The following is a 57358-nucleotide window of genomic DNA, read 5'->3' on the forward strand; positions in this document are numbered from 1 at the left end:
CCTACAGAATCTTATTTTGGTTATATAAAAAGTTATATCGATGCTATTGGGAGATAAGAGAGGCCATTTAAGGCCTCCAGGCACGCTGCATCCAATGCATTTGGAGAATATTTTCGATGCTGTCCATGCATACGCCGCGCAGAGCCGCGTCCTGGCTGGTTTATTCGAACGGGTTATTAAAATGTGAACTTATAGTATTTAAAGCTTGGACCGCCTTGGGCCTACCTTCTGCTCCTCAATGCCCGTCGTAGCCAGGAGCCACACCTTATGAACCTTCCCTTCAAACGCGTCCTCAGCCTGTTCGCCGCGCCGGCCCTGGCGGGGCTTCTGGGCTGCCTGCCGCTGCTGGCCCAGGCCGATGAACTCAAGCAGATCCGCATCGCCGTGCCGGACCTCAGCGCCGGCACCCAGCACAGCGGCGGCGGGGTGACAGACGTGCTGCGCCAGCAGCAGATCTTCGAAAAGGCCTTCGCCGACCAGGGCATCAGCATCCAGTGGAACTACTTCAAGGGCGCGGGCCCGGTGATCAACGAGGCCTTCGCCAACGGTCAGGTGGACCTGGCTTACCTGGGGGACCTGGCGGCAATCATCGGCAAGTCCAACGGCCTGGACACCCGCCTGCTCAGCGCCACGGCCCGTGGGGTCAAGCAGTACCTGGGAGTGGTGCCGGGATCGGGGATCAAGACCTTGCAGGACCTCAAGGGCAAGCGGGTCGCAGTGTTCCGCGGCACCGCCACGCAGCTGTCGCTGGATGCCGCGCTGGCCAGCCAGGGGCTGAGCGAGAAGGACCTGAAGATCATCAACCTGGATTTCAACGCGGCGGTCGCGGCGCTGGCGGCGAAGCAAATCGATGCTACCTGGGGCGGCTCCAACCTGAATGCCTTGCAGGCCAAGGGCCTGGCCGAGGTGCCGCTGAACACCAAGGACCTGGGCGGCGCGGGTAGCGTGCAGGCGGTGCTGGTGGGCAGCGGCGCGTTCGTCGACGCCCATCCCGAGGTGGTGGAGAAGCTGCTCAAGGCCCAGCAGCAGGCCGTGCAGTGGCTGACCCAGGACAGCAACAAGGACGCCTATATCGAGCTGGTGTCGGGGCTGGCCAGCTACCCGCCGGCGGTGCTGCAGCAGGACCTCAAGGATCAGCGCTTCAGCGAAATCTTCCCCTCGACCCTGGACCCGGTGTTCCTCGGCAAACTGCAGGACGCGGTGGACCTGGCCGCGCAGCAGCGGCTGATCCGCAAGCCGTTCAAGGTCAGCGAATGGGTGCCGCCGCAGTTGGCTGCGGCGGGGCTTTAAGCCTGGGGTGCAGCTGGGATCGTTATCGCGGGCAAGCCTCGCTCCTACAGAAGCTCACGGTCTTCTTCTGTAGGAGCGAGGCTTGCCCGCGATGGCGTCCTAGGACGCAATGCTGACCTGCTGCCGATCCACCGCCACCAGCACTTCGATCATCTTGCGGGCCGCTGGCGACAGGCGGAATCCCGTGCGGCTGACGATGCCGCAGCGGGCGTTCATGCTCTCGATGTTCTGCGGCAGGTTGCGCCAGTGCAGCAGCGCCAGGGAGCCCTGTTCGATGTCCTCGACGAAGGCCTCTTCGGTGCCCACGCCAATCGCGTCGGACTGGCGCACGATCTTCACCAGCGCCGGGAAGTGTTCGGTCTGGATGGTCGGGGAAAAGTCGATGCGCCCGCTGAGATTGGCCAGCAGCTTGCGGATCCCCGGCGGGATCAGGGTGGTGGCCAGCGGGTAGTCGAACATGTCGTTGGTCGACAGGCTTTCCTTGGCCAGCAGCGGGTGCCCCGGGCGGCAGAAAAACACCCCGCGCTTGGGCGTCAGGGGCTGGGTCTGGAAGTTCGGGTCGGCCTCGAAATGTCGGATGTCGGCGATAAAGAATTCGATCTCTTCGCGGCTCAGGCTGCGGCTGAGTTTTTCCCAGTTATCCACCTCCAGGCAGATGCGCACCTTGGGGTGGATGCCAGTGAATTGCGCCACCGCGTCGGGCACCAGTTTCACCGCCGGCGCCGGGCCGCAACCGAAGCGCAGTTCGCCGGCGTCGAGTTTGGTCATCTGCGTCACTTCGCTGCTCAACAAGGCCGCGCCCTGCACCAGGCTCAGGGCGTGCTGCAACACCACCTGGCCTTCCGGCGTGGGGCGCAAATCCTTGTTGCCACGGTCCACCAGCACGCAGCCGAACTCCTGCTCCAGGCCCTGGATGCTGCGGCTGAAGGCCGGCTGGGTGATGCCCATGGCGTCGGCCGCGCGGACAAAACTGCGGTGTTCGTTGAGGGCGATGAAGTAACGCAACTGGCGAAGATCCATATGCTTTCCCGGCATCCGAAAAATAGCCCGAAGGCATTTGCGACGAGTGAGGAATGAGGTTTTAAATGCAAGCTCTTATTCCGTCAACGAAGCATGTGAATATCTATTAGATCTAAAGTGAATATAGATAGAGCGTTGTTTCGCTGCCGCTCAACCGTAAGCAGTCAGACGAGGGTCGACCCGATGAGCAATGCCGCACTAGCCGTTAAACCCGCTGTTCATGCGCTTGAGATCCACCCGGTGGCCGGCCGTATCGGCGCCGAGATCCGTGGCGTGCAACTCTCCGGCGAGCTGGACGCCGCCACGGTCGAGGCCATCCAGCAGGCGCTGGTGGACTACAAGGTGATCTTCTTCCGTGGCCAGACCCACCTCGACGACCAGAGCCAGGAAGCCTTCTCCCACCTGCTCGGCGAGCCGGTGGCGCACCCCACCGTGCCGGTGCGCGACGGCACCCGTTACCTGCTCGAACTGGACGGCGCCGAGGGCCAGCGCGCCAACTCCTGGCACACCGACGTGACGTTCGTCGATGCCTACCCGAAGGCCTCGATCCTGCGTTCGGTGGTGGCGCCGGCCTCCGGGGGCGATACGGTCTGGGCCAACACCGCCACCGCCTACAACGAACTGCCGGCGGAGTTGCGCGAGCTCGCGGACAAGCTCTGGGCAGTGCACAGCAACGAATACGATTACGCCGGGGCCAAGCCGGACGTGTCGGCGGAGAAGCTGGAGCGCTATCGCAAGGTGTTCACCTCCACCGTCTACGAGACCGAGCACCCGCTGGTGCGCGTACACCCGGTGAGCGGCGAGAAGAGCCTGGTGCTCGGGCATTTCGTCAAGCGCATCAAGGGTTATAGCCAGGCCGATTCGGCGCACCTGTTCAACCTGCTGCAAAGCCATGTCACGCGTTTGGAAAACACCGTGCGCTGGCGCTGGACCGCCGGTGACGTGGCGATCTGGGACAACCGTTCGACCCAGCATTACGCGGTCGACGACTACGGCACCCAGGACCGCGTGGTACGCCGCGTGACCCTCAAGGGCGACGTACCGGTGGGTGTGCACGGGCAGCGTAGCCAGACCATCAAGGGGCTGTGACGGAGGTCGTCACGGCTCTGTGTAGCCGCTGCCGCAGGCTGCGATAAGGCCGAAGGCCTTTGGCGATCTTGAGACCGCCGCGCCCCTTCGGGTCGATCGCAGCCTGCGGCAGCGGCTACAGGGTGTGTGGTGAGTTTGAGATTTTTTCGCGAGCAAGCTCGCTCCTACAGGTTGTGTACGGTCCCTGTAGGAGCGAGCTTGCTCGCGATCAGCCGCGCAGCGGCGCTCTCACCACACCCCGATCTGCACCACCTTTTCCGCTTCCGGCTCGCCATACCGAAACCGTTGTCCACGCAGGTCGATTTCTTGGTGGCTGATGGTGGTCCGTCGCTTCAGCCCGCGCAGCCAGTCGAACAGATAGCCCAGATGCTCCTCGCGCACCGCCGCATAGGCCGGGTCGGCGCCGAGATCGTGGAGTTCCTGGGGATCGTTGTACAGGTCGAACAGCTGCGGGCGGAAGCCGTCGTAGGCCAGGTATTTCCAGCGCTCGCTGCGCACCATGGTCATGCGGCAGCGGTCGATGGGCTGGGCCAGGCGCTCGCGGGCCGGGGCCTGGAACGCGTAGTCGTATTCGCTGATGGCGTAGCGGCGCCAGTCGCCCGCCGTACCGTGCAGCAGCGGGATCAGCGAGCGGCCTTCCAGCCGGTGTTCGGCACCGGGCAGCCCCTGGGCGTCGAGGAAGGTCGGCAGGGCGTCGATGGTTTCCACCAGGCGCTCGTCCAGCGTGCCGCGGCTGATATCCGCCGCCGCCCGTGGGTCACGCACGATCAATGGCACACCCACTGCCGGCTCCAACAGGAACTCCTTTTCCCCCAGCCAGTGATCGCCGAGAAAATCGCCGTGGTCGCTGGTGAACACGATCAGGGTGTCGTCCCAGCGCCCGCTGCTTTGCAGGAAATCGAACAGGCGCCCGAGCTGATCGTCCACCTGCTTGATCAGGCCCATGTAGGTCGGCACCACGTTCAGGCGCACCTCATCGCGGGAGAAATTCTGGCTCTCCTGATGCTGGCGAAAGGCGGCGTACACCGGGTGGTCGCTGGCCTTGTCGGCGGCGGCGCGCACCGGGGCGATAACCTGCTCGGCGCTGTACAGCGCGTGGTAGGGCGCCGGCGCGATATAGGGCCAGTGCGGCTTGATATAGGACAGGTGCAGGCACCAGGGCTGCTCGCCCTGCTCCTGGATGAAGTCGAGGGCGCGGTCGGTGGTGTAGACGGTCTCCGAATGCTGCTCGGGGACGCGGGCCGGCAGGTGGGCGTTGCGCATTTTCCAGCCACTGAGGATTTCACCCTGTTCACCTTCGGCGGCGTTGGCCCAGTCGTGCCAGGGATTGCGCCCCTCGTAACCCTGTTCGCGCAGGTAATGGGTGTAGGGCGCCGACTCGCGTTTGTCGTCGAACAGCGGGCTGTCGGGGAAGATCCCGTCGTGGCGCAGGTAGGGTTCGAAACCGACCTCGTTGAGGGCTTCGGCCTGCTGGCTCTCGGGGTCGATCGCCAGGCGCTGCAGGGCATCGAGGTTGGGCGTGGCGTGGGTCTTGCCCACCAGCGCGGTGCGGATGCCGTGGGGGCTCAGGTAGTCGCCGATGGTCAGCTCTTCCAGGGGCAGCGGCACGGCGTTCCACGCCACCTGGTGGCTGCTGACATAACGCCCGGTGTAGGCCGACATCCGCGACGGCCCGCAGATGGTGCCCTGGGTGTAGGCGCGGCTGAAGCGCACGCCGGCGGCGGCCAGGCGGTCGATATTCGGCGTGTGCAGATGGGGGTGGCCGTAGCACGACAGGTAATCGCGACGCAGCTGGTCGCACATGATGTACAGCACGTTGCGCACGGGTTGGACGGGGTTGGACATGGGCTTCACCGATCGAAAGACAGGTGAGGGTTTTCGCTGTCGCGGGGCGTTACGACAAGCGCATTTGGCGCATGGTTTTCATGCACGACCTGCATGGGCGAAGGCGACCCCTGTAGCCGCTGCCGAAGGCTGCGATCGCACCGAAGGGGCGCGGCGATTTCAATATCGCTGAAGGCCTGCGGCCTTATCGCAGCCTGCGGCAGCGGCTACAGGTTTGGTGTTTCAGACTGCGAAGTTTTCCAGGGAACACACATCCTCATCCAGCGCGTCGGTGCGCTTGATCTCCTCGATCATCGCCTCGGCCAGTGGCGACAGCCGGTAGCCGGCGCGGCTGACGATGCCGTAGCGGGTGTACAGCTCCTCCAGGTCGTCGGCCAGGCCTTGGATCTTCAGGCACACCAGCTCGCCCCGGGCGTTGTGCAGGGCATCGCTGTAGGCGCCGATGATGCCGATCGCATCCGAGCGCATCACCACGCCGAGCAGGCTGTAGCTGTTCTCGCATTCCACATTCGGGACGAAATCCGGCCGGCCGCTGAGATCGACCACCACCTTGCGCAGGTTCGGCGGGCGGATGGTCGCGGCCAGCGGGTAACTCATCAGCTCGGCGGCGCTGACGCTTTCCTGCTCGGCCAGCGGGTGCCCGGCGCGGCAGCAGAAATGCCATTTGCGCGGGCGCAGGCGCTGGGTCAGGTAATCCGGGTTGGCTTCGAACTGCCGGGTGTCGGCGACGAAAAATTCGAACTCTTCGCTGAGCAGGCGTTTGCTCAGGGTTTGCCAGTCATCCACCTGGAATTGCACCCGCGCCTTGGGGTAACGCCCGATAAAACTGCCGATGGCCCGCGGAATCAAGCCCGCCGCCGGCGCCGGCCCGCAACCGAAGCGCAGCTCGCCGGCCTCCAGGCCGTTGAACTGGCTGATCTCGTTGGCCAGTTGCTGCGCGCCGCTGACCAGCCGCCGCGCATGTTCGAGCAGCACCAGCCCCTGTTTGGTCGGTGCCAGGTCCTTGCGTCCGCGATCCACCAGCTGGCAGCCGACGCTGTGCTCCAGGGCCTGGATGCTGCGGCTGAAGGCCGATTGCGACAGGTTCACCGCCAAGGCGGCCGCGACAAAGCTGCGCTGTTCGGCGAGGGCGATGAAGTGACGAAGCTGGCGCAGATCGATATGCATTTTTCACATTGAAAATATCGGGGAAATGCATTGGCTATGCATTAGGTCGACTCTTTATAAAGGCAATCTCTTATTCCGTAAATCTTATTAAAAACATAAATAAATAACTTAAAAGAATATACGGATCAGTCTGTTTTTTTGCCCAGGAGCCGCCCATGAGCCCGTTGAACCTTGTCTCCCCCCCTTCGCCCCGACGGCTCAAGCGCCTGCCGCTGGCCCTGCTGCTGGCCGGTAGCGCCGGCTGGTCCCACGGCTATGCCGCCGACGCCGAAACGCCCGCCGAGGCCCCGGCCAAGACCGATGCCGCCCGGCCCGCCGCCAGCGGCCAGCTGGAAACCGTGACCGTGACCGCGCGGCGTCGCGAGGAGAGCGCCCAGGACGTACCGACGCCGATGAGCGTGATCGGTGGCCAGGCCCTGGAGAGCCAGCGGGTCTATCGCATCCAGGATCTGCAGCAGCTGGTGCCGAGCGTCAACGTCGCCTACATGCACGCGCGCCAGTCCAGCGTGTCGATCCGCGGCCTGGGCAACAACCCGGCCAGCGACGGCCTGGAAGGCAGCGTCGGGCTGTATATCGACAACGTCTACCTGGGACGGCCGGGCATGGCGGTGTTCGACCTGATGGACATCGAGCAGCTGGAAGTGCTGCGCGGTCCCCAGGGCACGCTGTTCGGCAAGAACACCACCGCCGGGGTGATCAACATCAGCACCCGCGCACCGAGCTTCACCCCCGAGCGCAGCATCGAGACCTCGGTGGGCGAGGACGGCTACTTCCAGACCAAGGGCACCATTTCCGGGCCGCTGAACGACGAGCTGGCCGGGCGTTTTTCGGCCTATCGCACCCGCAGCGACGGCGATATCAAGAACGAACACGACGGCCATGACCTCAACGGCGGCTCGCGCCAGGGTTTCCGTGGGCAGCTGCTGTTCAAGCCCAACGAGAACTTCAACCTGCGCTGGATCGGCGACTACAACGAAGAAGACTCCAGCGCCGGCACCCGGGTGCTGTACAGCACCGGGCCGACCATCAATGGCGTCAACCAGTACCAGTCGCGGGCCACCGCGGCCGGCGCCACCCTGGTCGACGGCACACACCGCAAGGTCAACCTGGACAACGACCAGCACGTCACGGTGTTCCAGGGCGGCACCTCGCTGGAGGCCAACTGGACCCTGCCCAGCGACTTCACCCTGACCTCGGTCAGCTCCTACCGCTGGTGGGATTTCACCCCGCGCAACGACGACGGCCTCAATGTGCCGGCCAGCTACAACGCCGGGGTCTCGGTGGAAGATAAGCAGTGGTCCCAGGAATTCCGTCTGGCGTCACCGACCGGCGGTTTCTTCGACTATGTGCTCGGTGCCTATTACTTCGGCTCCGACCTGGATAACAAATCCTTCGTCTATTACGGACCCAAGGCTGACATCTGGAACGGCACGCCCACCGGCGCCCTGAACAACGTCACCAGCATCGGCAACGGGCATATCCGCACCGACAGCTTCGCGCTGTTCGCCCAGGGCACCTGGCACCTCACCGAACGCCTGGACCTCACCGCCGGCCTGCGCGGCACCTATGAAGAAAAAAGCGCCTGGGTGACCCGAAACGCGCCAGTGGGTGGCGCCGCGGTGACCGGTGCCGCGGCCACCGCGCGGCGCGGGCGAGCCGGGGCCTACGACTCCGGCGACCTCAACCAGTACAGCACCAGCCCCTCGGGCCTGCTCAACCTCAGCTACCGCTTCACCGACGATTTGCTGGGCTACGCGACCCTGTCCCACGGCGAGAAATCCGGCGGGGTCAACCTCGCGGTTGGCTCGGCGCCCACCGCGGGCGCCGACTCGCTGCTGATCGGCACCGAGCGCGCCAACAACGCCGAGCTGGGCTTCAAGAGCACCCTGTGGGACAAGCGCCTGCAACTCAACGCCAACCTGTTCTGGACCCAGGTCAACGGCTACCAGACCAACGCCTACGACGCCAACAACCGCGTGCAGTACCTGACCAACGCCGGCTCGGTGCGCTCACGGGGCGTGGAATTCGAAAGCACGCTGGTCCCCATCCGTGGCCTGACCCTCAACCTCAACGGCTCCTACAACGACGTGCGTTACCTGTCCTACAAGGACGCGCCATGCCCTCCCGAAGTCAGCCTGCGCCCGGGCGCCCCGGCCTCCTGCGACCTCAGCGGCCACCAGGTGGTCGGCGCCTCGAAATGGATCGGCAACGCCAACGGCGAATACAAATGGAACCTGGACAACGGCCTCGAACCCTACGTCACCGGCAGCTACGCCTTCCGCTCCAAAGCCGTCGGCACCGTCGAGGATTCCGACTACGGCCAGATCCCCAGCTACGCGGTGGTCAACCTCTCCACCGGCCTGCGTGGCAACTATGAACAGGGACAGTGGGACGTGTCGCTGTGGCTGAAAAACGCCTTCGACAAGACCTACTACACCACGCTGTGGTCGGGCGGGAATGGCGGCTATGAAGGTCTGCTCGGCACGCCACGAACCCTTGGCGTGACCGGCCGCTACGACTTCTAACCGGATAACCTGTGCTTCCGTAGGAGCGAGGCTTGCCCGCGATAGCGTCCGCCCTGACCCACCACGGCGTCCGCATCGCGAGCAGACGGCTTATTTGCAGCTGTAACCATCCGGCATGGTCACCGTGTAATTGCGCTGCACACGGTCGCGGAAATCCAGGTTCTGCAAACCCTGTTCAACGACAAAGGCCTCGACCTTGGCGTCCTGGCAATCGTCGTTCTGCGACGACACCCGCAGCAGATAGACCGCACGCCTGCTGGCTTCGTCCCTGGCCGTCACGGTAAAGGTGGTCCGCCTGGCGTAACCGGTCCGCTCCGAAGTGCCCACCGGGCCATAACTGGTGTTGGGCGTACTGGTGCAGACCAGCTTGTCCTTTTTCTTACCATCCTTGCACACCGTGGAGGTGCTGGTCGGGACCTGCCCATACTCAGTGGCGGTATAGCGATAAGTCACCCGCTTGCTCTCGATATCCAGCGTCACCGTCATCTTGATCGGCGCATGCTTCTTCGGCAGCGTCGCCTCGGTGAACACCTCCCGGAACCCTTGGTCCTTCATGGCATTGACCATGTCGCGCAGGTAATACCGGGCATTCAGCGAACTCTCATCATTCCCCGTCGTAACCGTCACCAACACCGGCGCCTGCCGATCAAATGGATAGTCCGGATCCGGCGTGCCATTGAGCGCCACGTCGAGCTTGGTGGCGCAGCCAGTCAACAGAATGGAAAGCAGGAACAGCGGGTAAAGCATGTATCGAGTCATGGGATCTTCGTTGTGCAGCGGTGGATGGGATAGGGATTAGACGGATGAGGGCTGGGATAAACAAATGCGGGGCGGGGAGAGCAGTAGGTTCGACAGTTTTTTCGTAGTGAAAGACGGCTGACTTGTGAGCGGGATTCCCGTCGAGCATGGGCAGCGGGTGAAGCATGAGCAGTGTGCAGAGGCAGCTAGGGTAGTGTTCCCGTCAGTCTCAGCATCCCTGTCATCGCCGCGAGTTTGATGTTGGCTACTGATTAATCTTCCGTTGAAAATTTTGCTTTCAATATTTCGCATTTTAGCAAAATGCTTTCACGGTCTGACATGGCGTTATTGTCGCACCAGTTGCTGATGGCGGAGACTCCGTCAGAAAATGAAAGCACTACATGCTCGCCCATGAACTCGAATGCTATTCCTTCTTTCAGGTATTCGGGGATGTTTTCAAGGTCTTCATCAGCGCTGATAAAGACTCCAGACATTTCTATACCGAAACCTTCTGAGGCTATGAGTTTGTCCAAGGCTATCGGTAGAAAGCTTGAATTGTTCAGGGAGGAAGAGTCTTTAAGGTCGAGCAAACAGTTGTGGATAATGCTTCTTTGACTGAGCGTCAGTGTATTCATTGGCCTGTACTACTGGTTGAGTTTTATATCAGTCGCATTGAGTGATGATGTAGACTCGATCATCAACATCTTCTGTTCTACTTCCAAAGAAATAAATTTCGTTCTGGTTGAATAACGTATAGTTTCTTTTTATTCGGGGCTTGCTTTTGCCAAAGATATCCATCTCTTGCTGTGCAGGGGCGGTGTCAATAATCGGAAATGACTGTTCTCCGTGTACTTGAAATAAAAAGTCCAAGGCCATTCCCTTGTACTGGGCTGGTGTCTCATCACCCATGAGCCACTTGGGCTTATCACCAGCCCAACCGAACACATCACTGCCTTTACTATGGCTAAACGCTAAAGGAGTCATTGCGATCCGTATCGGGTAGTCACTTGCATAGGTCTTTTCTTCATTCCTGAAAAGAAGGGCTGCAAAATATTTTTGGTAGTCCCTTAAGAAGCTGTCAGGAATTGTTGCCCCGAATAGTGGGGGCTTGAGCATTTCAGGAATCGTATGGTCTTCGTTGAAGTCGTCAGTCGCGGCAAAAATACTTAGTGTGTGGCCATGTAGTGAGTGAGCCTCTGGAAATTGCAGAGTGAAGTAAAAGCTCATCAAGCTGCCGTTTGGGCTCTTGGGGATGCTCACTCCGTGGGGAAGGGCTGGTTTTCCTCCGATGTATGAAGCGGATTCGGTTTCGGTAACTTTGTTTAGGTACATGGTTTTTAGTTAAGGTTTGTCTTTGGAAGTGGGTGTTATTGATTTTTAACTGTGTTGATGCTCTTTTTGTATGATTGAGATAAGTGCACGCAGTCGTGGTCGTCTACGTATATTAGGAAATTAAGTGTTGCATCGGTTATCCAAAAAGGGAAGCCGGTGGTCTCGGAAAATAGAGTTTTTAAGTCCTTTGAAGTCTTCAGTTCCCATGCATGAGTTTGGTTGTCACGAACTATTAGTACTGGGGTCTCTAAGTATTTCAGTTGGTCAACTTTTTTCCAGAAGTCAGGGTCGTGCTCTTTTTGAGGGGTTATCATGTTTGCCGGATCAAGCTCTTTTGCTTGAATGAAAAAGGTTGTTTTTATGTCTGAGATTAGTTTTGTTAAGTTTTCTGAGGATAATTTCTCATAGGCGATTTCTTGTTCTTTGAGTACTGCATCGATTTCATTGGCTAAGTAGTTCATTGGGAAGCTCCAATTCTTGCACGTGAGATAGGCTTGGAACATCGGTTCTGTTGAATTCTTCGTCCAACCCTTTATGCATCTGTTGATAGGAGGTCCCCGGAGCATTCCGGGGAGGCTGGCACCAAATAGACTAGCGCGGCGTTAGGCATTAGCGTGGAGGCTACTTATCCATACATATATAAAAGTTCATCGATCAGTTCCAGTTCTTGTTGCGTGAACTGCACGTTATTGAACCGTCGAATGTCTTCCAACACTCCTCTGATGGGTACTTGCCGCGACGGATCCTCAACGATTTCGATCAGACGTTCATAATCGAGGTCTCTTCCCTTGAGGTATTTTTCGCTCAGTTCTTTGAGAGATAAGCGGGCCTGTTGGTCGGTAAGCACTTTTATTTCTCCGGTAAATTAGTGACTTCACCCACTTTAATGACAGTGGGATTACCCGGTTTCAGGATGAGTTGTTGCGAGCCACCCGTTCCGTATTTTGGCAGAAGTCGATGCGTTCTGTAGGAACGTCTATGAAAAATCGCGGCGTTTTATCTGGTATACGCTTGATCTTGATTTTGGATATAAGTTCTTGAAAATGAAAAGATCAAGAAGCACTTCATGTAATGTGCTAACCGGGCAGGTACGTTTGGGGGAGATCGATAACTATAGTCCCAGCTCGCATACATCGTTGTCGAAGGTAAGGTTTTTATGTATAGCGTCAGTTATTGGGATGTGTATAACTTGAACTCTTCAGCCGGTTCTGTTTGATTTTGAGGAATAGCAATTTCAATTGCTGTATTTTGAATGCTAGATTCCTCCGTGAGACGTAGATTATTTGTTTTCTGTATTGTGTTTTTTTAACATTTCCTCAGATCCATCCCAGTTTGGGGGAGTTGCCCAGTTTGTATTTTTCTTTTTGCCTAATATCAGGCCGACTAGCTTTTCTTCATTAGAGAAAATTCTCCCGGCCCAATTATTGCTGTCAATAAATCGCATGGAAATAATTGTGCTAGGCGATATTTTTCTTAATTCGTTTATAAGGTCTTTGACGCCTGGGATTTGCATGTTTGAATTGTTGGCTATATTTTTTTGTATGCATATTTCGTCGCTATAAGCCTTGCTTGTTTTCTTTATTATGTAATCGTTCTTGTAAGAGAAGTCTTCGTTGATCTCGTTGCTGATGCTTTCGGCGGAGCTGTTTAGAGTTTCTGATAAGCTAAAGCTATTTTTTAATAATTCTAGTAGTTTCATGGTTTAAATACCTCAATATCGTTCTGGCGAAGATTTTTCAGAAGAACTTCTTGTTCGCCCCAGCGATCATCAGAGTACTGCCACCCGGCAGGCTGACGCCGATCAGGCGATGTCGGTGACCAGCCTCTGGACCACGCCGCGGTGTTCGCGGCTGAGGTTACCGAAGGCGTCGTAGCGGTATTTGCATTGGTTACCGTTGAAAGATCAGCGCAGTTCGTCTCACGCTGCGCTGACAGGTCATTGCTGGTTTTTAAAGAACGGGTTTAAGCGCTCAGAACCTGATCTTGCAACCTACGGCCGATGACATCCATCAGGTCGCAACCATCGCGGAGTGGGATGACGATCACTCGCGACAAATCTTGTAGCAGTAGCGGGTCGCTGTTGAAGTTTTCAGTTAGAGAGATCGTTTCAAGTAGCTGGGTTACGTATCGGATGCGGTATGCGGCGGTGTCATGCAGCACATCGATGGGGGCTTGCGTGTCTATTAGCAGCGAAGGGAAGTTGTTGTCGATTCCTGTGATGGGCATGTAGCGAGACATAGATGATCTTCTTGGGTCAGTTTCAGAAACTGCCTGCATCACTTCCACATGAGGGTGGCAGTCGTACGCGGGTGTGGAAGACCGAGGATCCAGGAGCCCGGCGCACTCGAAAGTGCCCCGCGTACAACCGCCATAATTTAACAGCATGTAAAACATGCTTAATGGAGGTTCTTTTGCTTGGATCTCAAAGGGCTTCCACACCCTTGTCGCTGATTTTGCAGTGACTTGAAGATCCTATCTATTTAGATTAGGTCTATACAAGCTGGAAAAGTCGATTTTATCTGCAGGAAAAAACCAGTCCGATAACACTATATGGTTCAGGGGAGGACTTGGAGAATTTGTTAATGTAAAAAAGCTGTGGGTTCTTGTGCCTACGTTGTTGCGTAAGTTTGCGAAGCAACGTAGGCACGAGGTCTTTATGCTCTCATTTCTATGTAGTCTTTAAAAAAACTCATAGAAATTTTCAGATAGAACCTTTTCAATTTTTTTGCTGAAAATGTTATAGCTGACAATTTTTCCTTTGCCTTGCAGAGAACAGTCAATTGCCCAGCAAATTTCATCATCTTTTAGGAAGATGACGGCTAGTTCCATAGGTAGGTCATAGTCAGTCCTACAGTAGTTGGTGCTGTAATTGACGGTGCCCCCTCTAGCTAGGGTTGCATCGTTTTTCTCAATTCCACATATTTCTGATTCGACTACGCCACCGCCGCCAAAAACTTCTAGGAATGCAGAAAAATCATCGGGGAAGTTAAGCTGTAACAGGGCTTCCAGCTTTTTTATTTGGTCTTTGCTTGCTGCGCCAAACCAGAATATTTCTTCGTCCGAAGAGTCTATTTTGTGTATCAGTGACTGATAGTCGTACATAAAATACCTCATTCAAAATCTTTGGCCCTTTCTTTCCAGTAAGCCTTTCTAAAGCACTTGTACTGCAACTCCAATTTTCGTTTGTCGTCGGCCAGGGGAGGCAGTAGGCGGCATCGCGCTGATATTCGGTAACCAGTTCGCTACCCTCGCCGCCGGTTTCTTGCTGGGTTAGGCCGTTGGAGGGTCAGCGCAGGTCGTCACGCTGCGCTGACAGGATATTGCTGATTTTTTAAAGAACGGGGTTTAAGCGTTCAGAACCTGATCCTGCAATCTACGGCCGATGACATCCATCAGGTCGCAGCCGTCGCGGAGCGGGATGACGAGCACTCGCGATAAGTCTTGTAGCAGTAGCTGATCGCTGCTGAAGCTTTCGGCAAGAGAAATTGTTTCAAGTAGTTGGGTTACGCATCGGATGCGGTATGCGGCGGTGTCATGGAGCACGTCCACAGGTGCCTGAGTATCAATCAGTAGCGAGGGAAAATTGTTGTCGATGCCGGTGATGGGCATGTATCGGTTCATGATGAAGCTCCTTGATCAAATGAAGCTGCCACTGCTCGCTGTCAAACAAGTTGGGTGGCAGCTGTACGCGGGTTGACAGACCGAGGATCAAGGAGCCCGGCGCACACAAAGGTGCCCCACGCACAGCCGCCATATAAGAAACGGCAGGCACAAAAAATGCCAGATGTTCACATAGCGGCATTTGCATGCCTCGATCATATTCGGTCTGTCAAAACCGGTCACTGTTTTTGCAGCAACAATCAAAGGCTATCTCGCGACCATAGCAAAAACAAGCTGGCAGTATTCGACTCAGCTTGTAAGAAAAATCGCCCATAGAATATTTTTAGTCACTTGAATTTGTTTGCTCTAGTGATTCGGTTTTTATTAGTCTCGACAGTATCACGAGTGATAATTTAGGGGGTATGGTTATGGGTAGGAAACTTTCATGAGGCTCTGGTTATGTTTTTTTTGCTTCATAGCCTTTGGCAACTATTATTAATGCTGGGGTTGAGCTCCATGCCGAAATGAAGCTGTAGCTTTTTATGGTGTCGTCAATGTCTTCGATGTTGATGTTTTCAATGAGTATTTTTTCACTTTCTATTATTTCTGATATTTCCTCTCCCTCAGCTCCTAGACTTTGGAAGGCTATCAGGTTTTCAAATGTAATAGTCCAGTTTTGCTCTTTCCAGTCAGTAAAGTTAACTACTAGTATCCCTGGGGTACTTGTTATTTTCTTGACGGTTCCATCTGCTACAGAAAAAGAGTTCATCTTCTATGTTCCTGGATGCTTTTCTCCCGGTAGGAAACCTGTTCCATGCCCGGGTTGATAGTTATCTGGCTTCGCCTTTGAGATTAATCCCTGTCTTTTGGCTTGACCCCAGCTTAAGCCGGACGGCTTAAGCTCAATATGGTAATGCTCTCCATGGTGTCTAGCATTAAAGGGGCCTGGGTCTCCAGGATGACTTTCGTATCTGATTCGTGTGTCAGCATTCGGCTCCCATACCATCCTCTGAGTCCCGTGCTGTGTTTGGGATACTTTTGGTTGTACTCCAAGGGCCTTAGTTAGTTCGTTGGGGTCATCTGGAAAATGAGTAAAAGGACTCGGCGGTTTTGGCGCCCCCTCATTTGTGGATGAATCCTTTGTGGCCGCGGGTGATTGCCCCGGTTGAGATCCTGTGGCTCCAGGGCAGTTATTCAACCCCAACGGGTCCACCCACCCCGTAGGGTTAGGCACGTACTGGTAGTTATTCAGCCCCCCCGCTAGCTTGATCGGATCCGGGGTCAAAAACCGTCCAGAACTCGGATTGTAGTAGCGATGGCGGTTGTAGTGCAGCCCGGTTTCCGCATCGAAGTACTGGCCCTGGAAACGCAGCGGGTTGTCGATTTCGGAAACGTCCAGCGCGGCCAGATTGCCATACGCCCGGTATTTGGCCGACCACATGATTTCGCCGCTATACGCGGTCAGTTCTTGCGGCGTGCCGAGGTGGTCGAGTTGGTAGTAGAACGGTGTGGCCTGGGCCGGGCCTTCGCCATCGAGCATAGCCAGCGGGCGGAAGGTGCCGGGTTCGTAGATGTAAGTGCGATAGCGATTTTCAGCGCTCTCGGCGATCAGCCGTTCGCCTTGCCAGAGGAACTCGGTGGTGCGGCCATCGACGGTTTTGGCGATGCGTCGGCCAAAGGCGTCGTATTTGTAGGTGACGGTGCTGCCACCGGGCAGGCTGACGCCGATCAGCCGATGTTGGCAGTCGTACTGGTATTCGGTGACCAGTTTCTGGCCCGCGCCGCGGCGTTCGCGGCTGAGGTTGCCGAAGGCGTCGTAGTCGTAATGACGGTCGCCTTGCATCAGCAGGCGGTTGCCTTTGACGTTGGCCAGGTTGGCTGCTGGCTGGTCGCCCTGGCCGAGCAGGTTACCGGCCGGGTCGTGGGCGAAGCTTTCCGGGGTGGCGCCACGTACGTTGATCAGCCGATCCAGCGGGTCGTAGTGATAACGCAGGTTGCCCTTGCGGCTGTCGTCGATGCCAGCGAGGTTGCCGTTGGCGTCGTAGGCATAGGCGCGGCGATAGAGGTTGCGGTGCTGGCCGTGCTGTTGCTGGCTGACACTATGGGCTTGCAGGCGGCCTTGTTCGTCGTATTGGTACTGACTGAGCAGCAGGCCCTGTTGGCGCTGCTGTTCGCGGCCGGCGCTGAACTGGTGGCTGGTCAGGCGCGAGCCGTTGAGGTCGATGCTGCTGAGTTGGCCGCCAGGGGCATGGCGGTAGTCGAGCTTGCTGCCGTCGGGCAGGCGGCAGTGGCTGAGTTGGCCGAGCTTGTCGTACTCGTAACGCAGGGTGCCCCAGCCCTGGTGTTCGGTAATCAGGCGGTCTTGCAGGTCGTATTCGTAGGCCAGCGGCCAGTGGCCGTCGTCGACGTTGACCAGGCGCCCAAGGGCATCGTAGCTGTAGTGAATCTCTTCGCCATCGGCCAGGGTTTTCACCAGCAGGCGGCCAGCGGCATCGCGCTGGTATTCGGTGACCAGCTCGCTGCCATCGTCACCGAACTCGGTTTTCTTCAGCAGGTTGCCGTTGAGGTCGTAGGCATAGGCGGTGCTGCGCCCGTCAAAGCCGGTTTCTTGTTGGATCAGGCCGTTGGGGTAGTAGTCCAGGTGGTACTGCTCACCGCGCTCGTTTTCGATATCGGTGAGCAGCAGGCGCGCGTTGTCGTAGCGGTAACGCAACTGGCTGCCGTCGGGATTGATGCGGCGGCTGACCAGGTGCAGGTTGTCGGCGTATTCGTAGCGGGTGATGCGGCCCAGCTCGTCGCGCTCGGCGGTGACTTTGCCGTAGGCGTTGTAGCTGAAGGCGCGGGTCGCGCCGCCGGGCAGGGTGATTTGCGCCAGGCGGTTGGCGGCGTCCCACTGGTACTGGGTGATGGCGCCGCTTTCGTCCTGGCGGGTGATTTGCCGGCCCAGGGCGTCGTAGCGGTATTTGCGCTGGCCGCCGTCAGGCAGGCGCTCTTCCAGCAGTTGGCCGAGGCCGTTCCAGCCCAGTTGATGGCGGCTACCGTCGGGGTGGGTGATTTCCAGCAGGCGACCCTGGCGGTCGTAGCGGTAGTGGGTTTCGTTGCCGTGAGGGTCGGTTTGGCGGGTAATGTCGCCCTGGTCGTTGCGCTGGTATTTCCAGGAGGCCTTGCCCCGGTGAACGTCGCTGACGAAGCCGCGAAAATACTCATAGGACGTGGGTTCGTCTTCGGGCGGAATCACCGCGGCCAGCGATCCGGCTTCGTTGTAGCGGTACTCGGTGACTGCGCCGAGCGGGTCTTTCTCCGCAATCAGGCGGCCTTTTTCGTCGTAGGCTTTCTGGGTCTCGGCACCGTCAGGATCGGTCTGGCTGACCAGTCGCGCATTTTCGTCATGCACATAGAGTTCTTCACTGCCATCGGCGTTGATGACCGTGACTTTGCCGGCGTCATCCCACACATAACGCGCATCCATCTGCGAGAAATTCGCCCAGTGATGGATGCAGCGGGATGATTTACCCCTGTTCTCCCACTCCCAGAAAAAGCTCGCGCCGCCGGCCAGCTGGCGCTCCATGATCACGTGTTGTTCGTTGTAGCGATAGCGCTCGCTTTCGCCTGCGGCATTGGTGGCGCTGGTGAGCTGGCCTTGCCGGTTGTACTGGTAGGTCACCAGGGTCTGTACGGTGACCCACGGCTCTTGACGCTCACCGCGTTCGTCGTATTCGGCGCGACGTTGCTGATAGTCCACAGCGACGATCAGGCTGTCTTCATAGCGCAGGAACAAGGAGCGCCCGGCGCCGTTGTCGATGCGTTGGACGCGGTCGACCAGGTCGTAGCTGATATGCAGCTGGTTGTCGTAGGCATCGCTGATGGTGGTCAAGCGGCCGCCGCGGAAGTGGAAGAAACGCGTCTGTGCGCCGGCCTGGGTCAGGATCAGCTCACCCGGCGCATCGCCCAGATAGATGGCGGCCTTGGCCAGGCTGTTGGTAATGGCCGGACGTTGTTCGGTCGGCATCGGGAAGCGGGTCTGGCGGTTTTCACTGTCGGTCCACAGCACCCCTTCATCGTCCAATTGCAAACGATGGGAGAGTGCATGACTCCAGCCATACCCCAGGCGACTGTCGATCTCCACTGCGCTGGTGCGGTACAGGCGTGTCCATTCAAAGGGCAGCAGGCCATCGAGTTGGCCATCGGTCAGGGTCAGCAGTTCTTCACCCGTCACCATAGAGACGGGGCAGTTATTGGTGCAGGTTTCAGCCGCACTGTTGGCGCTTTTATTGTCGGGGGTTCTGGACTGATGCGAAGCATCGTCGGCATGCCCGGAGTGCCCGACCGTGCTGTTCTTCTTGCCATCGAAACGCAGCTGCGCCACGCCTTTTTCCACCCGGGAGGCTACGCCGCGAGCGGCTACTGCGACGTACTTGCCCACATAGCCCATGAAGCTCTTGATGATGTTGAACACGGCCTTCACGAAACCGGTGACCGCCTTGACGATGATCTGGCCGTATTTGGCCAGGCGCGCGGCAAGATAAAACAGTCCTGCGCCCTCGGCGGCCACGGTCAATACGATCGCAATAACGATATCGATCAGGATCCCGACAATAGCCGCCGAGGTCATTTTCGCCGCTTGGCCCGCGGCCTGGGTGGGCGGCAACCCCGCGACCCAGATGGACGCACAGCGCACCATCAGATAAAGCGCCGCTTCGTCGCTGGCGAGCAACATGGCCTTTTTCATCACGTCTGGCGCTTCCTTGGCCAGCTTGATCAGCTCTTCGGCACCGGCTCCCAGGTCCGCTGCGAACTTCTTGGGGTTTTGCAGGATATCCAGCGCTTTGGTAATGCCGTCCCAGACACCTTTGATGGCTTCCCAGCCGCCCTCCAGAATACCGCTGCCGATCGCCATGGCATGGGCCGCAGCGCTCTGATTCGACCATTGAGGCTTGAAGCCCGCCCATTCCTTGCGCAGGAAGCCTTCAAGGTTGGCGCTCAGGCCGTCGTAGGACTTGAACAGGGCATCGATTTGATCTTTGGTTACCTGGTCATGCACATGGATTTTGTAGAGCTTGCCCTCTTTTCCCTTAAAGCTGCCTTTACCTTTTGCATCCAGGGTTATCGTGGACTTGGTACCGTCCTCGACAGCAATGAAGTCGACCTTGATATCGCCGATGGGAATGTCATACACCGACTCGAATTTGCTCTCGATCAGCAGCGGACCACCAGCCGGGCAACGGGCGACGAATGAGAAATCATCGTCGTTTATGCTGACCGCTTTGCTGGAGTTACCCGCCTTGATAATCCGCTCCATGCCCAGCAAGGAGGGCATATCAGCTGCTCTGCTAGCCACATCGAGGGGGGCCAGGTACCACTCTCCGATCTGCTTGCGGTACAGCGTCAGGCTGTTCTTGAACAAGTCCAGTTCTTTCTCGATATCGGCAACGCGACCCATCATCCTTGCTCCAGAGTCAGGTGGTTAAGCAGTGCTTCGTTAAGGGCTTTCGGGGCATTCGGGCGGCGCACGAAGTGGGCGACCTTGTGGCGCAGCACGGCCTCCGGGAAAGCGTCGTACAGGTCTGGGCGTGCCTCGCTCAGCCATTGCATCAGGTTGTCGATCAGGGTGGTCGGGTCTTTCTTGACCAACTGATCGAGCAGGGGCTGCGGTACTTCCCACCACGGCCATTGCTTGACCTTCGGCACCGGGCGTATGCCGGTTTCCAGGGTTTGGCCGTTGATCCAGTAACGGTTGAAGACCGGTAGCACTTCCCCGGCGGCGGCACCGAGCCCTTCCAAAATCGGATAAATATGCCGCCCATCCCAAAACCGGAAAAACACCTCGGCACCGTCCGGCATTTTCACTTGGGTCAGACTGCGCAGGTGTTCGAATACCACCGTCGGTTCGCAGCTGGAGACGGCGAGCCAGCCCCAGTCGTCGGCGTCGGTGGTGGCGATCCAGTCGAGGAAGGGGGAGGTCGGTTTGAGTTCGGTGAGGTAGGGCATTACCGGCTGCCAGTCGGCGTAGGGCGTGCCGCTCCAGATCGGGGTCAGGCCGCTGGCGCCCTGGGTCTGGTAGAAGTCCTTGAGCGGGTCGGCGTCGCTGGCGTTGCTGATCACCAGGTACAGGTGTTCGTCGGCTTGCAGCGGCTGCTGGGCGAGCCAGGCTTGGGGTGTCAGGCGATCAGATGGCACAGGCACCGTCCTTGCACTTTTCGCACTCTTCGCAGAAAGGCGCGTTGCGTTTGAGGGTGTTGATTTGCGCCGGGGTCAACAGGGCGCCGGCCTGGTCGGCGTCGGCCTGCTTCAGCACGCCGGGCATCAGTGGCGCGGCGCCGGAGCCGCTGCCCGGGGCGCCGCCGGAGTTGACCTTGACCTGCGGGCCGTTGATGGTCACGCCGCCGGCGTCGAGCTTGATAAAGCTGCCGCCACCCTTGAGGGTCAGCTCGCTGCCGGCTTCCATCACGACCTTCACCCCGGCATTGAGGTGGATTTCCTGGCCGGCTTCGATGAACTGCCCGGTGCCGATCTTGATGTGCTGGTTGGCGCCGACGGTGAGGTGGTCGCTGGCGCGGGCTTCGACCTTGCGGTCGGCGTGGACGGTGTGGTGTTCCTCGGCCTTGAATTCGCTGTAGCTGTTGGCCTCGACCGTGTCGTGGCGTTCGTTGCCGACGCGGATCTTCTGGTCGTGTTCGACGTTCTCGTCCCAGTCGCGCTGGGCGTGCAGGAAGATCTGTTCCTGGCCCTTCTTGTCCTCGATGCGCAGCTCGTTGTAGCCGCCACCACCCGGGGAACTGAGGGTCTTGAAGGTGCTGCGGGTCTTGTTCGCCGGCAGCTCGTAGGGGACGACGTTTTCCTTGTGGTACAGGCAGCCGCTGATCAAGGGTTGGTCGGGGTCGCCCTCGAGGAAGGTCACCAGCACTTCCATGCCGATCCGCGGGATGGCGATGCCGCCGTACTGGGCGCCGGCCCAGGCCGAGGACACGCGCAGCCAGCAACTGGTCTTGTCGTCCGACTGGCCTTCGCGGTCCCAGTGGAACTGCACCTTGACCCGGCCGTACTGGTCGCAGTGGATCTCTTCGCCCTTGGGCCCGGTGACCACCGCGCTCTGGCTGCCGAGGATGCGCGGCTTGGGATGCAGCAGCGGCGGCCGGTTGGGCACGTCCCAGGGCGTGGCCTGGAAGCGGTTGCGGTAGCCCTGGTGGAAGTCGTCCTTCAGGGCTGTGGTGTCGCTGGTCACCGACTCTTCCAGCACCTGCGGCTGCTTGCCTTCGTGGACGATCTCGGTGAGCAGCCAGAGGTCGTTCCATTGCGCTTTCGGGTGTTCGCTCAGGGCCAGGAAATGCCCGCTGACCAGCAACGGCTGATCGCTTTTGCCCTCGGCCAGCCGGTAGTCGCTGCGGTGGCGTTCCAGGGCGCGCTTGGCCAGGTGCTTGCCGCGTTCGCGGTCGACAAAGCGGCCGGGGTAGTCGTAGTCCTCGAGGTCCGGCTTGAACTCGCTCTTGGCGTCGCTCTCCAGGGTCAGGCGCGGTTTCTCGAAGTCGTAGTCGCGGCGGGTGGTGCGGCTGGTGCGGGCTTCCAGTCGCAGGTCGAAACGCTTGATCACCGGGTTGTTGGCGACCATGCCGGAGTCTTGCTGATAGGCCACTGGCGCCAGTTTCGGGAACACCGTCTGGTCATCGCCGAAGACGATCTTGTGGCTGTCGGCGCTGTGCTGGAAGTGGTAGTGGATACCTTCTTCCTCGCACAGGCGCTGGATGAAATGCAGGTCCGATTCGTCGTACTGCACGCAGTAGTTGCGCTCGGGATAGATCGAACCCAGCTGGAACTGGTAGGCATTGCTTTGGATGCCGTGTTCTTCGAGGACCTGGCCGATGATTTTCGGCACCGTGAGGTTCTGGAAGATGCGTTGGTTGATGCGGTGCGCGAGGTAGGCCAGGTGCGGGCGCACGGTCACCGAATAGCGGGTCAGGCGCTTGCCGGAATCGCCCTGGGCGACGCGGTAGATCTGCCCGTGGATGCCGGTGCCATTCTGCGCCAATTGCAGGAAGGCCGGTTTGTGCAGCAGGCTTTCCAGGTCCAGGGTGGCCTGGGCGCTGACCAGCTCGACCTCGAAGGCAAAGGGCTGGCTGATGGCTTCCCGTCCGGTGAAGGACAGGACCTGGAGGTCGTTCGAAAGCCCCTCGATGGTCAGGCTGAAGTGAGTCTGATTGGCCGGCGCGAACATCCCTTGTTCCTCGTGCAGTACTGCCGCGTGGGTCGAGCCCGGGGCCGGGCGCCGACGAACGCAAGAAATCCCTTATGGCGTAAACAACATCGACCAGCAGAGCTGGCCGATGTGGGTGTAACGGTCGGCCGGACTTAGCCCGCGACCGGGGAACGCCAGTCGTCGGAACCGGAAGTACCGGAGACTTCGTGGGTCCAGGTGATTTTGCGGTAGGTGAAGTGCACGTCTTCCAGGTGGGTGAAGTGCGAGTTCGATGGGTCCTGGCAGTTGTGCATGTAGTCTTTGATGTCGACGATGATCGCGTCTTCCAGGGTGGTGGTGTAGTAGTGCTCCTGGGTGCCGGCAGCGGAGGTGCGGTACCACTGGATTTCGATCTTGGTCAGGCGCTCACCGGAGGTCAGGGCAGCCAGCAGCAGTGGCGAAGCCTTGTCGAATACCTTGGTGATGACCACAGGTTTGTGAACGCGCTGGCCGGTTGGCTGGCCGGACTGCGGGTCACGCGGGATGATCACTTCGTGCTGGAAGCCCTGAACCATGACCTGGTCTTCGTGGCCTTCCTGGTAGGTGTTGCCAACGGAGTCAGCGGTGAAGGCACCGGCGGTGATCAGGCCTTGTTTGGTGCCGGTGATGGACATATACGCTGGTGTAGCCATGGATGCTCTCCTTGCTAAAAAATAAAGGTGCCCGGTGGGACGAATCGCCCGGTTGGGTGCCGAGGTAGATATCAAGGAGCGTGCCAGGAGCGGGAAGTGCCTTATGGATCAAGGGCTTCAGGTGATTTTTGAGATCGGTGAAAGTATTTCCCGGGCGAAAGCCGCTGAAAGTGCGCAACTTCTTGCGCAGTGCTGTGCAAGAAGTTGCGCACTCGGCTATGAGCCACGTTCTATCAGACCTTTGAGTATCTACTCACAGAGTTATCCACAGCCAGGTGCGCAAGAAGTTGCGCATGATGGCCATGGGCCTTGTCAGGCAGAGGTCGAGGGGCTTCCCGTGGGTATCGCTTGTGGCGCCACGTTTGTCGACTGCGACTCGCGGTAGCTGGAGGGGCTGAATACCCGGGTCAGCACCAGCATGGCCAGCACGGTCAGGATCAGTACCCACCAGGCGCTGATGAAGCTGCCGGTGAGTTCCCGCAGCCAGCCGGTCAGCCACGGCGACACAGCGTTGATCAAGAACCCCACCCCTTGCACGAAGGCCGCCAGTTGCCCGGCTTCCCGGGGATCGCGACGGTGGTCGAGGGTGAGGATCAGGCTCAGCGCGAAGCAGGCGCCGAGGCCGAAGCCGATCAACGCCACCCACAGCTGCGGGGCCTGCAGCGGCCACAACACCAGGCCGCCGAAACCCAGGGCCTGGGCGCTCAGGCTGATGGCGAGCAATGGCCGGCGGTCGCTCTGGCGCTGCGCCAGGGCGGGCATCAACAGCGCGGCAATGACCTGGAAGATGGTCATGAACGCCAGCAGCGAGCCGCTCTGGGTCGCGCTCCAGCCCAGCTGCAGGTAATAGGCCGGCAGCCAGGCGACCATGCTCATGTAGCCGCAGTTGATCAGGCCGAAATACAGCGCCAGCAACCAGGCCCGACGATTGCGCCACAGGCTGATGGAGGGGGCGTTGAGGCGCTGCCCTGGCCCGGCGAACGGCAGCAGCCACCACAGCAGCAGGGCCGCCAGCGCTGGCAGCAACCACACGCCGAGCCCGGCCTGCCAATGGGCGAAGTGCGTGGCGACATGCGGGCTGAGCAGCGCCGCGAGGCCGCCACCGCCCATCAGCGAAGCCGAATAGATGCCCATGGCCAAGGCCACCCGCTGCTGGAACTGGCGCTTGATCAGCGCCGGCACCAGCGCCTGGATCAAGGCCACGCCGGCACCGCCGAGCAGGGCGGTGGCGAGCAGCGCGCCGGCCTGGTCGCAGAGCAAGCGCGCCAGGCAGGCGCAGAGGATCATCAACAGGCCGAGGGCGACGCCACGCCGTTCTCCCAGGCGGGCTTCCAGGCGCACCCCGAGCAAGGCCACCAGGCCCATGCAGACCACCGGCAGGCTGGTGAGCCAGGCACTGCTCTGGAAGCTCATGCCGGTGGCGCCACGAATCTCCATCAGCAGCGGGCTGATGGAACTGATGATCGGCCGCAGGTTGAGCCCCAGGGCGATCAGCAGGGCCCAGCCGCCGAGGCGGCGCAGGCGCGACTCAGCGAGCGGCATGGCGGACCTGCCAGTCGCGGTAGATCTGGTTCATCGCCGCTTGTGGCAGGTGTCGCACCGGCAAGCGCTGGGCCGTCAGGGGCTGGGCCAGTTGTTCATAGATCGCCGCCGTGGACAGGCCGAAGGGCGCGGCGCTGGCGTTGTCCGCGGCGAACACCGCGCGCGCCACACCGCACAGGTACATGGCGCTCAAACACATGGGGCAGGGCTGGCCGCTGGCATAGATCACGCAGCCGTCCAGGCGCGGGCCGAGCCGCTGGCTGGCGATCCGGATGGCCAACAGTTCGGCGTGGGCGGTGGGGTCCTGGCTCAGGTGGATCTGATTGACCGTCTCGGCCAGCACCTGGCCGTCGCGCACCAGCACCGCGCCAAACGGCCGGCCGCCGGCCGCGACGTTTTGCCGGGCCAGTTCGACGGCGCGTTGCAGGTAATCCTGATCGTCTTTCATGGGGGCTCCTTAAGGCACAAATCAGGACGCGCCAGCGTCCCGCAGCAGTTTGGCGATGGTGGTCTGGCCGCGTTTTTCCGCCTGTTGCAGAGGGCTCAGGCCAGCGTTGTCCGGCAGGTTCAGGTCGGCGCCGGCGGCGATCAGCTGGGCGACAATCTGTTGGTGTGCCGGGCCGCCATCGGCCAGCACTATGGCTTCCATCAGGCAGGTCCAGCCCAGGCGATTGACGTGGTCGAGGTCGACGCCGGCCTCGATCAGCAGGCGCACGGTGTCGACATGCCCACGCTCGCAGGCTGGGATCAGCGCGGTGCCGCCGTAGCGGTTGGTGCTTTTCAGGTCGGCGCCGTGGGCCAGGGTCAGTTGCAGGATCGCATTGTGTCCGCTGGCGCCGGCCAGCAGGTAAGGGCTGTCGTGGATCAGGTTCTTCTGGTTGACGTCGGCGCCGGCCTCGATCAGCGCCCGGGCGATCTCGACCTGGTTGGCGGCGGTGGCCAGCAGCAACGGGCTGCTGCCATCCAGGCCGCGCACATTGACGTCCGCGCCTTGCCGAAGCAGCGCCTGGACCTTGGGCAACTGCCCGTCGCGGACTGCCTCGAGCAGCTGGTTATCCTTTGCCATCACCACCCCCACCACGAACAGACAGATCGCCAGGACAGCGTGTTTGCAAGACAGGTAACGCATGGCGTCAGGCTCCCTGTGCAGTCAATGAACGCCGAGTATGGTCAGGCCCTGATGTATTCTGAAATTAAATATAACCATGCCAATCAGTGGCATTCAGAATGGTGCTGCCATGTTCGATCCTGTGCTGCTGCGCAGCTTTGTCGCTGTCGTCGACTGCGCCAACTTCACCCGCGCCGCCGAGCGCCTGCACCTCACCCAGTCCACCGTCAGCCAGCAGGTGCGGCGGCTGGAGGAGAGCCTGGACTGCCAGTTGCTCGATCGCGACCAGCGTCGGGTGGTGGCCACCGCCGAGGGCGAGCGTCTGCTGGGCTATGCGCGGCGCATCCTGGCCCTCAACGAAGAGGCCAGCGATGTCTTGCTGCACCAGCAGAGCGAAGGTGTGCTGCGCCTCGGGGTGCCGGAAGACTTCGCCGCCGAGCGGTTGATGCCGTTGTTGTCGCGCTTCGGCCAGGACCATCCCGGCGTGCGCCTGGAGGTCACCAGCGGGCTGGGCCCGGAATTGACCCGCCTCTATCGGCGTGGCGAATTCGATCTGTTGCTGGTCAAGCAGATGGGTGCCAGCGACGACTGCCTGGGGTCCTGGCCGGAACCCCTGTGCTGGGTCGACAGTCGCGCCACCCCGGCCTTCGGCCGCGATCCGTTGCCGCTGGTGGCCTTCCCGGTGGGTGGGCTGTATCGCCATGAAATGCTTCATCACCTCGAAGTCGGCGGTTGGCGCTGGCGCATCGGTTACTCCAGCGCCAGCCTGGCCAGCGTCTGCTCGGCGGTGGCCGCAGGCTTGGGCATCAGCCTGCTGCCGGTGCGGGTGGTGGCCGCCGGGCACCGCGTGCTCGATGCAGCCAGCGGCTTGCCGGACATCCAGGGCGTGTGCCTGGCGCTGTACGGCCGCAGCGGCTTGAGCCGCGCTGGCAAGGCCTTGGAGAGCCAGTTGCTGGCGTTGTGCGAGAGCCAGGCGCTGAAGGTATGAACAACCCTGTCCAGGGTTCGCTTGAGCAGGCGCCTCTTGATTCGCTTTACCGGGGGCGCCTGATCCCTTGATCGACGTTCGGTCGGTCCCTTTTATTTCGCCACTGCTGTCGCTTCACCCCGGTTTTGCCGTGGCGATGCAATGCCCTTGGCGAATATTTTCAATGCTCGAAAAGCATGGCTTTTTGACTCCTTCCCTGCAGCCCTTGATCCGCGCGGCCTGGCGCGAGATGACGGCTTTAAATATGCGATTTTGATCTATCCATAACTTTAAAGATTACTTTCGGAGATAAGTGTCTGGCGCCAATCATTCAGCCCTCGACGCTGCTCCGGGGGAGTTCGCAGGTGTGGGTCGGGCTATTCGCAAAAGACTGTAGGGAGTTAATCAATGGGCAATGTCCAGACCGCCGCCAGTGCACACGAGGTGCTGTGGCGCCAGGCGCCGAGCGGCGATTTGGTCGACCTCGGCCGGCCGCACCGCTTGCCGTTGGGCCAGTTGCGTCTGCAGAAGGCACCCAAGGCCGGGCTGCGGCGCCGCGAGGCGATTGCGCTCGGGGTGATTGCTCTGCTGTTGCACGGTGCGGTGATCTACTGGATCAGCCAGAAGCCGACCCCGGTATTGCCGATCGTGCCGCCGGAAATTCCGCCGATGACCATCGAGTTTTCCCGGCCTGCGCCGCCGGTGGTCGAGCCGCCGCCACCGCAGCCGGTACAACCGGTGGTGGAGCCACCACCGCCGGTGGAGGACGAACTGGCGGTCAAGCCGCCACCGCCCAAGCCGATTTCCAAGCCCAAGCCCAAGCCGAAACCGGTGCCCAAGCCTGAGCCCAAGCCGGCGCCGAAGCCGGTCCAGCAACAGCCCGCGCCGCCACAACCGGCCGCGCCTGTCGCCGCTCCGGCACCGCCCGCGCCTCCGGCCCCAGCACCCGTGACCCCGGCTTCGGCGAACGCCGCGTACCTGAAGAACCCGGCGCCGGAATATCCGTCGCTGGCCCAGCGTCGCGGTTGGGAAGGCACGGTATTGCTGCGGGTACATGTACTGGCCAGCGGCAAGCCCGGCGAGATCCAGATCCAGAAAAGCAGCGGTCGCCAGCAACTCGACGACGCGGCGTTATCGGCAGTCAAGCGCTGGAGCTTCGTGCCGGCCAAGCAGGGTGATGTCGCCCAGGACGGCTGGGTCAGCGTGCCCATCGATTTCAAGATTCATTGAGCCTGCGCCAGGCGCTATCGCGAGCACGCTCGCTCTTACAAGGGTTATACAGAGGGACACATCATGAGTTTATTGGCATCTCCACTCGAATCCATCGAAAGCGCGGTGATCTGGCTGCTGGTGGTGTTTTCCGTGGCCACCTGGGGCCTGGCCCTGCTCAAGGGCGCGCAGTTCGCCCGCCTCAAGGCCCAGGATCGCAAGTTCCACAAGCAGTTCTGGGCCGCCTCCAGCCTCGACTCGGCGGCCGAACTCAGCGAAACCCAGCCCGGCGCCGCCGCTCGCGTGGCCCAGGCCGGTTATGCGGCGATCCAGGTCGGCGACACCGCGCACGCGGCGGACCTGAGCCAGGCGATCAATCATCAGGACCGCCTGGAGCGCGCCCTGCGCCAGCAGATCGTCCGTGAGCGGCGTTCGCTGGAAACCGGCCTGGCGGTGGTCGCCAGTATCGGCAGCACCTCGCCCTTCATCGGTTTGTTCGGCACCGTGTGGGGGATCATGGAGGCCCTGAAAGGTATCAGCGCGGCGGGCTCGGCCAGCCTGGAAACCGTGGCCGGGCCAATCGGTGCGGCACTGGTCGCCACCGGCGTGGGGATCGCCGTCGCGGTGCCGGCGGTGCTGGTTTACAACTACTTCCTGCGGCGCCTGAAGCTGACCGCCGCCGACCTGGATGACTTCGCCCATGACTTCTACAGCCTGGCGCAGAAGAGTTCGTTCCGCGTGCTGATCCACCCGACCGCGCACAAGGCCGCGGCCCAGGGCAGCGCACAGAAAGTGAAGGAGGCGTCCTGACATGGCCTTCTCGACCCAGGACAGTGATGAGGTGCTGAGCGAGATCAACGTCACGCCGTTGGTGGACGTGATGCTGGTACTGCTGGTGGTGTTCATCGTCACCGCGCCGCTGCTGACCAACGCGATTCCGATCAACCTGCCCAAGACTGAGGCCGTGGCCCCGGTGGAGCAGAAGGACCCGCTGGTGGTGAGCATCGACGGCGCCGGCAAACTCTTTATCAACAAGGACGAGATCCAGCCGGACCTTTTGGAAACCAATCTTCAGGCGGCCAAGGCCAAGGACCCGGAAGTGCGCGTGCAGTTGCAGGCGGACGACGGCGTCAACTACGGCGAAGTGGCCCGTGCCATGGCCTCCATCGAGCGGGCCGGTATCACCAAGCTGTCGGTGATCACCGCGCGCTGACCCAGTGTTGTAAGCCACGACTTTTCAGGCCGTCTCCTTGGCAGGGTGCGGCCTTTTTTTTGCCTGCGATTTGGCTCAGGGCGCTGGCCTGGGCGGACGCCATCGCGAGCAAGCTGCGCTCCTACAGGTTCGTGGCGCCCGCCGGCTTTTGTAGGAGCAGCCGGTCGACGCTCGATTGCCCGCGATGCAGGCCCCGCGGTCTGCCTGCCAGGCGCCTAGGGCTCGTACAGCCTGGGTACAGGTGACTCTTTATATTCTTTATAGGTCTTAATAAATAGCTTCTTATTCCTTAACGAATATAACTCTCGTCCCTATACTCGATCGGGAACAGACACGCAGGAGAGCTCCCCCATGCGCAACGAATCAATTCGCTACCTGATTGTGCCGGGCTGGCAAGGATCGCCAGAAGATCATTGGCAAAGCCACTGGCAGAACAGCCTGCCAAACAGTGCGCGGGTGGAGCAGGCCGACTGGCTGACGCCCCGGCGCGAAGACTGGGTCGCGGCGCTGGCCGAGGCGATTGCCGCCGACAGCACGCCGGTGATCCTGATTGCCCACAGCCTGGGCTGCATCACCGTCGCGCACTGGGCCGCCCATGCGCCGGTCAGTGCCTTGCGCCAGGTGCGCGGTGCGTTGCTGGTGGCGCCGGCGGATGTCGAGCGTCCGGCCTGCGCGCCGGCGCTGCGCAATTTCGCGCCGATCCCCAGCGACCTGTTGCCGTTCCCGAGCCAGATTGTCAGCTCCGACAACGACAGTGCAATCAGCGCGCCGCGTGCCCTGGAACTGGCCCGCCACTGGGGCGCCGAGGCGGGGATCCTGTCCGGTGCCGGGCATATCAACGTCAAGTCCGGGCACCAGCGCTGGGAGCAGGGTTTCGCGTATCTCTACCGCCTGCAAAACCGCATGGAACAGCATTCCCTGCGCCGCGCCTGATTTTTTCTTTTTGTTAAACGCCCCCGCCTGCCAGCGGATTTGGGCGGGAGTCTGCCATGAGTCTGCATGAGTCTTTCGGTCAGCCGCTGCTGACCTTTCCCGATGCTGAAAAAAGTCCGTTGAGCATCCGCGCCAAGGCGCTGGTGTTCGTCGATCCCCGCTCGCGGCAGTTGCGCCAGGAGCTGGAACAGCTGGCGCCGCGGGCGATCTCGGTGTTGATCCGCGGTGAAACCGGCAGCGGCAAGGAGCTGCTGGCCCGGCATATCCACCGCGCCAGCGACCGCAGCGGCCTGTTTGTGTCGGTCAACTGCGGGGCTATCAGCCCGACCTACGCCGACGCCGAACTGTTCGGTTATGCCGGCGGCGCCTTCAGCGGTTCGGCCAGCAGCCGTGCCGGCTGGTTCGGCTCGGCCAACGGCGGCACCCTGTACCTGGACGAGATCGGCGACTTGCCGTTGCCGATCCAGATCAAGCTGCTCTCGGCCCTGGAAAATCATGAGGTGACCCGGGTCGGCGCCCATCAGCCGAGCCCGGTGGATGTGCGCCTGGTGGCGGCCACCAGCATCGACCTGGCCCAGGCGGTGGCGGCGGGCAAGTTCCATGAGCGGCTGTATCACTACCTGGGCGAGGGCCACCTGGAGCTGCCGGCGCTGCGCGAGCGGGTCGGCGACATCCTGTCGTTGGCCGAGTATTTCCTCGGCATCTACAGCCAGCGCCTGGACCTGCCGGTGCCGCTGATCAGCGAAGCCGCCCAGCAGGTGCTGGAGCAGCACAGCTGGCCGGGCAACACTCGCGAACTGGAGAACGTCATTCACTTTGCCCTGCTGGTCAGCAGTGGCGAGGAGATCCTGCCGGAGCACCTGAACCTGCCGCCGCAGCTGTCGCGGCTGGAGCGGGTGGACCAGCAATTGAAGGGCCTGATCGCGGACGGTTCCGCCGCCGAGTTGCAGGCGCTGAAGCACCTGCTCAAGCAACACGGCGTGATCTGAAGTCTCCTCCCATTCTGATCCGTGCAGCGGCCTGCTTTCTGTAGCCGCTGCCGCAGGCTGCGATAGGGCCGAAGGCCCTCTTGCGTCAACAAAATCGCCGCGACCGTTCCGCTCGATCGCAGCCTGCGGCAGCGGCTACAGGGGCTTGTGGAGTGCCCCGGGCGCGAGCTAGAGCGGTCCGATTCTGTATGAACAAAATGGAATATCAACGTGAATAAAAGATATTGTTAAGGCATAAAAAATCCCGGTATTGTCCGCTCCACGCCAGAGATAGCACTTCGCTGGCACCCTCATTACAAAAGCCGTCGTCACTGACGACTCATAAGGACACTGCATGAAAAAGGTTCTGTTGTTCACCGCACTGGCGGCTGCCCTGACTGCCGGTCTGGCCCAGGCTGGCGAGAAACTGGTAGTGGCGGCCACCCCTGTGCCGCACGCCGAGATCCTCGAGCTGATCAAGCCGACCCTGGCCAAGGAAGGTGTGGACCTGGAAATCAAAATCTTCACCGATTATGTGCAGCCGAACGTGCAGGTCGATCAGAAGCGTCTGGACGCCAACTACTTCCAGACCCTGCCGTACCTGAAGAGCTTCAACGAAGGCAAAGGCACTAACCTGGTGACCGTGATCGGCGTGCACGTCGAACCTTTCGGCGGCTACTCGAAGAAAGTCAAAACCCTGGCCGAGCTGAAAGACGGCGCGACCATCGCCATTCCGAACGAAGGCAGCAACAGCGGCCGGGCCCTGATCCTGTTGCAGAAGGCCGGCCTGATCGAACTCAAGGACCCGAAGAACGCCCTGGCGACCCCGAAAGACATCGCCAAGAACCCGCACAACTTCAAGTTCAAGGAACTGGAATCGGCCCTGCTGCCGCGCGTGCTGGACCAGGTCGACCTGGACATGATCAACACCAACTACGCCCTGGAAGCCGGCCTGAACCCGGCCAAGGATGCGCTGGTGATCGAGGGTGCCGATTCGCCGTACGTGAACTTCCTGGTGTCCCGCCCGGACAACAAGGACAGCGCCGCCATCCAGAAACTGGCCAAGGCCCTGACCAGCCCGCAAGTGAAGGAATTCATCGAGAAGAAATACAGCGGCGCAGTACTGCCGGCGTTCTGATGAACTACGCTTAAGTCGTACAAACCCCTTCAAGGTTTAAACGCCGATGGCTTCTACAGCGTCGGCGTTTTTTATTGCCCGCAAGAGCGACTTCACCGTGCTTCTGTAGGAGCGAAGCTTGCTCGCGATCCAGGCGCTGCGGTGTATCAGTAAGGACGCAATCGCGGGCAATCAACGATGAAGGGATTTTGCTCAGGAAGGCTTCATGGCCCGGCACAGGGCCTTCAGCCATTTGACGATGTCCTGCGGATCGAGGGGTTGCGGGGTATCGAGGTCGGTCATTGTTCTTATCGTCCTTGTGTGTCTGGCCCGTTGAGGTCGGGTGCCGGTTGTCCGTTCCATGGAGGAGGATCAGAAAGATCCCTGACGGCGTCAGAAAAGTAGCCGGCCCAGACGCGCATGGCAAACCCCGCAGGTTAGTTTTTTGGGTGATATCAATATGCTTTAACGGTATTTAAATTATTGTTTTTATAGCTTTAAAGTCGACGCCTGCCGGGTGGTTTACCCACCGCCCAATGGACTGCACCACCGCCGCTGTACCCCAGTGGCGTCCAGGATTGCCATGACCCTCGACTACGCCTTTATCCTCAGTACGCTGCCGGCCTTCCTCAAGGCCGTGGGCGTGACCTTGCAGGTCGGCCTGATCGCCATCGCCACCTCCCTGCTGGTGGCCCTGATCAACGCCACGATCCTGGTGTTCCGCACCCCCTACCTGCAGCGCCTGATCGGGCTGTACGTGGAGCTGGCGCGCAACACCCCGCTGCTGATCCAGCTGTTCTTCGTCTACTTCGCCCTGCCGGCGCTGGGGCTGAAGATTTCCGGGTTCGCCGCGGCGATCATCACCATGACCTTTCTCGGCGGCGCCTACCTCACCGAGGTGCTGCGCGCCGGCGTCGAAGCGGTGCCGACGGCCCAGCTGGAGTCGGGCCGCTCCATCGGCCTGTCGCACTGGCAGCTGTTGCGCCATGTGATCCTGCCGCAGGCCGGGATCCTCAGCCTGCCGTCGCTGTTCGCCAACTTCATCTTCCTGCTCAAGGAGACCACCGTGGTCTCGGCGGTGGCGGTGCCGGAGATTCTCTACACCACCAAGAGCTACATCGCCCTCTACTACAAGACCTACGAAATGCTCGCCGTGCTCACGCTGATCTGCGTGCTGCTGTTCTTGCCGCTGTCGCTGTTGCTCAGCCGTCTGGAAAGGAGGTTGCAGCATGGCCAGTTCGGGTCTTGAACTGCTCTGGGTGTCCTTGCCACAGCTGGGCAAGGGCGCCGCGCAGACCCTGTCGATCTCCCTGCTGAGCATCGCCTTCAGCACCGTTGGTGGCGTGCTCTACGGCGTGCTGCGGACCCTCGACCACAAATGGTTGAACGCCGTGCTGCGCCTCTACCTGGAGTTGTTCCGGGCAATCCCGGTGCTGGTCTGGTTGTACCTGCTGTTTTTCGGTTTCCCGATCTTCTTCGGCATCAGCATCCCCAGCTTCACCTGCGCGGTGCTGGTGCTGTCGCTGTGGGGCGCCAGCGAAGTCGGCGAGGTGGTGCGTGGCGCCCTGCATTCGCTGCCCCGTGGCCAGCGCGAGGCGGGGCTGTCGATCGGCCTGTCCGACCCGCAACTGTACGGCTACGTGCTGCTGCCCCAGGCGCTGAAACGCATGACGCCGCCGACCATCAACGTCTATACGCGGATCATCAAGACCAGCTCGCTGGCGGTGCTGATCGGCGTGGTGGACGTGATCAAGGTCGGCCAGCAGATCATCGAGCGCACCTACGAGTCGGTGCTGATCTACGGCGCCCTGTTCCTGTTTTTCTTCTTTATCTGCTACCCGCTGTCGGCCGCCTCGCGCGTGCTGGAGCGGCGCTGGACGCAAGCATGAGCGCACTGATCGAGTTCCAGGGTTTCAACAAGTTTTTCGGCGAGCAGCAGGTGCTCAAGGACATCGACCTCAAGGTCGCCCAGGGCGAAGTGGTGGTGATTCTCGGCCCCAGCGGCTGCGGCAAGTCCACCTTGCTGCGCTGCCTCAACGGCCTGGAAAAAGCCCACGGCGGCCACCTGAGATTCGCCGGCCGCGAGCTGCTGGACAAGGCCACCGACTGGCGCCAGGTGCGCCAGGACATCGGCATGGTGTTCCAGAGTTACCACCTGTTCCCGCACATGAGCGTGCTCGACAACATCCTGCTCGGCCCGCTCAAGGTGCAGAAGCGCGACCGTCGCGAAGCCCGCGCCCAGGCCGAGGCGCTGCTGGAACGGGTGGGCCTTCTGGACAAGCGCGATGCCTTTCCGCGCCAGCTCTCCGGCGGCCAGCAGCAACGCATCGCCATCGTCCGTTCGTTGTGCATGAACCCGCAGGTGATGCTGTTCGACGAGGTCACCGCGGCGCTGGACCCGGAGATGGTCAAGGAAGTGCTGCAAGTGATCCAGGGCCTGGCCCGGGACGGCATGACCCTGCTGATCGTCACCCACGAAATGGCCTTCGCCCGCGCGGTGGCCGACCGCATCGTGTTCATGGATGCCGGGCGCATCCTCGAACAGCACCCTCCCGAGACCTTCTTTACGAACCCGCGGACCGCACGAGCGCAGCAGTTCCTGGAGAAATTCTCCTTCGTTGAAGCATTGCCAAAAAAAGCACCTACAAAGGAACTGGAGCTCTTATGAAAACTGCCAAGTCTTCGCTACTGCTACTCCCGCTGTTCGGCCTCGCGCTGCTGGCCGGCTGCGATAAAACCACCGAGGCGCCCAAGCCTGCAGCCAGCGCCAGCGCTGCCCCGGCGACCGGTTACCTGGACAAGATCAAGGCCCGCGACAAGCTGATCGTCGGCGTGTTCACCGACAAGCCGCCGTTCGGTTTCGTCGATGAGACCGGCCGTTACGTGGGCTTCGATACCGATATCGGCCGGCAATTCGCCAAGGACCTGCTGGGCGACGAGAACAAGGTGGAATTCGTCGCGGTGGAGCCGGCCAGTCGCATTCCGTTCCTGCAGAGCGACAAGGTCGACCTGATCCTGGCCAACATGACCGTCACCCCGGAGCGCAAGGAAGCGGTGGAGTTCACCAACCCCAACCTCAAGGTCGCGGTGCAGGCCCTGGTGCCTAACGGCAGCGAAGTGAAGAACCTGGATGACCTGGCGAGCCGCACCACCATCGTCACCACCGGCACCACCGCCGATATCTGGCTGACCAAGAACCACCCGGACTGGAAGCTGCTGAAGTTCGAGAAGAACTCCGAGTCCCTGCAAGCCCTGGCCAACGGCCGCGGCGATGCCTATGCCCAGGACAACCTGATCCTGTTCAGCTGGTCCAAGCAGAACCCGGGCTACCGCGTACTGCCGCAGACCCTGGGGGAACAGGCACCAATCGCGCCGGCGGTGAAGAAGGGCAATATCGAGTTGCGTGACTGGGTCAACGCCGAGCTGGCCAAGCTGGGCGAGGACAAGTACCTGCTCAAGCTCTACGACCAGTACGTGCGCAAGGAACTGAGCGACGACACCCAGCCGGAAAGCGTGATTGTCGAAGGGGGCAAGTGGCAGGGGTGATTCGGTCTGAACGATCGAGGTGTTCTTAAGTACGCCATCGCGGGCAAGCTCCGCTCCTACAGAAGCATGTGCAATCTTCTTCTGTAGGAGCGAGGCTTGCCCGCGATGCTTTTGAGGCCGCTCAATCCGGCCAATACCACGCCGGTTCATCGAGCATGCCCTGGCCGACGATTTCGGTCTGGCCGAAATTCTTCTCCAGCACGATGGCGTTGCATTGCGGGTCCTGCTGCAACGCCGCGATCAGCCGGCTGGCATGGGACACCACCCACACCTGGCACTGCTGCGAAGCCCGGATGATCAGGCGCGCCAAGGCCGGCAGCAGGTCCGGGTGCAGGCTGGTTTCCGGTTCGTTGAGCACCATCAGCGTCGGTGGCCGTGGCGTCAGCAGGGCGGCGACCAGCAGCAGGTAACGCAGGGTACCGTCCGACAGCTCCGCCGCCGACAGCGGCCGCAGCAAACCGTCCTGATGAAACTGCACGCCGAACAGCCCGCCCGGCACCGCATCGATCTCCAGCCGCGACCCGGGAAAGGCATCGCTGATGGTCTCGTGCAGCGCCTGCTGATCGCCGACCTCGATGATGGTCTGCAACGCCGCCGCCAGGTCACGGCCGTCGTGGTGCAGCACTGGCGTGCGGGTGCCCAGCTGCGGCCGGCGCGCGGGGGCCTGGCTGTCGGTGCGAAAGTGATCGTAGAAACGCCAGCCACGAATCTGTTCGCGCAGATGCAGGACCTCGGGCGACGAACGCAGGTTGCCGACCTGGTCGAACAGGCTGTCGCCGCTGGAGGTGTGCTGCGCCAGCACTTCCCACTGCCGCCCCTGGCGGGCCCGCACCATCGGCCCCTGGCGATCCACCAGCACGCTGGCCGGGCGATACACCGGCCCGCTCCAGATGCTCTCGCGCTTGATCCGCGGGTCGAGGGTGAAGCGCGACGGAATCGGCGTGCTGTGCCCGGGCAGCATGAAATGGCCGCTCGAGTCCGGCAGCCCCAGGCCGATCGAGTAACCGAAATCCTCACCGGTAAAGCCCAGCTGCAAGCGCTTGACGGTTTTCCGTGGTCCGCCCTGGATCGCCACCTCGCCACGGCTCATGCGCCGGCTGATCTGTTCCGGCCCGGCCCAGAAAGTCGACTCCAGGCCGCCTTCGCTGGCCAGCGCATTGACCACCCCGCCCTGGGCGGTTTCCGCCAGCAGGCGCAGGGCCTTGTACAGGTTGGACTTGCCGCTGCCGTTGGGACCGGTGATCAGGTTCAGCCGCTCCAGCGGAATCACCAGTTTGTTGATCGAGCGGTAATTGGCCACTGCCAGGGTCTTGAGCATCCCGGGGCTCCTTGTGCATGAAGACGCAGTGTGCCTGATTTTCCCCCTGGCCATCGCCCCTGCTGACCGCCCTTGTAGGAGCGAGCTTGCTCGCGATCAGGTTCGCAGAACCTGAAAATCCGCGCGTCCCGACGCCCTCGTTGTTCAGCCGATCAGACATTACGCATTTGTTCCGCAGCCCGCGTGCAGCGGTTGAACCCTGTTCTAAGCTCACAGTCGTATCGTCACCTGTACGATTGCATCGCGTGAAGGAGCCTGCATGGCTGGTCTCGAATCGAAGTGGATAGTGGGTTTGACGCTGGCGGCACTACTGAGCGGTTGTGGTGCGGAGAAACCGACCGAAAAGGAGCGGCCGCGGGTGCGCGTGCAGCAGGTGCAGACCCGTGATTTCGCCGCGCAAGTGACCCTGACCGGCGATGTGCAGGCGCGGGTGCAGACCGAGTTGTCGTTCCGCGTCGGCGGCAAGATCATCCAGCGCCTGGTGGATGTCGGCGACCGGGTCACGGCCAAACAGGTACTGGCCCGGCTCGACCCGAAAGACCTGCAGACCAATGTCGATTCCGCCGCCGCCTCGGTGTTCGCCGAGCAGGCGCGGGTCAAGCAGACCAGCGCGGCCTTCGTCCGCCAGCAGAAGCTCCTGCCCAAGGGCTACACCAGCCAGAGCGAATACGATGCCGCCCAGGCGGCGCTGCGCAGCAGCCAGAGCGCCCTGAGCGCGGCCCAGGCGCAGTTGGCCAACGCCCGTGAGCAACTGAGCTATACCGCGCTGATCGCCGACGCGCCGGGGGTGATCACCGCGCGCCAGGCCGAGGTCGGCCAGGTGGTGCAGGCCACGGTGCCGATTTACAGCCTGGCCCGCGACGGCGAGCGCGACGCCGTGTTCAACGTCTACGAGGCGTTGCTGGTGGCCCCGCCAGAGGATGGCGTGATCAACGTCAGCCTGCTGGACAACCCGAATATCAAGACCACTGGCAGGGTGCGGGAAGTCACCCCGGTGGTGTCGGCGCAAAGCGGCACGGTGCAGGTCAAGGTGGCCCTCGACGGCTTGCCGGCGGGCATGGACCTGGGCTCGGTGGTCGGCGCCAGTGCCCATGTGCCCGGCAAGGCCAGTGTCGAGCTGCCCTGGGCGGCGCTGACCAAGAACCTCAACGAACCGGCCGTGTGGCTGGTGGGCGAGGACGGCAAGACCACCCTGCACACCGTCACGGTGGGGCGCTACCAGACCGGCAAGGTGATCATCAGCGACGGCCTCGAGGGCGGCGAAAAAGTGGTGATCGCCGGTGGCCAGTTGTTGCACCCGGGGATGCTCGTCGAGATCGTTCCCGAGACCGGTGCCCAAGGAGCCCAGCCATGAAGCGCCTGTCCCTGCTGTTGTGCGCCGGCCTGGTGCTGGGCGCCTGTTCCAAGGAAGAACCGGCGCCCGAGCCGGTGCGCCCGGTGCTGTCGTTCGAGGTGCGCGCCGAGTCCGAGGAAAGCCTCGGGCGGTTCGCCGGCAGCATCCAGGCCCGCTATGAAACCAACCTCGGCTTCCGGGTGCCGGGGCGCATCGCCAATCGCAACGTCGATGTCGGTGCCGAGGTGGGCAAGGGCGCCTTGCTCGCCACCCTCGACCCCACCGATCAGCAGAACCAGTTGCGTTCCGCCCAGGGCGACCTGGCCCGGGTCGAGGCGCAATGGATCAATGCCCAGGCCAACGCCCGGCGCCAGCAGCAATTGTTCGACCGCGGCGTCGGCGCCCAGGCGCAGCTGGATATCGCCCAGACCGACCTGAAGACCACCCGCGCCTCCCTGGATCAGGCCAGGGCCGCGGTCAGCCAGGCCCGCGACCAGCTCGCCTACAGCGAGCTGCGCACCGATCACGGCGGCGTGGTCACCGCCTGGATGGCCGAGGCCGGCCAGGTGGTCAGCGCCGGCCAGCAGGTGGTGACCCTGGCTCGCCCGGATATCAAGGAGGCGGTGATCGACCTGCCGGCGAGCCTGGTGGACCAGTTGCCGGCCGACGTGGTGTTCAAGGTCGCCTTGCAGCTGGACCCGAGCGTCAACACCACCGCTGTGGTGCGCGAGATCGAGCCCCAGGCGCAGAGCGCCACCCGGACCCGGCGTTCGCGCCTGACCCTGGCGCAAACCCCGCCCACCTTCCGCCTCGGCACGGCCATCAGCGTGACCCTCAGCTCCGCCATCGTTCCGCGCACCGAGGTGCCGTTGTCGGCCTTGCAGGAGGTGGACGGCCAGACCCGGGTCTGGATCGTCGACCCGCAGGCACGCACCGTGGCGCCGCGAGAGGTCACGGTGCTCAGCCGCGACCATGATTCGGCGTTGATCGGCAGCGGGATCAAGATCGGCGAGCGGGTGGTGAGCGCCGGTGTGAACAGCCTCAAACCGGGGCAGAAAGTCAAAATCGACGAGGACAGCCCACGATGACGCCGGCCACCAAAGGGAGCTTCAATTTATCCGAGTGGGCCATCAAGCATCAGTCGTTCGTCTGGTACCTGATGTTCGTCGCGCTGCTGATGGGCGTGTTCTCCTACATGAACCTGGGGCGCGAGGAGGACCCGTCCTTCACCATCAAGACCATGGTCATCCAGACCCGCTGGCCGGGCGCGACCCAGGAGGAAACCCTCAAGCAGGTCACCGACCGCATCGAGAAAAAACTCGAAGAACTGGACTCCCTCGACTACGTGAAAAGCTACACCCGCCCCGGCGAGTCGACGGTTTTCGTCAACCTGCGCGACACCACCAGCGGCAAGGACATTCCCGAGATCTGGTACCAGGTGCGCAAGAAGATCAACGACATTCGCGGCGACTTCCCCCAGGGCCTGCAAGGGCCGGGGTTCAACGACGAGTTCGGCGATGTGTTTGGTTCGGTCTACGCCTTTACCGCCGACGGCCTGAGCATGCGCCAGCTGCGCGACTACGTGGAGCAGGTGCGCGCCGAGATCCGTGAAGTGCCGAACCTGGGCAAAGTGGAAATGGTCGGCGAGCAGGACGAAGTCATCTACCTGAACTTCTCCACGCGCAAGCTGGCGGCGCTGGGCATCGACCAGCGCCAGGTCCTGCAGAGCCTGCAAGCGCAGAATGCGGTGACTCCAGCCGGGGTGATCGAAGCCGGGCCGGAGCGGATTTCCGTGCGCACCTCGGGGCAGTTCGCTTCGGAGAAAGACCTGGCCACGGTCAACCTGCGGCTCAACGAGCGCTTCTATCGCCTGGCGGATATCGCCGAGATCAGCCGCGGCTACGTCGACCCTTCGACGCCGCAGTTTCGCTACAACGGCCAGCCGGCCATCGGCCTGGCGATCGCCATGAAGAAGGGCGGCAACATCCAGGACTTCGGCAAGGCCCTGCACGCCAAGATGAACCAGCTCACCGCCGAGCTGCCAGTGGGCGTAGGCGTACACACGGTGTCGGACCAGGCCGAGGTGGTGGAAAAAGCCGTCGGCGGCTTTACCAGCGCGTTGTTCGAGGCGGTGGTGATCGTGCTGGTGGTGAGTTTCGTCAGCCTGGGCGTGCGCGCCGGGCTGGTGGTGGCGTGCTCGATTCCGCTGGTGCTGGCGATGGTCTTCGTCTTCATGGAATACAGCGGCATCACCATGCAGCGGATTTCCCTCGGTGCATTGATCATCGCCCTGGGCCTGTTGGTGGACGACGCGATGATCACCGTGGAGATGATGGTCACGCGCCTGGAGATGGGCGAGACCAAGGAGCAGGCGGCGACCTTCGCCTACACCTCCACGGCCTTCCCGATGCTCACCGGGACCCTGGTGACGGTTGCCGGCTTCGTGCCCATCGGCCTCAACGCCAGCTCCGCCGGCGAGTACACCTTCACCCTGTTCGCGGTGATCGCCGTGGCCATGCTGGTGTCGTGGATAGTCGCCGTGCTGTTCGCCCCGGTGATCGGCGTGCATATCCTCAGCACCAACGTCAAACCCCACTCCGAAGAGCCGGGGCGCATCGGCCGCGCCTTCAACGGCGGCCTGCTGTGGGCCATGCGCAACCGCTGGTGGGCCATCGGCATCACCGTCCTGGTGTTCGTGCTGTCGGTGGTCGGCATGCGCTTCGTGCAGAACCAGTTCTTCCCGTCCTCGGACCGGCCGGAGATTCTCGTCGACCTCAACCTGCCGCAGAACGCCTCGATCGCCGAGACCCGCATGGCGGTGGATCGCCTGGAGGCGACCCTCAAGGACGACCCGGACATCCTGCGCTGGAGCACCTATATCGGCGAAGGTGCGATCCGTTTCTACCTGCCGCTGGACCAGCAACTGCAGAACCCCTACTACGCGCAGTTGGTGATTGTCAGCAAGGGCCTGGAGTCGCGCACGGCGTTGACCGAACGCCTGAAAAAACGCCTGCGCGACGACTTCGTCGGCATCGGCAGCTACGTCCAGGCCCTGGAAATGGGCCCGCCGGTGGGGCGACCGATCCAGTACCGGGTCAGCGGCAAGGACATCGACCAGGTGCGCAAGCACGCCATCGAGCTGGCCACCGAACTGGACAAGAACTCGCACATCGGCGAGATCATCTACGACTGGAACGAGCCGGGCAAAGTGCTGCGCATCGACATCGCCCAGGACAAGGCCCGCCAGCTGGGGTTGTCTTCGGAGGACGTGGCGCAGCTGATGAACAGCATCGTCAGCGGCTCCACCGTGACCCAGGTGCATGACGACATCTACCTGATCAACGTGGTCGGCCGGGCCGACGACAGCGAGCGCGGCTCCCCGGAAACCCTGCAGAACCTGCAGATCGTCAACCCCAACGGCACCTCGATTCCGCTGCTGGCCTTCGCCACCGTGCGTTACGAACTGGAGCAGCCGCTGGTCTGGCGGCGCGACCGCAAGCCGACCATCACCATCAAGGCCTCGGTGCGTGACGAAATCCAGCCGACCGACCTGGTCAGGCTGCTCAAGCCGGATATCGACAAGTTCGCCGCCAGCCTGCCGGCCGGTTACTCGGTGGCCACCGGCGGTACGGTGGAGGAGAGCGGCAAGGCCCAGGGGCCGATCGCCAAGGTGGTGCCGTTGATGCTGTTCCTCATGGCGACCTTCCTGATGATCCAGCTGCACAGCGTGCAGAAGCTGTTCCTGGTGGCCAGCGTCGCGCCCCTGGGGCTGATCGGCGTGGTCCTGGCGCTGGTGCCGACGGGCACGCCCATGGGCTTTGTGGCGATCCTCGGGATTCTCGCGCTGATCGGCATCATCATCCGCAACTCGGTGATCCTGGTGACCCAGATCGACGAGTTCGAGCGCGCCGGTCATTCATCCTGGGATGCGGTGGTGCAGGCCACCGAGCACCGTCGCCGACCGATCCTGCTGACCGCCGCGGCGGCCAGCCTGGGCATGATTCCCATCGCCCGGGAAGTGTTCTGGGGGCCGATGGCCTACGCCATGATCGGCGGCATCATCGTCGCCACCCTGCTGACGCTGCTGTTCCTGCCGGCGCTGTATGTGGCCTGGTACAAGATCAAGGAGCCGAAGAACACCACGGCCTGAGATCGTGCTCCGTCCGACAGAACGCCATCGCGAGCAAGCTCGCTCCTACAAGAGGCGGCGCAACGCCGATCATAAAAAACTGTAGGAGCGAGCTTGCTCGCGAAAAAGGCCGATCAACGACGCAAGCTCAAACCTTGCGCCAAACACTCGCCAGCCACGGCTGCTGCTCGCGCGGCAGCCCGGCGGGCCGGTAGTAATGCTCCAGCTCGACAAACCCCGCCGCCGTCAGCAAGTGCTGCCACGCCGCCAGGTCGTGGTAGGCGCCATAACGCGCGCCGTTCCAGCCTTCCTGGTTGTCGCCGCGCGGGTTGGAGCTGAACAGCACGCCGCCGGGTTTCAGCGTGGCGTGCAGCTGGCGCAGCACCCGTGGCAGTTCCTGCGAGGGAATGTGGAACAGCACGGCGTTGGCGAAGATGCCGTCGAAGCGTTCGGCGGGCAGGTCGAGCTTGAGGAAGTCCTGCTGCCAGACCTCGCAGCCGCTGTCGTCGCGGGCCATCTGGGCAAAGCGCTCGGAGCCGTCGAGGCCGATGGCGATATGACCGAGGCGGGTGAAGGTCCGCAGGTCGCGCCCGGGGCCGCAGCCGAAGTCCAGCAGGGTGAAGGGCGCCGTGCCCTGGATATGCCGCAGCAGGGCGTCGATGTTCTGGCTGACATCGTGGTCGCGGGTGCCTTCGCGGAAGTCTTCGGCCACCTGGTTGTAGTGACCCAGGGTGGTGGAGGTGATCTGGTCGAGGTCGGTGGGGGCGAGTTTCATGGCGGGATTCGTTGGCTGGGGATATGAGGCTGAATATACCCCATGCCCACGGCCGAAACCGTCCTGTAGCCGCTGCCGAAGGCTGCGATCGGCTGCGAAGCGGCCGTGCTCTTGAGAGCGCCGAAGGTCCTGCGGACCTTATCGCAGCCTGCGGCAGCGGCTACAGGTTATTCGTCACAACGAAGGTGGCGTCCTCAACGCTTGTTGAGCACCCGTGCCAGGCGGTCGCCGCCGAGCTGGATCGCCGCGACGAGGATCACCAGCAGCACGATCACCGTGAGCATGATCTGGCTGTCGAAACGCTGGTAGCCATAGCGATAGGCAATGTCCCCCAGGCCGCCGGCGCCGATGGCCCCGGCCATGGCCGAGGAGTTGATCATGGTCACCAGGGTGATGGTGAAGCCGCCGACTATCCCTGGCAGCGCCTCCGGCAACAGCACATGCCAGACGATATGCCAGCGCCGGCAGCCCATGGCCTGGGCGGCTTCGATCAGACCGTGGTCGACCTCGCGCAGGCTGACCTCGGCGATTCGCGCGAAGAACGGCGTGGCGGCAATGGTCAGTGGCACCACCGCTGCCCAGACACCGTAGGTGGTGCCGACGATCAGCCGGGTGAAGGGGATCAGCGCCACCATCAGGATCAGGAACGGGATCGAGCGGAACAGGTTGACGAAGGCCCCCAGCACGCTGTTCAGCCTGGGCGCTTCGTAGATCCCGCCCTTGCCGCTGGTGACCAGGATCACCGCCAGCGGAATCCCCGCCAGCAAGGCGATCAGCGACGACACGCCGACCATCAGGAAGGTATCGATAACACCCTGGAGCAAGCGATCAAACCACATAACCCAGCACCTCTACCTGTTGTGTCCATTGCTTGTGCAAAAAGTGCTGCGCGCGCAGGCGTTGTTCCTCGGCGCCCAGGGACGAGCCGCTGACCGCCAGCAGCAATTGCCCCAGGGCATGCCCCTGGATCCGTTCCACGCCGCCGTGCAGCAGGCGCACGCGGCCGCCCAGGGTGCTGAACAGCGCGGCCAGGTCCGGCTCGTCGCTGGTCCTGCCGGTGAACTGCACGCGCAATACCACCGCCGCGTCCGAAGACTTCGGCTGGGCTTGCAGGCGGTTTTGCAGCTCTTCCGGCAAGCCGTGCTGCAAGGGCGCCAGCAGGGTTTTGCTGACCTCGTGCTGCGGGTTGCCGAACACTTCCCAGACCGGCCCCTGCTCGACGATATGCCCGTGCTCGAGCACCACCACGCGGTCGCAGATATCGCGGATCACCGCCATCTCGTGGGTGATCAGGATGATGGTCAGGCCCAGGCGCTGGTTGATCTGTTTGAGCAGGCCGAGGATCGACTGGGTGGTCTCCGGGTCCAGCGCCGAGGTGGCCTCGTCGCACAGCAGGATCGCCGGGTCGTGGACCAGCGCCCGGGCGATGCCCACCCGCTGTTTCTGCCCGCCCGAGAGTTGCGCCGGGTAGGCCTTGTGCTTGTCCTTCAGGCCCACCAGTTCCAGCAGTTCGCGGACCTTGCGCTCGCGCTGTTCCTTGGGCACGCCGGCCACCTTCAGCGGCAGCTCGACGTTCTGCCATACGGTCTTGGCCGACATCAGGTTGAAGTGCTGGAAGATCATGCCGATGCGCCGGCGCAGCTCCACCAGGCGGTCCTCGTCGAAGTCGCCGATGTCCACCTGATCGATCAGCACCCGGCCGCCCGACGGCTGTTCCAGGCGATTGATGGTGCGGATCAGCGACGACTTGCCGGCGCCGCTGCGGCCGATGATGCCGAACACTTCGCCGCGCTGGATCGCCAGGTCGATACCGTGCAGGGCCTGCACCGGGCCTTGCTGGCCCTGGTAGGTCTTGGTCAGGCCGATGAAGCGCACATGGGCGTGATTCAGATCTGGATGCAGTTCGGTCTGCTGCGCGTTTTGCGGCTGTTCGGGCGGCTGCCTGGAGGCCTTGTGCGGGAGATAGGCGACGCTCATCTCAACCTTCCCAGCCGGCTTGGTAGAGCTTGCCATGGGCTTTATCCAGGGCGGCGCGCACAGCCGGCGAATGCTGGTAGATGTCAACGAACTTGATCAGCCGCGGGTCGGTCTTGCTCTTGGGCTGGATCACGAACTGGATCACGTATTCCTTGTGGTCGAGGCCGTCGAACAGCAGCGCCGAACCGGCGTCGAAGGTCTTGGCCAGGCGGATATAGGCCGGGTAGCCCTGCACCAGGTCGGCGTCGTCATAGGCGCGTACCAGTTGCACGGCCTCGACCTGGAGGATCTTCAGCTTCTTCGGGTTGGCGACTATGTCGTCCTCGGTGGCCTTGTAGCCGACGCCCGGCTTGAGGCTGATCAGGTTGGCCTTGGCCAGCAACTGCAAGCCGCGACCGCTGTTGATCGGGTCGTTGGCGATGGCCACCGTGGCGCCTTCGGGCAGCTCGTCGAAGCTTTTGTATTTCTTCGAGTACAGGCCGACGTTGTTGATGATCCCCGGGGCGAACGGCACCAGGTCGAAACCGGCGGCGGCCTTGGCGTTTTCCAGGAACGGGATGTGCTGGAAGTAGTTCACGTCGATATCGCCGGCGGCCAGGCTGACGTTCGGCGCGATCCAGTCGCTGAACTCCACCAATTCGACTTTCAGGCCCTGTTTGCCGGCCTCTTCGACGGCGGCTTCCAGGGGAATGGCGAAGGCGGCGGTGGTGCCGACTTTCAGCGGCGCGTCGGCGGCGAATACCGCGCTGCTGAGCAGTCCGAGGGCGAGGGCCAGTGCTTTGACTGGGTGGCTGAGGAGCTTGGTTTTCATGGTCTTGGTTCCAGTCAGTGCATTGAAGTTTGGGGGTGTTTGGGCCGGCCTCATCGCGGGCAAGCCTCGCTCCTACAGAAGAGGAATGCGTATGCCTCTGTAGGAGCGAGGCTTGCCCGCGATGCTTTAGCGGCGGTAGTCCGCGCCAGTGTGTTGCTCCGGCAATTGCGCCTCGCGCTGGAACAGCTTTTCGCGCAGGGTGCCGTTGTCGTAGGCGGTCTTGTACGAGCCGCGGCGTTGCAGCTCGGGGATCACCAGGTCGATGAAGTCGACATAACTTTCCGGGGTGACGATGCGGGTCAGGTTGAAGCCGTCGAGGCCGGTTTCGGCGATCCAGGATTCGAGGTCGTCGGCCACCTGCTGCGGCGAGCCGACCACCGTGATGTAGCGCCCGCCCAGGGCGTGCTGGTCGAGCAGCTTGCGCCGGGTCCAGTCGTTGTTCTGCAGGTTCCGGGTGGCCGACTGGATGGCGTTGCTCTTCACGTACTGGATAGGTTCGTCGATCTCGTACTGGGAAAAGTCGATGGCGGTGGATGCCGAGAAGTGCGCCACCCCGGCCTCCGCGCTGGCATGGCTGCGGTACTCGGCGTGCTTCTTCCAGGCCAGTTCCTCGGTCTCGGCGACTATCACGTTGAGCCCCATGAACACCTTGATGTCCTCGGGGTTGCGCCCGGCCGCCACGGCGCTGGCGCGGACCTTGTCCACCTGGGCCTTGGTCGAGGGCTTGTTCTGCCCGCTGATGAACACGCACTCGGCGTGGCGCCCGGCGAACAGCAGGCCGCGATCCGAGCTGCCGGCCTGGAACAGCACCGGCGTGCGTTGTGGCGAGGGCTCGCACAGGTGATAGCCCTCGACCTGATAGAACTCGCCCTTGTGCTCGACCTTGTGCACCTTCTCCGGCCGGGCGTAGATCCGCTGTTCGCGGTCGTTGATCACCGCGTCGTTTTCCCAGCTGCCTTCCCAGAGCTTGTAGAGCACTTGCAGGTACTCGTCGGCCTGGTCGTAGCGTCGGTCATGCTCGGCCTGTTCGCTCAGGCCCATGGCCTTGGCGGCGCTGTCGAGGTAGCCGGTGACGATGTTCCAGCCGACCCGGCCACGGCTCAGGTGGTCCAGCGTGGACATGCGCCGGGCGAACAGATACGGCGGCTCGTAGGTGAGGTTGGCGGTGAGGCCGAAACCGAGGTTGCGGGTCACCGCGGCCATGGCCGAGACCAGCAGCAGCGGGTCGTTGACAGGCAGCTGGATCGACTCCTTGAGCGTCACGTCCACCGAGTTCTGGTAGACGTCGTAGACCCCGACGATGTCGGCGATGAACAGCCCGTCGAACAGCCCGCGCTCCAGCAGTTGCGCCAGTTCGGTCCAGTATTCGAGGGTTTTGTATTGGGTCGAGGTGTCCCGCGGGTGGGTCCACAGACCGTGGTTGATGTGCCCGATGCAGTTCATGTTGAAGGCATTGAGCAGGATCTTTTTCTTCGCGCCCATCAGATGGTCCCCCGCAGTGGCGGGTTCGTCTGGTTGAGGTAGTAGTTGCCCACCGCGTGGTATTTCCAGCGCACCGGGTCGTGCAGGGTGTGCACCCGGGCGTTGCGCCAGTGACGGTCCAGGCCATGTTCGGCCAGGGTCGCCTGGCTGCCGGCCAGTTCGAACAGGGTGCTGCCGGCGGCCAGGGAGATTTCGGTGCTGATGGCGCGAGCCTCGGCGACCGCTATGGAGGCGGCAGCCACGGTCTCGGCGTTGGGCTCGGCCTGGGCGGCGTCGAGGAACTCCCCGGAGCGCTCCAGCAGCGCCTCGGTGGCATGCAGGCGAATGCTCAGGTGGCCGAAGCTCTTGATCGTCAGCGGGTCTTCGGTGGCCTTGTCGTTGCCGGAATCGATCCACGGCCGGGTCTTGGTGCGCACGAAATGCAGGGCGTCTTCATAGGCGGCGCGGGCGATACCGGTGTCGATGGCGGCATGGAGAATCTGCGCCAGCGGGCCGACGGTGGTCGGGCGTTCGAAGGCGCTTTGAAAGGGAATCACGTCCTCGGCGGCGACGAACACCTCCTCGAACACCACCGAGCCGCTGCCGGTGGTGCGCTGGCCGAAGCCGCTCCAGTCGTCGATCACGTTCAGGCCCTGGCTGTCCGCCGGGACGAAGGCCAATTGCTGCACACCATTTTCATCCACCACCGAAGTGGGGATGCGCTGGGCGTAGATGGCGCCGGTGGAGTAGAACTTGCGACCGTTGATGCGATAGCCGTCGCGTCCTTGCTGCACGTCACGGGTCAGGCGAGTGGTGCGGTCGTGGGCGGTCTTGGTGCCCAGCTCGGCCAGGGCATTACCGAAGCGCTGGCCGGCCAGGACCTCGGCGTACAGGCGTTTTTTCTGCGCCGCGCTGCCGTTCACCCGCAGCACTTCGAGGGCGTAGAAATGGTTCTGCGGGATCTGCCCCAGGGAACCGTCAGCCTGGGCGATCAGCGCGATGACCTTGGCCAGGGTGACGTTGGACACGCCGGCGCCGCCGTATTCCCTGGGCACGCTGATGCCCCACAGGCCGGAGCGGGAAAAGGCTTCGAGTTCGGGGTGGGGCAGGCGGCGTTCGCGGTCGCGCAGGGCGCTGTCGCGCTTGAAATCTTCGGCCAGGTCGCTGGCGACGATCAGGGCTTGCTCATCGCTGGTTATGACCGCGACGTGTTGAGAAAGAGTCATGTGTTTCTCCAGAGGTCTGGTCGTTAAATCCAGGAATGGCGAGCCGGCAACGTGCCGTTCAGGTGGTAGGTGCCGACGGCGTGGTATTTCCAGCGCACCGGATCGTGCAGGGTGTGGACCCGGGCGTTGCGCCAGTGCCGGTCGAGGTTGAATTCGGCGAGGGTGGCGCGGCTGCCGGCCAGCTCGAAGAGCTTTTCGCTGGCCAGCAGCGAGATCTCGGTGGTCAGCACCTTGGCTTCGGCCACGGCGATCGAGGCGCGGGCGGCGGACTCGGCGCTGATCGGCGCGGCATTGACCTGGTCCAGCACCTGGCCGGCCTTGCGCAGCAGGGCCTCGGCGGCGTGCAGTTCGATTTTCAGCTTGCCGATGTCGGCGATTACATAGAGGTCGTCGCTGGCCCGTTCGACGTTGGCGTCGACCCACGGCCGCGAGCGTTCCCGCACGAAGCTGATGGCGTCGTCGATGGCCGCGCGGGCGATGCCGGCGTCGATCGCTGCCTGGATCAGCTGCGAGACTGCGCCCTGGATGTTCGGCGATTCGTTGATCCGCCAGTTGTCCACCACCAGGTCGGCATCGACCCGCACGTTGTTGAGCAAAATGGTGCCGCTGGCGGTGGTGCGCTGGCCGAAGCCCGACCAGTCGTCGACGATGCGCAGCCCCGGCGTGCCGCGCCGGACGAAGGCCAACACCTGCTTGCCGTCGTCGTTCAGCGCCTTGACCGCCACCCAGTGGGCGAACAGGGCGCCGGTGGAATAGAACTTCTGGCCATTGAGCAGATAACCGTCGCCGTCGGCGGTGATCCGCGCCTTGAGTTCCAGGGTGTTTTTGGTCCCGCGTTCCGGGCCGGCGTTACCGATGCGCCAGCCTTCCAGCACGCTCTGGAACAGCTGCTTTTTCTGCCGTTCGGTGGCGCTGCCGAGGATCAGGTTGAGAATGCCGAACTGGTTCTGCGGGATCTGTCCCAGGGCCGGGTCGGCCGCGGAAATGATCGCGAAGACTTCCGCCAGGGTGACGAAGGAAACCTGCGGGCCGCCGTATTCACGGGGGATGGCAATACTGCCCAGGCCACTGCGGGTGAAGTGTTCGATTTCCGCCCATGGCAGCTTGCGCTGCTGGTCGCGTCGGGCCGCCTGCTGGCGGGCGACGGTGGCCAGTTCATGGGCGGCTTGAAGGGCTTCTGCGTCGTTCAGCAGAACCCGTGCGGGCAACAACAGGGGGGCGACATCCAGATCGCTCTGGACATTTGCATCGGCCAGATTGGACATCAGTGCCACTCCTTGGCTGCACGCAATGCCCTGGCGATCTGCACTGGGGTGATTGTGTTCCGGACCATACCTACCTCACATCTTTGGAAGTGCCGCGCCGTGGCGGCGAAATCGGGTTCAAGAATGTCCGGTGGTCCGGTGCATATACCCTATGCGCGTATAAAAATTAAATAAACTAACTTTTAGGAATATGTATAGAAGGGGTTTACGTATACGGCAGGCAAGGGCTGCGAGGAGTAACGGGGGATGGATCCAGGGCTCCTGTAGCCGCTGGCGTAGCCTGCGATCGGCGGCGCAGCCGTCGTAAACCGGGGCATACGGTTTTCCGGGCGGAATGCAGTGGTGGGCCTGGCGGCCGCTGCGTCGGAATGCCGCCCAGACCGTTCGCAGCCTCGCGTTGCTCGGCAGCGGCTACAGGGGAACGTGGCTTCTATAGCCACTGGCGCAGACTGCGAATGGCTTCGAAGACGATGGAGTTTGTGGTTCCGTCGGAAGGCCCTGCGGGCCTTGTCGCAGCCTCGCGTTGCTCGACAGCGGCTACAGGGGAACGTGGCTTCTATAGCCACTGGCGCAGACTGCGAATGGCTTCGAAGACGATGGAGTTTGTGGTTCCGTCGGAAGGCCCTGCGGGCCTTGTCGCAGCCTCGCGTTGCTCGGCAGCGGCTACAGGGGAACACGGTTTCTGTAGCCGCTGGCGCAGCCTGCGCTCGGCGGCGCAGCCGTCGTAAAACCGGGGCATGGGATTTGTCGGGCGGAACGCGGTGATGGGGTTGCGCCCGCTGCCCAGCCCTTGGCGGGCTCGGCAGCGAGGCACAGGTCAGGCCTGGGGATGGCCCGCGGTGAGGAACTTGCTGAGGAATTGCCGGGTGCGTTCTTCCTTGGGATTGGCGAACAGCGCCTTGGCTTCGCCCTGTTCGACGATCACGCCCTTGTCGAAGAAGATCACCCGGTTGGCCACGTCGCGGGCGAAGCCCATTTCGTGGGTGACGATGACCATGGTGCGTTTCTCCTCGGCCAGGCCGCGGATGGTCGCCAGCACTTCGCCCACCAGCTCCGGGTCGAGGGCCGAGGTCGGTTCGTCGAACAGGATCACTTCCGGCTCCATCGCCAGCGCCCGGGCAATCGCCACGCGCTGTTGCTGGCCACCGGAGAGGCGCCGCGGGTAGGCGTCTTCCTTGCCCGCCAGGCCGACCTTGGCCAGCAGCCCGCGACCCAGGGCCAGCGCCTGTTCGCGGGGCGTCTTCTTCACCACCAGCGGCCCTTCGATGACGTTTTCCAGCGCGGTGCGATGGGGGAACAGGTTGAAGTTCTGGAACACGAAACCCACCTGCTGGCGCAGTTGCCGCACCAGGCCCTGCTGCTGGGTCAACGGCCGGCTGCCATCGATTTCGATGTTGCCGACCTTGATCCGGCCGCTGGTAGGTTCTTCGAGAAAATTCAGGCAGCGCAAAAAGGTGGTCTTGCCCGAGCCGCTGGGGCCGATGATGGCGACCACCTCGCCTTCCGCCACCGTCAGGTCGATGCCATTGAGGACGGTCTGACCCTTGAACTGCTTCGTCAGTTTTTCAACCACAATCATGGGTTCAGGACTCCTGGTCGTGCCGATTGACCCGCTCTTCCAGTCGGTTCTGCAGGTGCGCCAGCACGCTGGCCAGAACCCAGTAGATCAGCGCGGCGGCAAGATACATGGTGAAGACTTCGAAGGTCCGGGCGGTGATCAGCTGCGCCTGGCGGAACAGTTCCGGGACCTGGATGGTGGCGGCCAGGGCGGTGTCCTTGACCAGCGAGATAAAGCTGTTGCCCAGGGGCGGCAGGGCCGTGCGCATGGCTTGCGGCAGGATCGCCCGGCGCAGGGTCTGGGCCCGGGTCATGCCGATGCTGGCCGCCGCTTCCCACTGCCCGCGCTCGATGGAGCCGATGGCCGCGCGCAGGATCTCGCAGGCATAGGCCGCCATGTTCAACGAGAAGCCGATCAGCGCCGCCGGCAGCGGGTCAAGCTCGATACCCAGCTGCGGCAAGCCGTAATAGATCACGAACAGTTGCACCAGCAACGGCGTGCCGCGAAAGAACGACACATAGACGCGGGCGATCCAGCTCAGCAGCTTGAAGCGCGACAGGCGCATCAGCGCCAGGGCGAACCCCAGCGCCAATCCGAAGAACATACCGCCGAGGCTGAGGATGATCGTGAAATACGCGCCCTGGAGCAGGAAGGGCGCGGAGTTCAGCAACAGCTGGGTGGTTTCGGCGATTTGCTGGCTCAACTGCGGGAAATACAGTTCGAACTGAAAACCTGCTTCCATTATTGAGTGACGTCAGCGTTGAAGTATTTTTCCGAGAGCTTTTTCAGCGTGCCGTCGGCGCGCAGTTCCTCGATTGCCTTGTTCACCGCGGCCAGCAGTTCGGGTTCGCCTTTGCGCAGGGCCACGCCGGCTTCCTGGCGGGAGAAGGGTTCGCCGGAAACGGCCAGGGTGTCGTTGGTTTTCTTGATCAGTTCGAAGGCGGCCAGGCGGTCCACCAGGATCGCATCGATACGGCCTACGCGCAGGTCCTGGTACTTGGTCGGATCATCGTCGTAGGTCTTGATGATGGCTTTGGGTACGTTGTCCTTGAGCCATTGTTCGTAGTTGGTGCCCAGGCCGACACCGACTTTGTGCCCGGCCAGGTCGGCGGCGGTCTTGAACTTGCCTTCGTTCTTCTTCTGGGTCAGGGCCTGGATGCCGGAAACGGTGTAGGGGGTGGAGAAGTCGTATTTCTTCTTGCGCTCATCCGAGATGGTTACCTGGTTGATCACCGCGTCCAGGCGCTTGGACTCCAGGGCGGCGAGGATACCGTCCCATTTGGTCGGCTGCAGTTTGACCTTCACGCCCAGCTTCTGCGCCAGGGCTTCGGAGAACTCCACTTCGAAGCCGGCCAGCTTGCCGCTTTCGTCGACGTAGCTGAACGGTGGATAAGTGCCTTCCAGGCCGACGTTGATGGTGCCGGCGTCCTTGATCTTTTGCAGTTGCTCACCGGCAACCGCTTGCCCCAGCAAGCCGGCACTCAGTACCAGACCCAGCGAGCCAACGAGGATATTTCGACGTAGTGCGGAAAAAATCATGACAAGCCCCTGTGTTTTCTTATGAAGATGCGGTTGGGAAATGCAGGTCAATCGGTGAGCGGGAACGAGCGCCTTATCCTGCACTAAATGCAGCGTATGCGTCTCGCGGCAAATTCGCCTGCGGCGCGACTATAAGTGGCTGCTTATAGATGTAAAAATAATATAAATTCACATTGTTATTCTTTTCGTAAATATAAAGTGCTCGGTCCCTGTAGCCGCTGCCGCAGGCTGCGATCGGCTGCGTAGCAGGCGCAAATCCGGCGAACGCGTCTCTTCCGATACGCCGCATATGCAGGTTTACGACGACTGCGCCGCCGAGCGCAGGCTGCGCCAGCGGCTACAGGCATTTGTCAGGCAAACGATCCGGCATAAGCGAACAGCGCCGGTGCGCCGCCGGTGTGCAGGAAGATGATCGGGCCGTTGTCGAAGCGCTGGCGGCCGATGCCGTCGAGCAGGCCGGCCATGGCCTTGCCGGTGTAGACCGGGTCCAGCAGCAGGCCTTCCTGGCTCGCCAGCAGCTTCACCGCGGCCAGGGTGCCGGCGTTCGGTTCGCCATAACGCGGGGCGAAATACTCGTCCCACAGCTCCACCTTGAAACTGTCCGGCAGCGCCACTCCGAGCAATTCGGCGGTGCGTTCGGCCAGGCCCTGGACCTTCGGCCGCTGTGCTTCGTCGGTGCGCGACACGGTGACGCCGATCACCGGCAACTGCGGCAGCACTTCGCTCAAGGCCAGGGCCAGGCCGCTGTGGGTGCCGGCGCTGCCCGAGGCCAGGACCACGGCGGCGAAGTCGAGCCCGGTGTTGTTGATCTGCTCCGCCAGCTCCAGGCCGGCACGCACGTAACCCAGCGCGCCCAAGGCGTTGGAGCCACCAATCGGCACCAGGTACGGCTGCTTGCCGCTGCTGCGCAGGCGCTCGGCCAGGGCCTGCAACTGCTCGTCGGCGTTGTCCAGGTTGTCCACCAGCTCGACCTTGGCGTCGAACAGGTCGAGCAGCAGGCGGTTGCCGTTGCCCAGGTAATTGCCGTCGTCGGTGCCGATGGGGTTTTCCAGCAGGGCGACGCAACCCAGGCCCAGCTTGGCAGCCAGGGCCGCGGTCTGGCGCACGTGGTTGGACTGGATGGCGCCGGCGGTAATCAGGGTGTCCGCGCCCTGGGCCAGGGCATCGGCGGCCAGGTATTCGAGTTTGCGCAGCTTGTTGCCGCCCATGGCCAGCGGCGTGGTGTCGTCGCGCTTGACGTAGACATCGCGGCCGAGCCAGGTGGACAGGCGTTCGAGTTTTTCCAGGGCGGTAGCACCGCCCAGCAGGTCGAGACGGTTAAAACGGTCGAGCTGTTGTTTGATCATGAGGCCGCACGGGTTGTCAGAGGTGTCAGGGACTATAGGCAGCGATATTTGCCGGGGCAACCGTCAATCGCTTATGCCAAAAGGTGATTAGGCCAGCACAATTAGTTCTTAATTTGGCCTGGGGCGCATACCGTAAAGTGGCGTCGTTTACGCGGCCAGACAGTCCGGCCGCCTGAGTGAGGAGTCCTATCGTGAGCGAGCGTTCCAGCCATTGGCAATTGCAGACCATCGTCGGTCAACTGCGTGATGCCCGCGACCAGTGGCGTACCCGCAACGGGCGGGTCAGTGGTGAGCAGGGCGGTCGGGAACTGCCGTCGCGCGCGGCCATGGCCGAGATTCTCGAGGCGCTGTGCGGCGCCCTGTTCCCGATGCGCCTGGGCCCGGTGGACCTGCGCGAGGAAAGCGAAGATTTCTACGTCGGCCATACCCTGGACGCGGCCCTCAATGCGCTGCTCGCCCAGGCTCGCCTGGAGCTGCGTTACGCCGCGCGCCAGAGCGGCGAGTCGGACGACGACGTCAACGCCAGGGCCATCCGTATCATCCAGGACTTCGCCCTGGCCCTGCCGGGCCTGCGGGTGCTGCTCGATACCGACGTGCTGGCCGCCTACCACGGCGACCCGGCGGCGCGCAGCGTCGATGAAGTGCTGTTGTGCTACCCCGGCATCCTGGCGGTGATCCACCATCGCCTGGCTCACCATCTGTATCGCGCCGGCCTGCCGCTGCTGGCGCGGATCAGCGCGGAAATCGCCCACTCGGCCACCGGCATCGACATTCACCCGGGCGCGCAGATCGGCCGCAGTTTCTTCATCGACCACGGCACCGGTGTGGTGATCGGCGAAACCGCGATCATCGGCGAGCGCGTGCGCATCTACCAGGCCGTGACCCTGGGCGCCAAACGCTTCCCGGCGGACGAGGACGGCCAGTTGCAGAAGGGCCATCCGCGCCACCCGATCGTCGAGGACGACGTGGTGATCTACGCCGGCGCGACCATCCTCGGGCGCATCACCATCGGCAAGGGCTCGACCATCGGCGGCAATGTCTGGCTGACCCGCAGCGTGCCGGCCGGGTGCAACCTGACCCAGGCCAACCTGCAGCATGACGATGGGTCGCAGAAGTAAGAGTCTTCTGCGCCTGTTGGATTTTTCGCGGGCAAGCCTCGCTCCTACAGAAGAGGAATGTGTTCATCTGTAGGAGCGGCCGGTCGACGCTCGATTGCCCGCGATGCTTTTCAGTGGCTCACATGCCTGATGGCCATTCGCTTATTTAGCGCTGAACGATTCCCTCCGCGACACATCAGACCTTTCCTAAAACCTGCGAAATCAGGCGACCGCCGAGCCCGGCGATTAGTCCTTGCGCGCCTATCCGTGTTTAACTTGAACGCTTGTTCAAGTTAAACCGGCAGCTCGCTGCCCGCTCACAACAGGAGGCTTACCTTTGCTGAGTCCGATCTTTTCAGCCGCGTTTTACCCCCTCGAGGTGCACGTTTCATGAGTGCATCGTCCATTCCCGCCAGCGGCCTGATCCGCATGAATCCGCCGGTGTTCTACTTCGCCGCGAGCTTTATCCTGGCCTTCGGCCTGGTGGTCATTGCCCTGCCGGAACAAGCCGGCGCCTGGTTGCTGGCCGCGCAAAACTGGGCGGCCAATACGGTCGGCTGGTACTACATGCTGGCCATGACCCTGTACCTGGTCTTCGTGGTGGTCACCGCCTTGTCCGGCTACGGCAAGATCAAGCTGGGTGCCGACCACGACGAACCCGAATTCAGTTACCTGTCCTGGGCCGGCATGCTGTTCGCCGCCGGGATCAGCATCACGCTGTTTTTCTTCTGCGTCTCGGAACCTTTGACCCACATGCTGCAACCGCCCCAGGGCGAGGCCGGGACCGCGGACGCGGCGCGCCAGGCGATGCAGATTCTCTTCCTGCACTGGGGCCTGCACGGCTGGGGCGTGTTCGCCTTCGTCGGCATGGCCCTGGCGTATTTCGCCTACCGGCATAACCTGCCGCTGGCCCTGCGTTCGGCGCTGTACCCGCTGATCGGCAAGCGCATCAACGGCCCCATCGGCTACGCGGTGGATGGCTTCGGCATCATCGCCACGGTGTTCGGCCTCGGCGCCGACATGGGCTTTGGCGTGCTGCACCTCAACTCCGGCCTGGACTACTTGTTCGGCATCGCCCACACCCAGTGGGTCCAGGTGGGCCTGATCACCCTGATGATGGGCGCGGCGATCATCGTTGCGGTTTCCGGGGTCGACAAGGGCGTGCGGGTGATGTCCGACATCAACATGCTGCTGGCCTGCGCGCTGCTGTTGTTCGTGTTGTTCGCCGGCCCCACCCAGCACCTGCTCAACACCCTGATCCAGAACCTCGGCGATTACCTCGGCGCCTTGCCGATGAAGAGTTTCGACCTCTACGCCTATGACGAGCCGAGCGACTGGCTGGGCGGCTGGACGGTCTTCTACTGGGCCTGGTGGATCGCATGGTCGCCGTTCGTGGGCCTGTTCATCGCGCGGATTTCCCGTGGCCGGACCATTCGCGAATTCGTGTTCGGT

General features: G+C 62.1%; 51 protein-coding genes (1 of these 51 cut by a window edge). 19 read left to right on the plus strand and 32 right to left on the minus strand.

Annotation, left to right across the window (positions count from 1 at the left end; genetic code table 11):
• The first annotated feature begins 267 nt into the window (after positions 1-267).
• The gene (locus J4D28_RS24110) at positions 268-1290 is read left to right on the plus strand and encodes an ABC transporter substrate-binding protein (RefSeq protein WP_103331271.1); all 1023 of its coding nucleotides are present in this window, start codon (positions 268-270) and stop codon (positions 1288-1290) included.
• A gap of 99 nt (positions 1291-1389) precedes the next feature.
• Here J4D28_RS24110 and J4D28_RS24115 read toward each other — a convergent pair whose 3' ends face one another.
• Positions 1390-2310 (minus strand): LysR family transcriptional regulator, encoded by a 921-nt coding sequence (locus tag J4D28_RS24115; protein WP_063427753.1) that lies wholly within the window; start codon positions 2308-2310, stop codon positions 1390-1392.
• A 183-nt stretch (positions 2311-2493) separates the two neighbouring features.
• Between J4D28_RS24115 and J4D28_RS24120 the strand changes: the two genes are divergently transcribed.
• Positions 2494-3399, plus strand: a complete 906-nt coding sequence (locus J4D28_RS24120; protein ID WP_028683879.1) for a TauD/TfdA family dioxygenase — start codon at positions 2494-2496, stop codon at positions 3397-3399.
• A gap of 228 nt (positions 3400-3627) precedes the next feature.
• Here the strand turns inward: J4D28_RS24120 and J4D28_RS24125 are convergent, their stop codons facing one another.
• The gene (locus J4D28_RS24125) at positions 3628-5244 is read right to left on the minus strand and encodes an alkaline phosphatase family protein (RefSeq protein ID WP_103331270.1); all 1617 of its coding nucleotides are present in this window, start codon (positions 5242-5244) and stop codon (positions 3628-3630) included.
• A gap of 222 nt (positions 5245-5466) precedes the next feature.
• On the minus strand, positions 5467-6411 hold the full coding sequence (locus J4D28_RS24130) for a LysR family transcriptional regulator (RefSeq protein ID WP_028683877.1): 945 nt from the start codon (positions 6409-6411) through the stop codon (positions 5467-5469).
• 155 nt (positions 6412-6566) lie between these two features.
• Here J4D28_RS24130 and J4D28_RS24135 point away from each other — a divergent pair, with 155 nt between their 5' ends.
• On the plus strand, positions 6567-8936 hold the full coding sequence (locus tag J4D28_RS24135; protein ID WP_103331269.1) for a TonB-dependent receptor: 2370 nt from the start codon (positions 6567-6569) through the stop codon (positions 8934-8936).
• A gap of 90 nt (positions 8937-9026) precedes the next feature.
• On the opposite strand, the gene J4D28_RS24140 is transcribed toward J4D28_RS24135, so the two are convergent.
• The 17 genes from J4D28_RS24140 to J4D28_RS24220 form a co-directional block, all read right to left on the minus strand.
• Complete coding sequence (locus tag J4D28_RS24140; RefSeq protein WP_103331268.1) at positions 9027-9695, minus strand: hypothetical protein; 669 nt, start codon at positions 9693-9695, stop codon at positions 9027-9029.
• 251 nt (positions 9696-9946) lie between these two features.
• The gene (locus J4D28_RS24145; RefSeq protein ID WP_146043831.1) at positions 9947-10309 is read right to left on the minus strand and encodes a hypothetical protein; all 363 of its coding nucleotides are present in this window, start codon (positions 10307-10309) and stop codon (positions 9947-9949) included.
• A gap of 28 nt (positions 10310-10337) precedes the next feature.
• Entirely contained in the window at positions 10338-11006 is a 669-nt protein-coding gene (locus J4D28_RS24150; RefSeq protein ID WP_146043830.1) for a hypothetical protein, read from the minus strand.
• A gap of 35 nt (positions 11007-11041) precedes the next feature.
• Positions 11042-11467 (minus strand): hypothetical protein, encoded by a 426-nt coding sequence (locus J4D28_RS24155; RefSeq protein WP_051423569.1) that lies wholly within the window; start codon positions 11465-11467, stop codon positions 11042-11044.
• A gap of 164 nt (positions 11468-11631) precedes the next feature.
• Positions 11632-11853, minus strand: coding sequence for a hypothetical protein (locus tag J4D28_RS24160; RefSeq protein WP_081363010.1), 222 nt, complete (start codon positions 11851-11853; stop codon positions 11632-11634).
• Between the two features lie 432 nt (positions 11854-12285).
• Complete coding sequence (locus tag J4D28_RS24165) at positions 12286-12705, minus strand: hypothetical protein (protein WP_146043829.1); 420 nt, start codon at positions 12703-12705, stop codon at positions 12286-12288.
• A gap of 263 nt (positions 12706-12968) precedes the next feature.
• Complete coding sequence (locus J4D28_RS24170) at positions 12969-13244, minus strand: hypothetical protein (protein ID WP_081363009.1); 276 nt, start codon at positions 13242-13244, stop codon at positions 12969-12971.
• A gap of 441 nt (positions 13245-13685) precedes the next feature.
• Complete coding sequence (locus J4D28_RS24175; protein WP_103331266.1) at positions 13686-14108, minus strand: SMI1/KNR4 family protein; 423 nt, start codon at positions 14106-14108, stop codon at positions 13686-13688.
• Positions 14109-14351: 243 nt separating this feature from the next.
• The gene (locus J4D28_RS24180) at positions 14352-14627 is read right to left on the minus strand and encodes a hypothetical protein (RefSeq protein ID WP_081363008.1); all 276 of its coding nucleotides are present in this window, start codon (positions 14625-14627) and stop codon (positions 14352-14354) included.
• 436 nt (positions 14628-15063) lie between these two features.
• Entirely contained in the window at positions 15064-15375 is a 312-nt protein-coding gene (locus J4D28_RS24185; RefSeq protein ID WP_124344716.1) for a hypothetical protein, read from the minus strand.
• Positions 15376-15378: 3 nt separating this feature from the next.
• Positions 15379-20046 carry an RHS repeat-associated core domain-containing protein gene (locus J4D28_RS24190; protein ID WP_103331265.1) on the minus strand — a complete coding sequence of 1556 codons (4668 nt, stop codon included), beginning with the start codon at positions 20044-20046 and terminating at the stop codon, positions 15379-15381.
• On the minus strand, positions 20046-20783 hold the full coding sequence (locus tag J4D28_RS24195; protein ID WP_103331264.1) for a DUF4123 domain-containing protein: 738 nt from the start codon (positions 20781-20783) through the stop codon (positions 20046-20048). Before J4D28_RS24195 ends, J4D28_RS24190 begins: the two co-directional genes overlap by 1 nt.
• Positions 20773-22815, minus strand: a complete 2043-nt coding sequence (gene tssI, locus J4D28_RS24200; protein WP_103331263.1) for a type VI secretion system tip protein TssI/VgrG — start codon at positions 22813-22815, stop codon at positions 20773-20775. Before tssI ends, J4D28_RS24195 begins: the two co-directional genes overlap by 11 nt.
• A gap of 134 nt (positions 22816-22949) precedes the next feature.
• Positions 22950-23468 carry an Hcp family type VI secretion system effector gene (locus tag J4D28_RS24205; RefSeq protein WP_007925756.1) on the minus strand — a complete coding sequence of 173 codons (519 nt, stop codon included), beginning with the start codon at positions 23466-23468 and terminating at the stop codon, positions 22950-22952.
• 312 nt (positions 23469-23780) lie between these two features.
• Positions 23781-25010, minus strand: a complete 1230-nt coding sequence (locus tag J4D28_RS24210) for a CynX/NimT family MFS transporter (protein WP_009046415.1) — start codon at positions 25008-25010, stop codon at positions 23781-23783.
• On the minus strand, positions 24997-25458 hold the full coding sequence (locus J4D28_RS24215; RefSeq protein WP_103331262.1) for a nucleoside deaminase: 462 nt from the start codon (positions 25456-25458) through the stop codon (positions 24997-24999). Before J4D28_RS24215 ends, J4D28_RS24210 begins: the two co-directional genes overlap by 14 nt.
• Before the next feature lie 21 nt (positions 25459-25479).
• Positions 25480-26139, minus strand: a complete 660-nt coding sequence (locus tag J4D28_RS24220; protein WP_103331261.1) for an ankyrin repeat domain-containing protein — start codon at positions 26137-26139, stop codon at positions 25480-25482.
• A gap of 109 nt (positions 26140-26248) precedes the next feature.
• Between J4D28_RS24220 and J4D28_RS24225 the strand changes: the two genes are divergently transcribed.
• The 11 genes from J4D28_RS24225 (at position 26249) to J4D28_RS24275 (ending at position 36071) form a co-directional block, all read left to right on the plus strand.
• Positions 26249-27106: a LysR family transcriptional regulator gene (locus J4D28_RS24225; protein WP_103331272.1), complete on the plus strand. Its 858-nt coding sequence runs from the start codon at positions 26249-26251 to the stop codon at positions 27104-27106.
• A gap of 387 nt (positions 27107-27493) precedes the next feature.
• Positions 27494-28315 (plus strand): energy transducer TonB, encoded by an 822-nt coding sequence (locus tag J4D28_RS24230; protein WP_103331260.1) that lies wholly within the window; start codon positions 27494-27496, stop codon positions 28313-28315.
• 63 nt (positions 28316-28378) lie between these two features.
• Positions 28379-29104, plus strand: a complete 726-nt coding sequence (locus J4D28_RS24235) for a MotA/TolQ/ExbB proton channel family protein (RefSeq protein ID WP_009046420.1) — start codon at positions 28379-28381, stop codon at positions 29102-29104.
• A 1-nt stretch (position 29105) separates the two neighbouring features.
• A complete protein-coding gene (locus tag J4D28_RS24240; protein WP_009041659.1) occupies positions 29106-29507 on the plus strand; it encodes a biopolymer transporter ExbD in 402 nt (133 codons plus the stop codon).
• A 351-nt stretch (positions 29508-29858) separates the two neighbouring features.
• Positions 29859-30440 carry an alpha/beta hydrolase gene (locus J4D28_RS24245; RefSeq protein WP_009046421.1) on the plus strand — a complete coding sequence of 194 codons (582 nt, stop codon included), beginning with the start codon at positions 29859-29861 and terminating at the stop codon, positions 30438-30440.
• A 56-nt stretch (positions 30441-30496) separates the two neighbouring features.
• Positions 30497-31429, plus strand: coding sequence for a sigma 54-interacting transcriptional regulator (locus J4D28_RS24250; RefSeq protein WP_009046422.1), 933 nt, complete (start codon positions 30497-30499; stop codon positions 31427-31429).
• A 334-nt stretch (positions 31430-31763) separates the two neighbouring features.
• Positions 31764-32546 carry a MetQ/NlpA family ABC transporter substrate-binding protein gene (locus J4D28_RS24255; RefSeq protein WP_009046423.1) on the plus strand — a complete coding sequence of 261 codons (783 nt, stop codon included), beginning with the start codon at positions 31764-31766 and terminating at the stop codon, positions 32544-32546.
• Positions 32547-33108: 562 nt separating this feature from the next.
• Positions 33109-33774 (plus strand): amino acid ABC transporter permease, encoded by a 666-nt coding sequence (locus J4D28_RS24260; protein WP_009046424.1) that lies wholly within the window; start codon positions 33109-33111, stop codon positions 33772-33774.
• A complete protein-coding gene (locus tag J4D28_RS24265; RefSeq protein WP_038630355.1) occupies positions 33755-34414 on the plus strand; it encodes an amino acid ABC transporter permease in 660 nt (219 codons plus the stop codon). Before J4D28_RS24260 ends, J4D28_RS24265 begins: the two co-directional genes overlap by 20 nt.
• Entirely contained in the window at positions 34411-35193 is a 783-nt protein-coding gene (locus tag J4D28_RS24270; RefSeq protein ID WP_009046426.1) for an amino acid ABC transporter ATP-binding protein, read from the plus strand. Before J4D28_RS24265 ends, J4D28_RS24270 begins: the two co-directional genes overlap by 4 nt.
• Positions 35190-36071: a transporter substrate-binding domain-containing protein gene (locus tag J4D28_RS24275; RefSeq protein WP_016702540.1), complete on the plus strand. Its 882-nt coding sequence runs from the start codon at positions 35190-35192 to the stop codon at positions 36069-36071. Before J4D28_RS24270 ends, J4D28_RS24275 begins: the two co-directional genes overlap by 4 nt.
• Before the next feature lie 121 nt (positions 36072-36192).
• Here J4D28_RS24275 and J4D28_RS24280 read toward each other — a convergent pair whose 3' ends face one another.
• Positions 36193-37389 (minus strand): AAA family ATPase, encoded by a 1197-nt coding sequence (locus tag J4D28_RS24280; RefSeq protein ID WP_009046428.1) that lies wholly within the window; start codon positions 37387-37389, stop codon positions 36193-36195.
• Positions 37390-37648: 259 nt separating this feature from the next.
• On the opposite strand from J4D28_RS24280, the gene J4D28_RS24285 reads away from it, so the two are divergent.
• The 3 genes from J4D28_RS24285 to J4D28_RS24295 are packed head-to-tail and all read left to right on the plus strand — an operon-like array spanning position 37649 to position 42872.
• On the plus strand, positions 37649-38743 hold the full coding sequence (locus J4D28_RS24285) for an efflux RND transporter periplasmic adaptor subunit (protein WP_103331259.1): 1095 nt from the start codon (positions 37649-37651) through the stop codon (positions 38741-38743).
• Entirely contained in the window at positions 38740-39810 is a 1071-nt protein-coding gene (locus tag J4D28_RS24290) for an efflux RND transporter periplasmic adaptor subunit (RefSeq protein WP_053268008.1), read from the plus strand. The genes J4D28_RS24285 and J4D28_RS24290 overlap by 4 nt, the downstream gene beginning before the upstream one ends.
• Positions 39807-42872: an efflux RND transporter permease subunit gene (locus J4D28_RS24295; RefSeq protein WP_038630357.1), complete on the plus strand. Its 3066-nt coding sequence runs from the start codon at positions 39807-39809 to the stop codon at positions 42870-42872. Before J4D28_RS24290 ends, J4D28_RS24295 begins: the two co-directional genes overlap by 4 nt.
• A 127-nt stretch (positions 42873-42999) precedes the next feature.
• Here the strand turns inward: J4D28_RS24295 and J4D28_RS24300 are convergent, their stop codons facing one another.
• The 11 genes from J4D28_RS24300 to J4D28_RS24350 form a co-directional block, all read right to left on the minus strand.
• Complete coding sequence (locus J4D28_RS24300) at positions 43000-43626, minus strand: bifunctional 2-polyprenyl-6-hydroxyphenol methylase/3-demethylubiquinol 3-O-methyltransferase UbiG (RefSeq protein WP_028683859.1); 627 nt, start codon at positions 43624-43626, stop codon at positions 43000-43002.
• A gap of 194 nt (positions 43627-43820) precedes the next feature.
• Positions 43821-44465 carry a methionine ABC transporter permease gene (locus J4D28_RS24305; RefSeq protein ID WP_007925318.1) on the minus strand — a complete coding sequence of 215 codons (645 nt, stop codon included), beginning with the start codon at positions 44463-44465 and terminating at the stop codon, positions 43821-43823.
• The gene (locus J4D28_RS24310) at positions 44455-45603 is read right to left on the minus strand and encodes a methionine ABC transporter ATP-binding protein (RefSeq protein WP_028683858.1); all 1149 of its coding nucleotides are present in this window, start codon (positions 45601-45603) and stop codon (positions 44455-44457) included. The genes J4D28_RS24305 and J4D28_RS24310 overlap by 11 nt, the downstream gene beginning before the upstream one ends.
• Before the next feature lies 1 nt (position 45604).
• Complete coding sequence (locus J4D28_RS24315) at positions 45605-46414, minus strand: MetQ/NlpA family ABC transporter substrate-binding protein (RefSeq protein WP_028683857.1); 810 nt, start codon at positions 46412-46414, stop codon at positions 45605-45607.
• A gap of 126 nt (positions 46415-46540) precedes the next feature.
• A complete protein-coding gene (locus J4D28_RS24320; protein ID WP_038630361.1) occupies positions 46541-47896 on the minus strand; it encodes an LLM class flavin-dependent oxidoreductase in 1356 nt (451 codons plus the stop codon).
• Complete coding sequence (locus J4D28_RS24325; protein WP_028683855.1) at positions 47896-49101, minus strand: SfnB family sulfur acquisition oxidoreductase; 1206 nt, start codon at positions 49099-49101, stop codon at positions 47896-47898. Before J4D28_RS24325 ends, J4D28_RS24320 begins: the two co-directional genes overlap by 1 nt.
• Before the next feature lie 23 nt (positions 49102-49124).
• Positions 49125-50366, minus strand: a complete 1242-nt coding sequence (locus J4D28_RS24330; protein WP_016702550.1) for an SfnB family sulfur acquisition oxidoreductase — start codon at positions 50364-50366, stop codon at positions 49125-49127.
• 817 nt (positions 50367-51183) lie between these two features.
• Complete coding sequence (gene tcyN, locus J4D28_RS24335) at positions 51184-51945, minus strand: L-cystine ABC transporter ATP-binding protein TcyN (RefSeq protein WP_009046438.1); 762 nt, start codon at positions 51943-51945, stop codon at positions 51184-51186.
• 4 nt (positions 51946-51949) lie between these two features.
• Positions 51950-52615: a cystine ABC transporter permease gene (gene tcyL, locus J4D28_RS24340; RefSeq protein ID WP_028683854.1), complete on the minus strand. Its 666-nt coding sequence runs from the start codon at positions 52613-52615 to the stop codon at positions 51950-51952.
• A 50-nt stretch (positions 52616-52665) separates the two neighbouring features.
• Positions 52666-53463 carry a cystine ABC transporter substrate-binding protein gene (gene tcyJ / locus J4D28_RS24345; RefSeq protein WP_103331258.1) on the minus strand — a complete coding sequence of 266 codons (798 nt, stop codon included), beginning with the start codon at positions 53461-53463 and terminating at the stop codon, positions 52666-52668.
• A gap of 350 nt (positions 53464-53813) precedes the next feature.
• Entirely contained in the window at positions 53814-54809 is a 996-nt protein-coding gene (locus J4D28_RS24350) for a D-cysteine desulfhydrase (RefSeq protein WP_103331257.1), read from the minus strand.
• 191 nt (positions 54810-55000) lie between these two features.
• Between J4D28_RS24350 and epsC the strand changes: the two genes are divergently transcribed.
• Both epsC and betT read left to right on the plus strand, forming a co-directional pair.
• A complete protein-coding gene (gene epsC / locus J4D28_RS24355) occupies positions 55001-55927 on the plus strand; it encodes a serine O-acetyltransferase EpsC (protein ID WP_028683852.1) in 927 nt (308 codons plus the stop codon).
• Positions 55928-56335: 408 nt separating this feature from the next.
• On the plus strand, positions 56336-57358 hold the 5' portion of the coding sequence (betT, locus tag J4D28_RS24360) for a choline transporter BetT (protein WP_177477890.1). It continues 942 nt past the right edge of the window; 1023 of the gene's 1965 nt are visible here — the first part of the coding sequence; the start codon lies at positions 56336-56338; its stop codon lies off the right edge, out of view.

It is taken from the genome of Pseudomonas sp. GW531-T4 (genome assembly GCF_017349615.1).
Lineage (GTDB): Bacteria > Pseudomonadota > Gammaproteobacteria > Pseudomonadales > Pseudomonadaceae > Aquipseudomonas > Aquipseudomonas chlororaphis_I.

Coding starts and splice junctions, on each gene's coding strand:
- J4D28_RS24150 (WP_146043830.1), bottom strand. CDS start 11,006: ATGTACCTAAACAAAGTTACCGAAACCGAATCCGCTTCATACATCGGA.
- J4D28_RS24275 (WP_016702540.1), top strand. CDS start 35,190: ATGAAAACTGCCAAGTCTTCGCTACTGCTACTCCCGCTGTTCGGCCTC.
- tcyN (WP_009046438.1), bottom strand. CDS start 51,945: ATGATTGTGGTTGAAAAACTGACGAAGCAGTTCAAGGGTCAGACCGTC.
- J4D28_RS24170 (WP_081363009.1), bottom strand. CDS start 13,244: ATGTCTCGCTACATGCCCATCACAGGAATCGACAACAACTTCCCTTCG.
- J4D28_RS24310 (WP_028683858.1), bottom strand. CDS start 45,603: ATGAGCGTCGCCTATCTCCCGCACAAGGCCTCCAGGCAGCCGCCCGAA.
- J4D28_RS24245 (WP_009046421.1), top strand. CDS start 29,859: ATGCGCAACGAATCAATTCGCTACCTGATTGTGCCGGGCTGGCAAGGA.
- J4D28_RS24315 (WP_028683857.1), bottom strand. CDS start 46,414: ATGAAAACCAAGCTCCTCAGCCACCCAGTCAAAGCACTGGCCCTCGCC.
- J4D28_RS24290 (WP_053268008.1), top strand. CDS start 38,740: ATGAAGCGCCTGTCCCTGCTGTTGTGCGCCGGCCTGGTGCTGGGCGCC.
- J4D28_RS24325 (WP_028683855.1), bottom strand. CDS start 49,101: ATGACTCTTTCTCAACACGTCGCGGTCATAACCAGCGATGAGCAAGCC.
- J4D28_RS24240 (WP_009041659.1), top strand. CDS start 29,106: ATGGCCTTCTCGACCCAGGACAGTGATGAGGTGCTGAGCGAGATCAAC.
- J4D28_RS24180 (WP_081363008.1), bottom strand. CDS start 14,627: ATGAACCGATACATGCCCATCACCGGCATCGACAACAATTTTCCCTCG.
- J4D28_RS24185 (WP_124344716.1), bottom strand. CDS start 15,375: ATGAACTCTTTTTCTGTAGCAGATGGAACCGTCAAGAAAATAACAAGT.
- J4D28_RS24220 (WP_103331261.1), bottom strand. CDS start 26,139: ATGCGTTACCTGTCTTGCAAACACGCTGTCCTGGCGATCTGTCTGTTC.
- J4D28_RS24225 (WP_103331272.1), top strand. CDS start 26,249: ATGTTCGATCCTGTGCTGCTGCGCAGCTTTGTCGCTGTCGTCGACTGC.
- J4D28_RS24305 (WP_007925318.1), bottom strand. CDS start 44,465: ATGTGGTTTGATCGCTTGCTCCAGGGTGTTATCGATACCTTCCTGATG.
- J4D28_RS24270 (WP_009046426.1), top strand. CDS start 34,411: ATGAGCGCACTGATCGAGTTCCAGGGTTTCAACAAGTTTTTCGGCGAG.
- J4D28_RS24165 (WP_146043829.1), bottom strand. CDS start 12,705: ATGAAACTACTAGAATTATTAAAAAATAGCTTTAGCTTATCAGAAACT.
- J4D28_RS24230 (WP_103331260.1), top strand. CDS start 27,494: ATGGGCAATGTCCAGACCGCCGCCAGTGCACACGAGGTGCTGTGGCGC.
- J4D28_RS24265 (WP_038630355.1), top strand. CDS start 33,755: ATGGCCAGTTCGGGTCTTGAACTGCTCTGGGTGTCCTTGCCACAGCTG.
- J4D28_RS24260 (WP_009046424.1), top strand. CDS start 33,109: ATGACCCTCGACTACGCCTTTATCCTCAGTACGCTGCCGGCCTTCCTC.
- J4D28_RS24120 (WP_028683879.1), top strand. CDS start 2,494: ATGAGCAATGCCGCACTAGCCGTTAAACCCGCTGTTCATGCGCTTGAG.
- J4D28_RS24350 (WP_103331257.1), bottom strand. CDS start 54,809: ATGATCAAACAACAGCTCGACCGTTTTAACCGTCTCGACCTGCTGGGC.
- J4D28_RS24140 (WP_103331268.1), bottom strand. CDS start 9,695: ATGACTCGATACATGCTTTACCCGCTGTTCCTGCTTTCCATTCTGTTG.
- J4D28_RS24320 (WP_038630361.1), bottom strand. CDS start 47,896: ATGGGCGCGAAGAAAAAGATCCTGCTCAATGCCTTCAACATGAACTGC.
- J4D28_RS24330 (WP_016702550.1), bottom strand. CDS start 50,366: ATGTCCAATCTGGCCGATGCAAATGTCCAGAGCGATCTGGATGTCGCC.
- J4D28_RS24125 (WP_103331270.1), bottom strand. CDS start 5,244: ATGTCCAACCCCGTCCAACCCGTGCGCAACGTGCTGTACATCATGTGC.
- J4D28_RS24235 (WP_009046420.1), top strand. CDS start 28,379: ATGAGTTTATTGGCATCTCCACTCGAATCCATCGAAAGCGCGGTGATC.
- J4D28_RS24280 (WP_009046428.1), bottom strand. CDS start 37,389: ATGCTCAAGACCCTGGCAGTGGCCAATTACCGCTCGATCAACAAACTG.
- J4D28_RS24175 (WP_103331266.1), bottom strand. CDS start 14,108: ATGTACGACTATCAGTCACTGATACACAAAATAGACTCTTCGGACGAA.
- J4D28_RS24110 (WP_103331271.1), top strand. CDS start 268: ATGAACCTTCCCTTCAAACGCGTCCTCAGCCTGTTCGCCGCGCCGGCC.
- J4D28_RS24250 (WP_009046422.1), top strand. CDS start 30,497: ATGAGTCTGCATGAGTCTTTCGGTCAGCCGCTGCTGACCTTTCCCGAT.
- J4D28_RS24145 (WP_146043831.1), bottom strand. CDS start 10,309: ATGAATACACTGACGCTCAGTCAAAGAAGCATTATCCACAACTGTTTG.
- J4D28_RS24255 (WP_009046423.1), top strand. CDS start 31,764: ATGAAAAAGGTTCTGTTGTTCACCGCACTGGCGGCTGCCCTGACTGCC.
- J4D28_RS24210 (WP_009046415.1), bottom strand. CDS start 25,010: ATGCCGCTCGCTGAGTCGCGCCTGCGCCGCCTCGGCGGCTGGGCCCTG.
- J4D28_RS24285 (WP_103331259.1), top strand. CDS start 37,649: ATGGCTGGTCTCGAATCGAAGTGGATAGTGGGTTTGACGCTGGCGGCA.
- J4D28_RS24215 (WP_103331262.1), bottom strand. CDS start 25,458: ATGAAAGACGATCAGGATTACCTGCAACGCGCCGTCGAACTGGCCCGG.
- J4D28_RS24115 (WP_063427753.1), bottom strand. CDS start 2,310: ATGGATCTTCGCCAGTTGCGTTACTTCATCGCCCTCAACGAACACCGC.
- tcyJ (WP_103331258.1), bottom strand. CDS start 53,463: ATGATTTTTTCCGCACTACGTCGAAATATCCTCGTTGGCTCGCTGGGT.
- J4D28_RS24130 (WP_028683877.1), bottom strand. CDS start 6,411: ATGCATATCGATCTGCGCCAGCTTCGTCACTTCATCGCCCTCGCCGAA.
- J4D28_RS24300 (WP_028683859.1), bottom strand. CDS start 43,626: ATGAAACTCGCCCCCACCGACCTCGACCAGATCACCTCCACCACCCTG.
- J4D28_RS24295 (WP_038630357.1), top strand. CDS start 39,807: ATGACGCCGGCCACCAAAGGGAGCTTCAATTTATCCGAGTGGGCCATC.
- J4D28_RS24155 (WP_051423569.1), bottom strand. CDS start 11,467: ATGAACTACTTAGCCAATGAAATCGATGCAGTACTCAAAGAACAAGAA.
- J4D28_RS24135 (WP_103331269.1), top strand. CDS start 6,567: ATGAGCCCGTTGAACCTTGTCTCCCCCCCTTCGCCCCGACGGCTCAAG.
- J4D28_RS24190 (WP_103331265.1), bottom strand. CDS start 20,046: ATGGGTCGCGTTGCCGATATCGAGAAAGAACTGGACTTGTTCAAGAAC.
- tssI (WP_103331263.1), bottom strand. CDS start 22,815: ATGTTCGCGCCGGCCAATCAGACTCACTTCAGCCTGACCATCGAGGGG.
- J4D28_RS24205 (WP_007925756.1), bottom strand. CDS start 23,468: ATGGCTACACCAGCGTATATGTCCATCACCGGCACCAAACAAGGCCTG.